The 56,314-nt window shown below is 59.9% G+C and carries 53 protein-coding genes and 6 pseudogenes (1 of these 59 cut by a window edge); 26 read left to right on the top strand and 33 right to left on the bottom strand.

Annotated features, from left to right (window positions below):
- A partial coding sequence (locus EDE05_RS16685; RefSeq protein ID WP_134102137.1) for an alpha/beta fold hydrolase occupies nt 1–516 on the bottom strand: 516 nt, incomplete at its 3' end.
- 900 nt (nt 517–1,416) lie between these two features.
- On the opposite strand from EDE05_RS16685, the gene EDE05_RS16695 reads away from it, so the two are divergent.
- Complete coding sequence (locus tag EDE05_RS16695) at nt 1,417–3,285, top strand: ABC transporter ATP-binding protein/permease (protein WP_105374748.1); 1,869 nt, start codon at nt 1,417–1,419, stop codon at nt 3,283–3,285.
- Nucleotides 3,286–3,417: 132 nt separating this feature from the next.
- Nucleotides 3,418–3,675, top strand: a pseudogene (locus EDE05_RS16700) (ABC transporter ATP-binding protein); the annotation flags it as partial.
- Between the two features lie 6 nt (nt 3,676–3,681).
- On the opposite strand, the gene EDE05_RS16705 reads toward EDE05_RS16700, so the two are convergent.
- Entirely contained in the window at nt 3,682–5,235 is a 1,554-nt protein-coding gene (locus EDE05_RS16705; RefSeq protein WP_105374747.1) for an MFS transporter, read from the bottom strand.
- 300 nt (nt 5,236–5,535) lie between these two features.
- On the opposite strand from EDE05_RS16705, the pseudogene EDE05_RS16715 reads away from it, so the two are divergent.
- Together EDE05_RS16715 and EDE05_RS16720 are read left to right on the top strand one after the other, a co-directional pair.
- A pseudogene (locus EDE05_RS16715) lies at nt 5,536–6,350 on the top strand (helix-turn-helix domain-containing protein).
- Between the two features lie 24 nt (nt 6,351–6,374).
- Nucleotides 6,375–6,605, top strand: a complete 231-nt coding sequence (locus EDE05_RS16720; protein ID WP_134101964.1) for a hypothetical protein — start codon at nt 6,375–6,377, stop codon at nt 6,603–6,605.
- A gap of 49 nt (nt 6,606–6,654) precedes the next feature.
- Here the strand turns inward: EDE05_RS16720 and EDE05_RS16725 are convergent, their stop codons facing one another.
- The 6 genes and pseudogenes from EDE05_RS16725 to EDE05_RS16750 all read right to left on the bottom strand — a co-directional run bounded on the left by EDE05_RS16725 (nt 6,655) and on the right by EDE05_RS16750 (nt 10,399).
- Entirely contained in the window at nt 6,655–7,713 is a 1,059-nt protein-coding gene (locus tag EDE05_RS16725; RefSeq protein WP_245519935.1) for a GSU2403 family nucleotidyltransferase fold protein, read from the bottom strand.
- Nucleotides 7,714–7,995: 282 nt separating this feature from the next.
- The gene (locus tag EDE05_RS16730; protein WP_112796898.1) at nt 7,996–8,493 is read right to left on the bottom strand and encodes a GNAT family N-acetyltransferase; all 498 of its coding nucleotides are present in this window, start codon (nt 8,491–8,493) and stop codon (nt 7,996–7,998) included.
- Complete coding sequence (locus tag EDE05_RS16735; RefSeq protein WP_112345467.1) at nt 8,490–8,786, bottom strand: DUF1778 domain-containing protein; 297 nt, start codon at nt 8,784–8,786, stop codon at nt 8,490–8,492. Before EDE05_RS16735 ends, EDE05_RS16730 begins: the two co-directional genes overlap by 4 nt.
- Nucleotides 8,787–9,027: 241 nt before the next feature.
- Entirely contained in the window at nt 9,028–9,402 is a 375-nt protein-coding gene (locus EDE05_RS16740; RefSeq protein WP_112796896.1) for a VOC family protein, read from the bottom strand.
- 45 nt (nt 9,403–9,447) lie between these two features.
- Nucleotides 9,448–9,963, bottom strand: a pseudogene (locus EDE05_RS27500) (AraC family transcriptional regulator); the annotation flags it as partial.
- A gap of 76 nt (nt 9,964–10,039) precedes the next feature.
- Entirely contained in the window at nt 10,040–10,399 is a 360-nt protein-coding gene (locus tag EDE05_RS16750; protein ID WP_157949115.1) for a DUF5623 domain-containing protein, read from the bottom strand.
- An 862-nt stretch (nt 10,400–11,261) separates the two neighbouring features.
- Here EDE05_RS16750 and nanR point away from each other — a divergent pair.
- The 7 genes from nanR to EDE05_RS16785 are packed head-to-tail and all read left to right on the top strand — an operon-like array spanning nt 11,262 to nt 17,486.
- Nucleotides 11,262–11,951 (top strand): transcriptional regulator NanR, encoded by a 690-nt coding sequence (gene nanR / locus EDE05_RS16755; RefSeq protein ID WP_280952551.1) that lies wholly within the window; start codon nt 11,262–11,264, stop codon nt 11,949–11,951.
- Between the two features lie 27 nt (nt 11,952–11,978).
- The gene (locus EDE05_RS16760) at nt 11,979–12,953 is read left to right on the top strand and encodes a sialic acid TRAP transporter substrate-binding protein SiaP (RefSeq protein ID WP_112796892.1); all 975 of its coding nucleotides are present in this window, start codon (nt 11,979–11,981) and stop codon (nt 12,951–12,953) included.
- Nucleotides 12,954–13,010: 57 nt separating this feature from the next.
- On the top strand, nt 13,011–13,556 hold the full coding sequence (locus EDE05_RS16765) for a TRAP transporter small permease (RefSeq protein ID WP_105374738.1): 546 nt from the start codon (nt 13,011–13,013) through the stop codon (nt 13,554–13,556).
- Nucleotides 13,556–14,827 (top strand): TRAP transporter large permease, encoded by a 1,272-nt coding sequence (locus EDE05_RS16770; protein ID WP_105374737.1) that lies wholly within the window; start codon nt 13,556–13,558, stop codon nt 14,825–14,827. The genes EDE05_RS16765 and EDE05_RS16770 overlap by 1 nt, the downstream gene beginning before the upstream one ends.
- Nucleotides 14,828–14,870: 43 nt before the next feature.
- The gene (locus EDE05_RS16775) at nt 14,871–15,761 is read left to right on the top strand and encodes an N-acetylneuraminate lyase (RefSeq protein WP_112796890.1); all 891 of its coding nucleotides are present in this window, start codon (nt 14,871–14,873) and stop codon (nt 15,759–15,761) included.
- A complete protein-coding gene (locus EDE05_RS16780; protein WP_105374735.1) occupies nt 15,754–16,560 on the top strand; it encodes an SDR family oxidoreductase in 807 nt (268 codons plus the stop codon). The genes EDE05_RS16775 and EDE05_RS16780 overlap by 8 nt, the downstream gene beginning before the upstream one ends.
- Nucleotides 16,551–17,486: a dihydrodipicolinate synthase family protein gene (locus EDE05_RS16785; protein ID WP_162712234.1), complete on the top strand. Its 936-nt coding sequence runs from the start codon at nt 16,551–16,553 to the stop codon at nt 17,484–17,486. The genes EDE05_RS16780 and EDE05_RS16785 overlap by 10 nt, the downstream gene beginning before the upstream one ends.
- Nucleotides 17,487–17,634: 148 nt before the next feature.
- Here the strand turns inward: EDE05_RS16785 and EDE05_RS16790 are convergent, their stop codons facing one another.
- Genes EDE05_RS16790 through EDE05_RS16800 form a run of 3 tightly spaced genes read right to left on the bottom strand, consistent with a single transcriptional unit; the run spans nt 17,635 to nt 23,079 of the window.
- The gene (locus EDE05_RS16790; protein WP_112796887.1) at nt 17,635–20,892 is read right to left on the bottom strand and encodes an error-prone DNA polymerase; all 3,258 of its coding nucleotides are present in this window, start codon (nt 20,890–20,892) and stop codon (nt 17,635–17,637) included.
- Nucleotides 20,889–22,406, bottom strand: a complete 1,518-nt coding sequence (locus tag EDE05_RS16795; protein WP_112796882.1) for a DNA polymerase Y family protein — start codon at nt 22,404–22,406, stop codon at nt 20,889–20,891. The genes EDE05_RS16790 and EDE05_RS16795 overlap by 4 nt, the downstream gene beginning before the upstream one ends.
- Nucleotides 22,321–23,079 carry an ImuA family protein gene (locus tag EDE05_RS16800; protein ID WP_112796878.1) on the bottom strand — a complete coding sequence of 253 codons (759 nt, stop codon included), beginning with the start codon at nt 23,077–23,079 and terminating at the stop codon, nt 22,321–22,323. The genes EDE05_RS16795 and EDE05_RS16800 overlap by 86 nt, the downstream gene beginning before the upstream one ends.
- 284 nt (nt 23,080–23,363) lie before the next feature.
- Between EDE05_RS16800 and EDE05_RS16805 the strand changes: the two genes are divergently transcribed.
- The 3 genes and pseudogenes from EDE05_RS16805 to EDE05_RS26895 all read left to right on the top strand — a co-directional run bounded on the left by EDE05_RS16805 (nt 23,364) and on the right by EDE05_RS26895 (nt 25,860).
- On the top strand, nt 23,364–24,137 hold the full coding sequence (locus tag EDE05_RS16805) for an SOS response-associated peptidase (protein WP_112796876.1): 774 nt from the start codon (nt 23,364–23,366) through the stop codon (nt 24,135–24,137).
- A 117-nt stretch (nt 24,138–24,254) separates the two neighbouring features.
- Nucleotides 24,255–24,848: a DUF6088 family protein gene (locus tag EDE05_RS16810; RefSeq protein WP_112796874.1), complete on the top strand. Its 594-nt coding sequence runs from the start codon at nt 24,255–24,257 to the stop codon at nt 24,846–24,848.
- Nucleotides 24,841–25,860, top strand: a pseudogene (locus EDE05_RS26895) (nucleotidyl transferase AbiEii/AbiGii toxin family protein). Before EDE05_RS16810 ends, EDE05_RS26895 begins: the two are co-directional and overlap by 8 nt.
- A 34-nt stretch (nt 25,861–25,894) precedes the next feature.
- Here the strand turns inward: EDE05_RS26895 and EDE05_RS16830 are convergent.
- Complete coding sequence (locus tag EDE05_RS16830; RefSeq protein ID WP_105374729.1) at nt 25,895–26,071, bottom strand: hypothetical protein; 177 nt, start codon at nt 26,069–26,071, stop codon at nt 25,895–25,897.
- Between the two features lie 200 nt (nt 26,072–26,271).
- Here EDE05_RS16830 and EDE05_RS16835 point away from each other — a divergent pair, with 200 nt between their 5' ends.
- From EDE05_RS16835 to ligD (EDE05_RS16845), 3 genes are read left to right on the top strand one after another with little or no spacing between them, the layout of a single operon-like run.
- Nucleotides 26,272–27,168, top strand: a complete 897-nt coding sequence (locus EDE05_RS16835) for a Ku protein (protein ID WP_112796872.1) — start codon at nt 26,272–26,274, stop codon at nt 27,166–27,168.
- 15 nt (nt 27,169–27,183) lie between these two features.
- Nucleotides 27,184–27,990, top strand: a complete 807-nt coding sequence (locus tag EDE05_RS16840) for a Ku protein (protein WP_112796870.1) — start codon at nt 27,184–27,186, stop codon at nt 27,988–27,990.
- Nucleotides 27,987–29,030: a non-homologous end-joining DNA ligase gene (ligD, locus tag EDE05_RS16845; protein ID WP_112796868.1), complete on the top strand. Its 1,044-nt coding sequence runs from the start codon at nt 27,987–27,989 to the stop codon at nt 29,028–29,030. The genes EDE05_RS16840 and ligD (EDE05_RS16845) overlap by 4 nt, the downstream gene beginning before the upstream one ends.
- Before the next feature lie 33 nt (nt 29,031–29,063).
- On the opposite strand, the gene EDE05_RS16850 is transcribed toward ligD (EDE05_RS16845), so the two are convergent.
- The 5 genes and pseudogenes from EDE05_RS16850 to traA all read right to left on the bottom strand — a co-directional run bounded on the left by EDE05_RS16850 (nt 29,064) and on the right by traA (nt 37,101).
- Nucleotides 29,064–29,276 (bottom strand): DUF768 domain-containing protein, encoded by a 213-nt coding sequence (locus EDE05_RS16850; RefSeq protein ID WP_112796866.1) that lies wholly within the window; start codon nt 29,274–29,276, stop codon nt 29,064–29,066.
- Nucleotides 29,277–29,495: 219 nt separating this feature from the next.
- Nucleotides 29,496–30,014, bottom strand: a pseudogene (locus EDE05_RS16855) (DUF4334 domain-containing protein).
- Complete coding sequence (locus EDE05_RS16860; protein ID WP_134102140.1) at nt 29,980–30,894, bottom strand: hypothetical protein; 915 nt, start codon at nt 30,892–30,894, stop codon at nt 29,980–29,982. The pseudogene EDE05_RS16855 and the gene EDE05_RS16860 overlap by 35 nt, the downstream one beginning before the upstream one ends.
- A 26-nt stretch (nt 30,895–30,920) precedes the next feature.
- Nucleotides 30,921–33,557, bottom strand: a complete 2,637-nt coding sequence (gene ligD, locus EDE05_RS16865; protein ID WP_134101979.1) for a DNA ligase D — start codon at nt 33,555–33,557, stop codon at nt 30,921–30,923.
- Nucleotides 33,558–33,792: 235 nt separating this feature from the next.
- On the bottom strand, nt 33,793–37,101 hold the full coding sequence (traA, locus tag EDE05_RS16870) for a Ti-type conjugative transfer relaxase TraA (protein ID WP_112796931.1): 3,309 nt from the start codon (nt 37,099–37,101) through the stop codon (nt 33,793–33,795).
- Nucleotides 37,102–37,481: 380 nt separating this feature from the next.
- Between traA and EDE05_RS16875 the strand changes: the two genes are divergently transcribed.
- The 4 genes and pseudogenes from EDE05_RS16875 (at nt 37,482) to EDE05_RS16890 (ending at nt 41,117) form a co-directional block, all read left to right on the top strand.
- Nucleotides 37,482–37,808: a mobilization protein gene (locus EDE05_RS16875; RefSeq protein ID WP_245505237.1), complete on the top strand. Its 327-nt coding sequence runs from the start codon at nt 37,482–37,484 to the stop codon at nt 37,806–37,808.
- 105 nt (nt 37,809–37,913) lie between these two features.
- A complete protein-coding gene (locus tag EDE05_RS16880) occupies nt 37,914–39,587 on the top strand; it encodes a type IV secretory system conjugative DNA transfer family protein (protein WP_112796862.1) in 1,674 nt (557 codons plus the stop codon).
- 227 nt (nt 39,588–39,814) lie between these two features.
- On the top strand, nt 39,815–40,726 hold the full coding sequence (locus tag EDE05_RS16885; RefSeq protein ID WP_245519927.1) for a HEPN domain-containing protein: 912 nt from the start codon (nt 39,815–39,817) through the stop codon (nt 40,724–40,726).
- 125 nt (nt 40,727–40,851) lie between these two features.
- Nucleotides 40,852–41,117: pseudogene (locus EDE05_RS16890) on the top strand (WGR domain-containing protein).
- Between the two features lie 260 nt (nt 41,118–41,377).
- Here EDE05_RS16890 and EDE05_RS27425 read toward each other — a convergent pair.
- Nucleotides 41,378–41,506 carry a hypothetical protein gene (locus EDE05_RS27425; protein ID WP_281033741.1) on the bottom strand — a complete coding sequence of 43 codons (129 nt, stop codon included), beginning with the start codon at nt 41,504–41,506 and terminating at the stop codon, nt 41,378–41,380.
- Nucleotides 41,507–41,847: 341 nt separating this feature from the next.
- Nucleotides 41,848–42,087, bottom strand: coding sequence for a hypothetical protein (locus EDE05_RS26900; protein WP_162712224.1), 240 nt, complete (start codon nt 42,085–42,087; stop codon nt 41,848–41,850).
- 231 nt (nt 42,088–42,318) lie between these two features.
- On the opposite strand from EDE05_RS26900, the gene EDE05_RS16895 reads away from it, so the two are divergent.
- Together EDE05_RS16895 and EDE05_RS16900 are read left to right on the top strand one after the other, a co-directional pair.
- A complete protein-coding gene (locus tag EDE05_RS16895) occupies nt 42,319–42,732 on the top strand; it encodes a SyrB-like regulator (RefSeq protein WP_105374722.1) in 414 nt (137 codons plus the stop codon).
- A gap of 165 nt (nt 42,733–42,897) precedes the next feature.
- A complete protein-coding gene (locus tag EDE05_RS16900; protein ID WP_105374721.1) occupies nt 42,898–43,479 on the top strand; it encodes a hypothetical protein in 582 nt (193 codons plus the stop codon).
- Nucleotides 43,480–43,541: 62 nt separating this feature from the next.
- On the opposite strand, the gene EDE05_RS16905 is transcribed toward EDE05_RS16900, so the two are convergent.
- Nucleotides 43,542–43,850 (bottom strand): DUF736 domain-containing protein, encoded by a 309-nt coding sequence (locus EDE05_RS16905; RefSeq protein ID WP_105374720.1) that lies wholly within the window; start codon nt 43,848–43,850, stop codon nt 43,542–43,544.
- A 462-nt stretch (nt 43,851–44,312) separates the two neighbouring features.
- On the opposite strand from EDE05_RS16905, the gene EDE05_RS16915 reads away from it, so the two are divergent.
- Nucleotides 44,313–44,501 carry a hypothetical protein gene (locus EDE05_RS16915; protein ID WP_105374718.1) on the top strand — a complete coding sequence of 63 codons (189 nt, stop codon included), beginning with the start codon at nt 44,313–44,315 and terminating at the stop codon, nt 44,499–44,501.
- 3 nt (nt 44,502–44,504) lie between these two features.
- Here EDE05_RS16915 and EDE05_RS16920 read toward each other — a convergent pair whose 3' ends face one another.
- Both EDE05_RS16920 and EDE05_RS16925 read right to left on the bottom strand, forming a co-directional pair.
- Complete coding sequence (locus EDE05_RS16920; RefSeq protein ID WP_112796855.1) at nt 44,505–45,428, bottom strand: zincin-like metallopeptidase domain-containing protein; 924 nt, start codon at nt 45,426–45,428, stop codon at nt 44,505–44,507.
- A 272-nt stretch (nt 45,429–45,700) separates the two neighbouring features.
- The gene (locus EDE05_RS16925) at nt 45,701–46,288 is read right to left on the bottom strand and encodes a hypothetical protein (RefSeq protein ID WP_112796853.1); all 588 of its coding nucleotides are present in this window, start codon (nt 46,286–46,288) and stop codon (nt 45,701–45,703) included.
- Between EDE05_RS16925 and EDE05_RS26905 the strand changes: the two genes are divergently transcribed.
- The gene (locus EDE05_RS26905; protein ID WP_157949113.1) at nt 46,287–46,442 is read left to right on the top strand and encodes a hypothetical protein; all 156 of its coding nucleotides are present in this window, start codon (nt 46,287–46,289) and stop codon (nt 46,440–46,442) included. The genes EDE05_RS16925 and EDE05_RS26905 overlap by 2 nt on opposite strands.
- 231 nt (nt 46,443–46,673) lie before the next feature.
- Here the strand turns inward: EDE05_RS26905 and EDE05_RS16930 are convergent, their stop codons facing one another.
- Nucleotides 46,674–46,985, bottom strand: a complete 312-nt coding sequence (locus EDE05_RS16930; protein ID WP_105374675.1) for a hypothetical protein — start codon at nt 46,983–46,985, stop codon at nt 46,674–46,676.
- Between the two features lie 109 nt (nt 46,986–47,094).
- Here EDE05_RS16930 and EDE05_RS27505 point away from each other — a divergent pair, with 109 nt between their 5' ends.
- Nucleotides 47,095–47,493, top strand: coding sequence for a hypothetical protein (locus EDE05_RS27505; protein WP_166675475.1), 399 nt, complete (start codon nt 47,095–47,097; stop codon nt 47,491–47,493).
- A 34-nt stretch (nt 47,494–47,527) separates the two neighbouring features.
- On the opposite strand, the gene EDE05_RS16940 is transcribed toward EDE05_RS27505, so the two are convergent.
- The 10 genes from EDE05_RS16940 to EDE05_RS16985 all read right to left on the bottom strand — a co-directional run.
- Entirely contained in the window at nt 47,528–48,787 is a 1,260-nt protein-coding gene (locus EDE05_RS16940; RefSeq protein WP_112796850.1) for a TRAP transporter large permease subunit, read from the bottom strand.
- Complete coding sequence (locus EDE05_RS16945; protein ID WP_112796848.1) at nt 48,784–49,314, bottom strand: TRAP transporter small permease subunit; 531 nt, start codon at nt 49,312–49,314, stop codon at nt 48,784–48,786. Before EDE05_RS16945 ends, EDE05_RS16940 begins: the two co-directional genes overlap by 4 nt.
- 26 nt (nt 49,315–49,340) lie before the next feature.
- Complete coding sequence (locus tag EDE05_RS16950; protein ID WP_105374678.1) at nt 49,341–50,345, bottom strand: TRAP transporter substrate-binding protein; 1,005 nt, start codon at nt 50,343–50,345, stop codon at nt 49,341–49,343.
- A gap of 98 nt (nt 50,346–50,443) precedes the next feature.
- Complete coding sequence (locus tag EDE05_RS16955; RefSeq protein WP_112796845.1) at nt 50,444–51,196, bottom strand: SDR family oxidoreductase; 753 nt, start codon at nt 51,194–51,196, stop codon at nt 50,444–50,446.
- Nucleotides 51,197–51,243: 47 nt separating this feature from the next.
- Complete coding sequence (locus EDE05_RS16960) at nt 51,244–52,263, bottom strand: transketolase C-terminal domain-containing protein (RefSeq protein WP_208325223.1); 1,020 nt, start codon at nt 52,261–52,263, stop codon at nt 51,244–51,246.
- An 11-nt stretch (nt 52,264–52,274) separates the two neighbouring features.
- Nucleotides 52,275–53,129, bottom strand: a complete 855-nt coding sequence (locus EDE05_RS16965; protein WP_105374681.1) for a transketolase — start codon at nt 53,127–53,129, stop codon at nt 52,275–52,277.
- 109 nt (nt 53,130–53,238) lie between these two features.
- Nucleotides 53,239–54,225 (bottom strand): LysR substrate-binding domain-containing protein, encoded by a 987-nt coding sequence (locus tag EDE05_RS16970; RefSeq protein ID WP_105374682.1) that lies wholly within the window; start codon nt 54,223–54,225, stop codon nt 53,239–53,241.
- Between the two features lie 130 nt (nt 54,226–54,355).
- On the bottom strand, nt 54,356–55,249 hold the full coding sequence (locus EDE05_RS16975) for an amidohydrolase (protein ID WP_105374713.1): 894 nt from the start codon (nt 55,247–55,249) through the stop codon (nt 54,356–54,358).
- Between the two features lie 78 nt (nt 55,250–55,327).
- Complete coding sequence (locus EDE05_RS16980; protein ID WP_105374683.1) at nt 55,328–56,287, bottom strand: substrate-binding domain-containing protein; 960 nt, start codon at nt 56,285–56,287, stop codon at nt 55,328–55,330.
- A gap of 22 nt (nt 56,288–56,309) precedes the next feature.
- Nucleotides 56,310–56,314: the final stretch of an ABC transporter permease gene (locus EDE05_RS16985; protein ID WP_105374714.1), read on the bottom strand. Its footprint extends 967 nt past the window's final position; 5 of the gene's 972 nt are visible here — the last part of the coding sequence; its start codon lies beyond the right edge, outside the window — the gene reads right to left on this strand; the stop codon is at nt 56,310–56,312.

The raw sequence follows: 56,314 nt of genomic DNA on the forward strand, positions 1-56,314 counted from the left end.
GACATTCATATTCTCGGATACTACGGCCGCCAGCGATGTACTTACAAAGGCCTTGGCCTTCTCCGTGACGCGTACCGGAACATCATGTGCTCCGTAAGCCGTCGCCATGAGGTGGATAATCCCGGTCCATGCAAGGCTCGACGCGATCTGCATAGCTTCGTTGATGTAGTCCGGCGGTGTGTTCGCTACCTCCGCGAACCGAGCGACCTGATCCGGATGCGAGGCATCGACGAACACCAAGCCCGCGACTTCATCACCAAATTTGCGGGTGTAGGCCATGCTGTAAGGCCCACCGATCGAATGGCCGGCCAGAACGAAAGGTCCCTTCTCTCCTGCCGCGGTCAGGACGGCCCGAAGATCCTCTGCCACGGCATCGGCGTGCTGCGGCGTGAACTTCGGCTCGCTCCACATAATTCCGGCGCGATCATAGGCACAAGCGCGAGTAAGGCGTGCGACGCTGTCTTGTACCTTTGCCCACGAAAGCGTCCCATATGTCGGGCGACGCGCCGGCGTCAGCTAGGCTCCCATCTGAGCAATAAGGCCCTGCCTGAGGCCAGATCCTGACCCTGCTTCCTGGCGCAGCAATCTCGGCGGCACATGAACCGGGCGCTTCGAACAGATTGGAATCCGAGCTATTCGTGCGGACCTTTTGGTTCCATTCACTGAAGCCTGGTTTGCGCGATGAACTCTTGTTCCTGCAGGAGCTCGCGTGATCGATCGGCTGGCAGCGCATCTTCGGCGAGATTTTCCTCAAATGAGGGGCCATTCCGCTCCGGAACCTCAAGTATATGCGTGCCTTTGCTGAGGCATTCCCGACGAGGAGATTATGCAACAGCTTGCTGCACAATTGCCCTGGGGCCATAGCGTGCGGTTTTGCCTCTGATCCGACCGCCCTTGATCAGGCAGATGGACGTCAACCGCGCAGCAGGTCCTTCAGAACTTGCGAGAACATCTAAGCGGAAACATCTTCAGATACCCCTGCGGTCGTCAACGAAGTGAATCGTCTTCAAGCCGGACGAACCGGCGACATTCGCTTTAACGGGGAAATCTCGCACCTCTTTCTCAGGCGCTCCTGGCGCCAGCCGCGAGGATAATTCGCGCATGGATGGTTTGGTCGTCGTTCTCGACGTTTGGACCTTGGTGGTGAACGCTCTGCTGCTGCCGACGGAAATAGTCCTCGCGATGGATACAGCGTCGGCTGGACTTGGCGTTTTGCCGACAAGGGGTTGGGAGACCCCAGATTGGGAGCAGGCCTCCGCTTCAGGTGATGTATTCGCCCTCCTTCACCTGCCTTTGCACAGCGAGGGACAGCATGTGGTCAAATTTGCCGCCATCGGACATAGGTCCGACGGAGGAACTTTTTTCTCGCCAAGATCTTGGTATTCCAAACTTCGGGCACCTTCGGGAGAACTCTTTATGGATGAACAACTTGCTCCTGAGGACGCTGAACGTGTTCGTAAAAGCTACCTTTTGAAGCGCTTTTGGATCAGCGCTCGCGGCTTCTGGGGCATGAATGGTGACCGGCTCGCTTGGTTATGCACAGTCGCCATCCTGGCGCTGATCGGCATCAACGTAGGTTTCCAATACGCGACGAATGTGTGGAACCGTGAAATCTTCGACGCAATCGAGCAGCGTAACGCGCCCACGGTCTATGACTTGGCGACAATATTTCCGCTCCTGGTCTTGGGAGCCGTTGCTGTCGTGACGAGCCAGGTCTTCGTCCGCATGATGGTCCAACGGCGCTGGCGTTCGTGGCTGACTAAAACGTTGATCGCCCGCTGGCTGGATCATGGACGCTACTACCAACTCAACCTCATTGATGGCGATCATCAGAACCCGGAGGCACGCATCTCCGAAGACATGCGCATAGCGACCGAGTCGCCGGTGGACTTTGTCTCCGGCGTCCTGGCTGCATTTCTGTCCGCGTCGACATTCATCCTAGTGCTCTGGAATATCGGCGGTGCTCTTAGTCTTACGATCGGCGGAGGCACTATAACCATACCGGGGTTCCTTGTGTTCGCGTCTTTCCTTTACGCCGTCATAGCATCAGGCTCGATCGCCTTGATCGCCCGCAACTTCGTGAAAGTTTCAGAAGTGAAGAACCAAGTTGAAGCCGAGTTTCGCTACGCGTTGACCCGCGTGCGCGAGAACGGCGAAAGCATCGCACTGTTGGGTGGTGAAGAAGAGGAGCGCGACGGGCTTCAACGCGTGTTCGGGCATGTGCGGCATCAATGGCGGCTACTCTCACATCAGTACATGCGCACCACACTCGTCTCCCATGGGTCACTCTTGATTGCGCCTGTTGTGCCGCTTCTGCTGTGCGCGCCGAAATTCCTGGCCGGACAGATGTCCCTCGGCGAGGTGATGCAAGCAGCATCTGCATTTACGATCGTCCAGACGGCTTTTGGCTGGCTCGTCGACAACTATCCTCGGCTTGCAGATTGGAATGCTTGCGCGCGGCGCGTCGCCTCCTTGATGGTGTCGCTTGATGGTCTGGAACGGGCGGAGCAGACCGAGACGGTTGGCCGAATCAAGCGCGGCGAAACGGATGGCGATGTGGTGCTCAGTCTCAACAACCTTTCCGTTTCCCTCGGCGATGGTACCGCAGTCGTCAAAGAAACGAAGGTCGATATCGAGGCCGGGGAGCGGGTGCTGGTGGCGGGAGAGTCTGGATCGGGCAAGAGCACTCTGGTCCGAGCAATCGCTGGTCTTTGGCCTTGGGGAGATGGCGGCGTCCAGTTCCGCTCCGGCAGTAGCGTCTTCATGCTTCCGCAAAAACCTTATGTACCGTCAGGAACACTGCGTCGTGCAGTGGCCTATCCGCATTCAGCGAGAGATTGGACCGCCCAGGAGCTACAGTCAGCCCTGACCAAGGTCGGGTTGGGCAAGATAAGCGACCAAATCGAGGAAGAAGCACCTTGGGATCACACCCTATCCGGAGGTGAGAAGCAGCGCTTGGCATTCGCCCGTCTTCTTTTGGACAGACCGGACATCGTGATCATGGACGAGGCAACCTCTGCTCTGGACGAGAAAAGCCAAGATCAGATTATGCAGATGCTGACCGAGGAGATGCCGAAGGTGACGATTGTCAGTGTCGGCCACCGCGCGGAACTGGAAGCATTTCACAGCCGGAAGATCACGCTGGAGCGGCGCGAAGGTGGCGCACGTTTGGTGAGCGATGTCGATCTACCATCCAAGCCAACGAGGCCGAACATACTGTCTCGGCTGGCACAACGCGCGATTAGGCGGAACGAATTCAAGGAGAAGCGTGAGGTTCGCAGCTAAGGTTCCTGCCCAGGATCGACCGCCAGTTGTACGTTTCTCGCCGCCAAAAGCAGATCTGATCTAAAGCCACAACCTCTTCGTCCCGGGCATCGTAAACTTAACGTTACGAGACAAGCTGAGATGCTGGGATGTTTGGTCCGCGTTCCCGAAATCCGGATTCTCGATGAGGCCACGAATGCCATGGACGGCTTGTCCCAGGCATCGATCGTAGAGACCTCGAAATCAAGAGCCGGACGCCGCGCCACAATCGTTATCAGTCATCACTACAGCACCATTTCCTTCTGTGACGAGGTCGTCATTGGCGGCGCCGGCCGCGTCCGCAATCAGACGCCGTTTGCCGAAATTGCCTCCTTGAGGATGGAACAGCTCTACGAACATGAGACGCCTTGACTCGGCTCAATGAGCAGATACGACCGCCTTCTCGTCGATATTTGCGCGGGCGTAGATCTTTCGGGCGGAGGCGGCGAGAACGAGCAGCGTCACCGCCGCGAGCAGGCAGCAGCTCGCGAATCCCGTCGAAAAGGATTGACGGGCAGCTTCAAGCCAGGCCGGCACGAGGTTCCCTTCAAGCGCCCTCGCAGTTTCGACCGCACCGCCGAGCGTTGTCCGCACGGCCGCCGTCTGAGCGGGATCGAGCCCGTCGATATTCACCGCATCCATCAGCACGCGATAGATCAAGGTGCCCAGGCTGCCGAGCAATGCAATGCCGAGCGCGCCTCCAAATTCGGCGCTGGTTTCCGAAATAGCCGAGGCGGAGCCGGACCTTTCGGGCGGAGCGGCTCCCACGATCAGGCCGGTCGTCGTCAGCACGACCGGCACGAAGCCGACCGCGATCACCATGGTTGAACCTAGAACCCCGAAAAGACTCTCGGAATAAGCGGCAACCGACATCAGGAACATGCCTGCAGCGTTGATTACCAGGCCAAGTAGTACGGTGCGGACCGGGCCGAAACGGTTGGTGAAACGATAGGCCTGCAGAGACATGACGGTGAAGACGATCGAGGACGGGACCGACCAAAGAGCCGCTTCGAGGGGTGTGAGGCCAAGCACGAATTGAAGGAACAGGTTCTGGTAGAGAAAGACGCCGAAGACGAAGAACATCCCCGCGAGATTCACCAGAAGCGAGGCTGTGAAAGAGGGTAGCGCAAAGAGCTTCAGCTCGATCAAGGGATCTGGAAGGGTTTTCTGACGGTTCACGAACAGCCAGCCGACAGCAAGTCCGGCGGCGATCGGCAGCAGATAGCGAAGATCGAAACCGTCTGCCGCCATGTGCTTGAAACCGTAGATGATCGGCAGCACGGTGGCGAGCGACAGCAGCACGCTCAGGAGGTCGAGTTTGGCGCCGTCGGGGCTTTTGTATTCCGGCAGCAGGATCGGTGCTACGACCAGCAGGATGAGCATCACCGGGATGTTGATGAGAAACACTGCGCCCCAGTGGAAATATTGCAGCAGAAAACCGCCCAGAAGCGGCCCGATCAGGCCACCGAGCGCAAACGCCGTGCCCCAGATGCCGATGGCGCGGTTGCGCTCCGCTTCGTTCTTGAAGAGGTTGACGATCAGCGACAGTGTCGAGGGCGCGATCGTCGCTCCGGCGATACCGAGAAGCGCCCGCGACGCGATGAGTTGCTGCGCGCTGGTGGAAAAAGCTGCCAGCGCCGAGGCGACACCGAAGGCGGCTGCACCGATCAGCAGCACGCGGCGACGGCCGATCCGATCCCCCAGCGTGCCCATCGTAACCAGGAAGCCGGCGACCATGAAACCGTAGATATCGTTGATCCAGAGCAGTTCGGAGGCCGATGGGTCCAGGTCGGCGACGATCGCGGGAATGGCGAGGAACAGGATGGAAAGATCCATCGAATAGATGAGGCAGGCAATCGACAGCACGCAGGCGCCGATCCACTCCCTGCGGCCGGCGAGATTCAGGCTCGCATTGCCACTCTCGATACGCATGGAACTCCTCCTATCGCGGCGCGCAATGTGACGCGCCGGAGGAGGAATGGCAACCGACGTCGCGATGCCTTCTGACATCATCTGGCGACTGGTTAGGCGGCAGATGTCCGACTGGACACTCCGATGTCCACAATCTGAGAGGAACAACCCAGACCTTTTCCGCGATCTCGCTAACTGTCAGCGACGAATTGTACTTCGTTGTTATTCGCATTGTGTAGTCAAATTATACAATTGGGCCGACTCTCTTGGACGCGTGGTGCAGTCTCCATAGAAATCGGCGCATCAAACGAGGAGGCTTCGGTGAAAAGCGGCAAAAACGGGCTCATTGACGATCTTAAGCGTCCAATTCTGACGATGGAGCTGGATCCCTATCAAGACTTGGACGAAGTCGGCCTGAGTGAACGCTATGGCCTTTCCCGTACACCTGTACGGGAAATAAAAGCAGCCGCCAAATAGGTCCCCTTGATAGGTTTCTGCACAGGAACTTTCATACTCGCTGAAGCCGGTCTGATGAAAAATCACCAGACTTGCGTGAGCTGGCTTCACTATCCTGCTTTTCGCGAGCGCGTCCCTGATCACGAAGTGCGAGCCGACCGGATATTCAACCTCGATCGCAACAGGGGATCCTGCGCCGGAGGCAGCAGCTCGGCAGACATGGCCGCGTCGATCGTCAGACGTCAAATCAGCAAAGAGGTGGAGAGAAACGCGCTGGACGTGCTGCAGATTCACAAGGCGCGTTCAGCTCTCGATATACAGCCGCGCAGGCCCCTTTCAATCGAATGTGACGATCCGCGGCTCAGGGCCGTTCTCATCATGATGGAAAACCACATCGACAGCATGATCCACTTGACGACCTGGCGGCATCGGTCGGCCTGTCGCGAGGGCAACTGGAGCGTCTCTTTGCAAAGAATGCGATGAGTTCTCCAGGACACGTCTACACCCGCCTCCGTCTGGAGTGGGCAAGGCAGCTGCTGATCCAGACAAAGGCTCCCCTGATCGAAATCGCCATGGAAATCGGCTTCGAAAATGCCTCGCATTTCGGAAAGCTGTTTCGGAAAACTTACGGCCAGACGCCGGCTCAGCTGCGGGCGGCAAGCACCAATGTTGGCCATTAGCGAGAAGAGCGGTGAATGTGTTGAGTGAAGACGCCCACCTTCTTCGCCTCGAACGGGTATGAACCGTTGCTTCCTTTAAGTTCACAGCGTCCTATTGATTTCATTTGTTTTTCGGGTGGGCCTGATGTCGTGCAACAGCGCTGTCGTCGCTTTTTCCCGCAGGACACGGCAGCATTGGTCTCCAAGATTTTAAACCAGGCTGAAAATCAGCATGAAGAGCTGTTTCCGACAAAGGTTAGGCCGAGCGCAACCTGATGAAAATGAGTATTGTCATAGGGCCTTCCTTTTCAAGCGGGCCTGACCTTTATCTCTTGAGAGAGCCAACCATTCGATTGATAGCGCCCCAATATTCCTTGTGCATGGTTTCGGCTGCTTCCGAGATCGCCAGCTTCCAAGCAGGTCCGCGATCCCATGCCTCTTCCAGAGCGTCAGCCAGTGATGGCCCATGGCCCGTGACCGGCAAGGCGTCGAATAGTATTCCTGCCTGTCTAAGGTCTTTATCTCGTTTGGCCTGGCCGCCGGCGTCATTTGGGCGGCGACCGGCAATGATAAGCTTGTGCACCGCGTACCTGCAGGGATCAGGGATAATAACTGAGATACCGGCACCATGTAGCAAGATCGAACGAACGGGATCGCGGATCAAGAAATCCATGAATCTCAGCAGTTCGGCTGACGCGCCGCCGAGAGCGGGCATGTTGGCGGGTTTGTCCGAATATTCTTCGGCTCCCCTGTTTGTCGTCATGAACTCGATCCTGTAACCGCTCTGATTCCGGAAGGCATGAGATCGAGAGCTGCCGCTGAGATGCGGCACGGCGCGGAACGTTGGATCAAGGCCTTTTAGGAGATCGAGGATCGGCGGCAGCGAATCCGCCACCTCGGCGGAGATCGCGAAATCCTGGGCTATGTCTGCATCACCTGTTAGGATCGCCGCCGAGGGCAGACGGATGCCAAGATATGCCGAGTAGCATTGAAAAGCGACGGTGCCGATGAGAACACCTCGCAGCCGGAAGAGGCCGGCCTTGGAAAGCGCCTGTACGATGTCGCCGGTAAAGCGATCAGCGGCAATCAAACCGGCTTCGCGCGTTAGCGTGGAAACGAACTTCCGGCGAGCCTTATAATCTGACTTCTCACCCTTGAAGGTTTCGACCCGTTCCGAAATTAAGGGATCGTCGGCAGGTCCGACATACCGGCGCTTCTGCCCACCCTGACCGTCCGGTTGATCGAAATACCAATAACGCCGACCATCGACTGCCACCGGCACGAATCTACCTGATGGGGGAAAATCTTCCGCCCAATCATCATCAAATGCCCGTTGCTGGAGTTCCGCGACCATGGTGCGGAACATGAGATCAATCTGCTTAATGACGGCATCCTCTATATTGCTTTCACAAATCTAGTATAGTTGCGATCACCACGCAAGCTTTGCGACTTTGCCCAGGGGTCGCTGCCCGCCTCCGCTCCGCCAATGCAAGGCACAACCCAACGCGATCCTAGATATACTACTTTTTCAAATATAGTATAGCTCGCTATCGAGATACCCCGCCTTGAAGGGATTAGAACTCGCGGCCCTCATTTAATTTCGGGACCCTTCTGCCGAAAATTCAGCGAGATGGATTGCATCAACCGAAATTTTGAGGAGTTCCGCCTAAGGGTTCAGCGCGTTATTGAGGTCATGCAATCCGACCATCAGCATCATGGGGTCGGCAGGAGAAGACAGGAAGCCGACGGCCTCGTAGAAGGCTCGTGCGTCATCTGAAATCGCATGAACGAGCATACCTCGAATGCCAAGTACTTCCGCGGCATTGAGCAGGCGCAGGCCCGCGTCGCGCACCAATGCCCTGCCGATACCGCGCCCTTGGTAGGATCGATCAATGGCGAGGCGACCAAGCACAGCGACCGGAATTGGATCAGGCATATTGCGCCGAAAACGGCCAGGCGCTTCCGGCTGTTTGACGGCGCCGGAAGCGAGCGCGTAATAGGCGATGACGCGGCTCTCCTCGCACACGACGAAGGTCCGCGATGCGCCGCTCGTTTGATTAGAACGGGCGCGACGTCGCAGCCAGTCGTCCAGTTCAATGACTCCAGAATGGAACTCGGCCAGCTCATGATGATCCGCCAGGGGTGCCGGTGCGCTGAGGGTCACGCCTCATCCCACGGTGCTTTGGTCGACATGGTGCGTGCTAAACGCTCATTGGGCTGCGTGGGTGCATCGAGCCGGGCAAGGTATTCAGCATAGATTTCCGCGCTTACCGTGAAGACAGTGCGGTCGAGCAGCACTTCCTCGGCTCGGCGCTCGGAAGCTTCCAACATAAAATCCGTTCGCGTCTTACCAAGCAACTCAGCGGCGCGATCGATCAAGTTGCGGGTGGCGGGCTTGATGCGCATATTCAGCGGTACGCTTGCATCCGAGCTTTTACTCGTGTGTGAGGTCGGCATGGCAAACTCCTGTTTGCACCTATATAGCGTAACGACAATATCTTTACAAGATTCCCGTAAAGACATCGTCGTTACACCGTGCGCGTATTCGTGATCCGCGGCATTAGCTCATAGAAGCTCTTTGATAGGATACGAACCGGCGACCTTCTGCTCGCACACGTTCCGTACGGCAAATGTCTTTTGTGGCTCAGGCATGTAGGCTGCTGCGCGGGCTGCCCATCATCTATACGGCGCGTCTATTTCATTTCGTTGGATGAGACCGCGCGCTCAGCTTGTTTCCATCCGGGTCGCGAAGATATGCCACAAAGGCCCCATTTGAACGCTCCGTAGGGGGACTCTCAATCGCCGTGCCACCATGCGCGGTACCAGCGGCATGCCATGCGAGAACATGGTCGCGGCTCTCCGCGGCGATACCTATCGTGCCTCCATTGGCTGCGGTCGCTGGTTTGCCATCGATCGGTGTTGTGATCATGAGCCGGCCCCCCTCATGGACGTAGATCAGGCGGCCTCTCGCATCCATCTCGCCGGGATTGCCTCCCAATGCAGCGAATGTGGCGTCGTAAAAGCGTCTGGAACGCTCCAGGTCATTGCTGCCGATCATGATGTGGGTGAACATGCTTCCTCTTCAATCGGTTGCTTCTGTCGATGCACTCACTCACGTTCAACGCTCGAATTTCCGCAAATATTGCGCTGGCGATGTACCGAGTGCTTTCTTGAACATTGTAATAAACGCGGAAACGGATTCATACCCGAGATCACCCGAAACCTGCTGCACCGTCACCCCAGCCGCGAGGCATCGGATGGCAATGATCAATTGCAACTGCTGACGCCAACGGCCGAAGGTCAGGCCGGTTTCCTGCTGAACGAGACGCGCAAGGGAGTTCTCGCTCATGGCCACGCGCCTGGCCCATTGTGCCATGGTGCTGCGGTCAGACGGATCTTCCACCAGCGCAGAAGCGATACGGTTCAATCTTGCCTCGGATGTCAGCGGTAAATGCAGATCCTCCACCGGCATCCGTGACAAGGCCGACAGAAGCAGGGTTGTCATCGTCTCCCCATAAGCAGCCGCTACCTCGGATTGGTCAGCCATCTCAATGATGAGCTCTCTGACAAGCGGAGACAGCGAAAGCGTGCTGCATCGATCTGGCAGATCGGCAGCGTCCGGCTCAACCAGGATCCCTCCATGCTACTGAAGGGATCCCGGCATTAGGCGAGCGGTAATGTACCCATGCAATCCACCGCCGCGATAACACTCAAGCGCCAGAGCGTGTCATGTTGTTTGTCAGCGAAACGGACATGTCGATGCGATGGAGCTGGCGGCGAAGCGGCGCGCAGTCGGGATAGCCCGACTTCAGCTTCTGCTTCAAGTCTGCAAGCATCGCCACAACCTCGTCGGGTGATTTCGCCATATCCCGATATGGGAAATCCGCCTCGACGTCGGTATAGTAGACCTCAAAAAGCTCGGGACCTTCCAGCTCTCCTCGGCCGATCTCGAGGCCCATCCAATCCTCTAACGTCGAGCGCAACGAATTCAGTCGCCGGTATGCTCCGTAGGGCCGGTGCTTTGAACGGACCTCCTTGATGTTCCGCCCAGCCTCGACGTGCCCCCGCAACCCCCGGCTCGCCGGCGGGGCGAGGCTGAGACCCGCCTAAACTATAGCTGTACGGAACGGTTGTAGCGCTGGGAGAGGATAAATAGTGCCCTGGCACCTGGCGCGGCGCACGTCTTGAGGGCTTTTCGCCAGCGGACTTATGAAATATCCCAAGAATCCGAAGATTCTCCCGGCCAGTTCGATTCAACAAGCGGCGCAGGCATGGCTTCGATCTTAGCGACAAGTCCATCAAGATTACATCCTGAGCGCCCATCTGTCGCGACATGGAGCTCGCAACTATACGGGCTGTACATACCCGGCCAGGAAGTTTTCACAACTCGCCACCCCGTTCGAGTCGCCCACGCAGCACGCGCCGCTTCATCTGGTGCTCGAGCGTACGGCTCGTCGATCAGAATGAACTGTCCAATCGCGGGATCGACCCAGAGGGTCGCGGGATCGCTGCTCGGCAGTTCATCATCGATCGAGCCGTTTGGGTAAGCTTTTCGAGAATCGCGCGACGGCAGAAGACCTGTATTCTCCATGAAGCTAAGTGAGCGTTCGGCAGAGCAGAGCAGTCCGCGTCGTAGCTCTGCGATGGGTCAACCATGTCACACACGAAATGATCGTCGGCAACCTGTCGAAGCCCTCCAAAGCCACGAACCTTCTTGAGTCCGGATTTCCCGCATACTTCTAGGAGAGGCTTTGAAAGTTCGATTCTGAGGGTTTCGCGAACGCTTTACCATTGCTTCTTATCCAGCCAATATCTGGTCAACAGCACATATGTGTTGATTAATCAACAACCTGACGGGATGGCCTAAAGACACTGAAGCAAAACACTTGACGGGCGCTGGTATAATACCTTAAAAGCTTGACCACGATGAAGATGCCAGCCAGACGCAAACTGTCGGATGAAATCCGGATGCGGATCGAGGAGATGATCCGTGACGAGGTCTATCCCGTTGGGACCACGCTCCCGTCGGAGCGAGAAATGATGGAAATGTTCGACGTGGGTCGGCCGTCCATTCGAGAGGCCTTGTTCGCGCTGGAGCGCATGGGCCTGGTCAAGATCAAGACCGGCGAAAAAGCGAAGGTCACGCGGCCCACTCCAAAGGACCTGCTGTCGTCTCTGTCAGGCGTGGCCAACCTGCTGCTTGAGCAGCCGCATGGCGTAGAGCATTTCGAGCAGGCCCGTCTTTTTATGGAAACGAGCCTTGCGCGACATGCAGCCGAGCACGCGACAGATCTGCAAATCGGGACGCTTCGCGAGGCGCTGGAGAGGAACCGTGATGCGATACCGAAGGCCCGTCTGTTCGCGATCACGGACGTCGCTTTTCATCGCATTCTCACTGAGATTCCCGGCAATCCAATCTTCGTCGCGATGCATGACGCACTGGTCGATTGGCTGATCAACCAGCGACGTCTCCCGTCCGACCCTGATGTATCGAACAAGCGCAGCTACGAGGGCCACGCGGCGATATTCCACGCCATTGAGGCTCGCGATCCCAATGCGGCCGCGCACGCCATGAAGGTACACTTAGAGAACGCTCAGAGGAAGTTCAAACCAGCAAATTAACTTGGATACCTGAGGAGGAGGAAAAGAATGAGACTGACATTTTCGTGCATAGCAATGGCAGGTCTATTGGTGGCCGGCGCAGCTACGGCCCAGGAGAGCCGTGTCCTGAAGCTTGGCATGCAAGGCACCGCCGGCGACCCACAGTATCAAGGAGTCATGGCGGCTGCCAAGCAGATCGAGGAGAAGACCGGCGGCAAGCTGAAGGTGGAAGTCTTCCCAAATTCCCAACTCGGCAGTTTCACGGAAATGATGGAGCAGGTCACACTCGGCGAGCTCGACTTCACGCTCAATCCCTTCGGTGGCATGGATCCTTGGGTCGCTCGTGCGGGCGTTGCCAGCGCCGCCTATGTTGTAAAAGACTTCAGTCACCTGCAAGCCATTCTGGCCTCCGACTGGGGCAAGGCCGTGCTTGAGGAAATGAAGACGAACAACAAGTGGCACACGATCGACTCGTGGTATTTTGGCACCCGCCAGACGACCTCTAAAAAGCCAATCTCCAAGGTTGAAGACCTGAAGGGCATGAAGTTGCGCGTCCCGAACTCCGCGCCGCTGCTTGCTTGGGCCAAAGCCATGGGGGCAAGCCCCACTCCAGTCGCCTTCGCCGAGGTGTATCTGGCGCTGCAGACCAATCAGGTTGACGGCCAGGAAAACCCCCTTCCCATCATCGACGCGATGAAGTTCATGGAGGTGCAGTCGCACATCTCCCTGACCAATCACCTCGTGCAGGATCAACTCATCCTGATGTCCGAGGAGACATGGGAAGAACTCAGTGACGCTGACAAGCAAATCGTCACCGACGCCTTCAAGGCTGGCGGCGACGTCAACAACAAGATCGTCACGGACAAGGAGACCGCCCTCCTCGCCCAGTTCGAGAAAAACGGAGCGACCGTCGTCAAGCCTGACCTCGAAGCCTTCAGGGCTGCGATGAAACCCGTTTATGACGAACTAGACGGCAAGTTCGGCGCCGGCACCGTGCAGTCGCTGGCAGGTCTGGCCAAGTAGAAATGCCCGTTCCCCGGGGCGAATGAGGCGCCCGGGGACGACCGGCGGAGATTCCCAATGTCCAAGCTAACGCCCGGGCAAACCTCGCCCGTTCCCCATAGCCTTGCCCGTTTTGAAGAGTCTATCGGCGCAATCCTGCTGGTGCTGGTTTTCGGTTCAATCGCGCTACAGATCGTCACCCGTTTCATCTTCCGCGATCCGCTTTTCTGGACGGAGGAAGCCGCGCGCTACCTGTTCGTGTGGCTTGTCGCCATTGGTTCGGCAGAATGCGTCCGCAATCGCTCGCACATCGCCATGGACGTCTTTACCACGCTGCTGCCTCCACGCCCCCGGCTGATCCTGTCGATCGTACTGAACACTGCGATCGTCGCAGCCCTGCTGTTCCTCTGCTGGTATGGCTTTTTCGGCACGTTGCGGGCTCATCGGGTGATGTCGGTTGCCGTCGGCGTTCAGGAATCCCTCCTGTACGGCGCGCTGCCAGTGGGAGCCGCACTGATGGCGATCCGTATGGTCGCGGTCATCATCGGCGACGTCATCGTGCTGACGACACCCCACAAGATCGCCGATGACGATTTGCCTCCGGCAAATGAAAGGTATCTGTAATGGTCTCCCTTTTCGGCGGCTGGTTCGCCCTTCTCTTAGCCGGCATGCCAGTTGGCTTCACGCTGATCGTGGCGTCGCTTGCCTTCATGCTTTACGATGGGCAGGGGTTGAACTTCGCGGCCCAGCGCATGGTTGCCGGCCTCAACAGCTTTCCGCTACTGGCCATCCCCTTCTTTATCCTGACGGCGCAGTTGATGAATACATCAGGGGTAACTGACCGCATCTTTGGCTTCGCCAAGGCGCTGGTCGGACACGTCGCCGGTGGTCTGGCGCATGTGAACATCCTGGCGAGCCTGATGTTTTCCGGCATGTCCGGCTCGGCAGTCGCCGATGCAGCCGGTCTTGGCCAGCTGGAAATTCGGGCTATGCGCAATGCCGGTTACGACCAGAGATTTGCCGGATCGATCACGGCGGCTTCCGCCATCATCGGTCCGCTCGTGCCGCCGTCCATCCCGCTCGTCGTCTATGGCGTCATCGCTAATACCTCGATCGGCGGACTTTTTCTGGGTGGAATTGTGCCTGGCTTGATGTGCACCGCGGCACTGATGATCATGGTCTACATACTGGCCCGCCTGCGCAACTATCCTCGGGAGCAGAAGGCGACGGTTCGGCAGATGGGGCGGAGCTTCCTTTCAGCAATCGTTCCGCTGATGACGCCCATCATCATCATTGGCGGCATTTTCGTCGGCATCTTCTCGCCGACCGAAGCGGCCGTGGTCGCGGCTATTTATGCACTGTTCCTTGGTACGGTTGTTTATCGCGAACTGACCTGGTCGAAGCTCGTCGTGGTGCTGCGCGAAACTGTCAATCACACCGCGGCGGTCGGCCTGCTGATGATGGGTGTTTCCCTGTTCGGCTATGTGATCGCCCGCCACCAGGTGCCGCAGCAGGTGGCGGCCTTCTTTCTCGATTTCTCCGATAGCCCGCTCACCTTCCTCATCATCGTCAACCTCATGCTGCTGGCGTTGGGGACCTTCATTGAGGCGCTCGCGATCCTGCTGCTCATTGTGCCGGTCCTGGTGCCGGCTGCCGTCAGCTACGGCATCGACCCCGTCCATTTCGGCGTACTGGTGGTGATGAACCTGATGATCGGCATCCTAACGCCGCCCATGGGCGTCGCGCTCTTCGTGGTCTCGAAGGTCGCAAACATTCCATTCGGCAGCTTGGCGGTCGGTATCATCCCGTTCCTGATACCGCTGCTCGTGGTGCTGGCGCTCATCACCTTCTTCCCCGCACTCGTCACGTTCGTCCCGAGCCTCGTCATGGGTTGACGCCCTGCGCTCGCCCGATTTCAATCAATCCAAATGGTGCACAATGACCAATCTCGAAGGCATCTTTTCCGCCCTGCTCACACCCTTCAAGGATGACGAAACAATAGATCGCGCCGCGATCGGTCCTTTCGTGGACTTTCAGGTGCGGCAGAAGATCCAGGGGACCTACGTCGGTGGTAGCTCGGGCGAGGCTATGCTGCAATCGCTGCAGGAGCGTTCAAATGCGCTCGAATGGACGGCCGATGCCGCGGCCGGTCGCCTAGCGCTGATCGCCCATGTTGGGGCGATCGCCACAGCCGATACAATCGAGCTCGCCAGGGTGGCAAACACGAACGGCTATAACGCAGTTTCTGCCATTACCCCTTATTACTACGGCTTTTCCCGCGAAGAGGTAATGGAGCACTACCGGGCACTGGCCGATGCCTCGGCCCTGCCGCTGATCATCTACAACTTCCCGGCCCGCACCGCGGGATTTTCCACCGAGGAACTGTCCAACCTGCTCGGCCATGGCAACATCATCGGAATCAAGCACACGTCGAGCGATATGTTTCAGCTGGAAAGGCTGCGCCAGACGAACCCGGACGCGCTGATCTACAACGGCTATGACGAAATGTGTCTTGCCGGCCTTGCGAGCGGTGCGCGGGGAGCGATCGGCACGACCTACAATTTCATGGGCGATCTGTTTGTGGCGCTGCAGGCCCATGTTCTGGCGGGCCAGATCGAGGATGCCCGTACGCTGCAGCGTGTGGCCAACGACATCATCGACGTCCTGATAGCGGTCGGTGTTATGCCCGGATCGAAGGCGGCCCTTGACGTTATGGGCGTGCCTATCGGCCCATCGCGGCGGCCGTTCCGCAAGCTCCACGACGCAGACCGGGCACGGCTGGAGGAATCCCTTCAGCCCCTCCTTTCCTGGCGGGCCGCCAATGCATGAGGACGTCGAACGGCTCTTTGACCTCTCCGGCCGCACCGCCCTGGTGACAGGCGGCAGCAGCAACCTTGGATGGGCGGCGTCGGGTATTCTTGCTGCTGCGGGAGCCTCTGTTGCCATATCCTCCCGCAGCCTTGCCCGCGCCGAGAAGGCAGCGGAACGTCTCGCGAGCAGGTACGGAGGCGAGAGCCTGGCACTGGAGATAGATCACAGCCACCCCGCGTCAATTGAATCGGCGCGGGACAGGCTGCTGTCGTGGCGCGGCAGCCTCGACATCCTGGTCAACAATGCCGGCGGCGGCTCCGGCAGCTCCATCGCGCGCCTGTTCGAACGCGATCCGAAGGATATGCGCACGATGCTGGAATCGAACCTGCTCGGCCCGCTGCTCTGCTGCCAGGTCTTCGCCGAGCCGATGGTCGATCGGGGACGGGGAAAAATTATCAATCTTGGCTCGATCGCCGGCATCGTCGGCCGGGATCGTCGAGTGTATGAAGATACGGACATGCTGGGACAGCCGGTGGACTATGCGGCGGCCAAGGGCGGGATCATCGCCATGACGCGTGACCTCGCAGGCTATCTCGGTCCGATGGGGGTCAACGTCAACGCGATCTCGCCAGGCGGGTTCGAGCGCGGCCAACACGCGAAATTTGTCGCCGGCTATCGGGATCTCACGCCCCTCGGCCGCATGGGCCGCGAGCCTGACGACCTGACGGGCGCGGTCCTATTCCTCGCCTCGGCGGGATCAGATTACGTGCACGGCCACAACCTTGTCGTCGATGGCGGCTTTTCGGTATGGAAATGACGAACGGTATCCTGCCGAAGGGGATCTGGGGAACGGTCCTGCTGCCGGTCGATGGCCGGGGCGAAATCGATTTCGGAGCGCTTCGCGAAGAGATAGCAATACTCTGCGCCTCCGGGCTCGACGGCATCTACAGCAACGGCACGGCAGGCGAGTTCCACAATCAGACCGAGGCAGAGTACGAGAAGATCGTCACGATCGTCGCGGAGGGAGCGAGAGGCGCTGGCTGCCCTTTCCAGGTCGGCGTCAGCCACACCAATCCGAGAATTGCGAGGGATCGCCTGCGACGGCTTACCCCGCTCGCACCGAGCGGCGTGCAATTTATTCTTCCCGATTGGTGGACACCTTCCGATCCCGAGATAGTCCATTTCGCGGACGGTATGCAGGACGCTGCGGCTGGAGTACCGCTTATCCTCTACAATCCGCCCCACGCGAAGCGAAAGCTGACGCTCGACGAGATCGCGAACTTGAGAAAACGCATGCCGAACCTGGTCGGCACCAAGCTGGCCGGCGGCGACGAGGCCTGGTACCGCGAACGCCGGGCGCTCCTACCCGACTTTTCCGTGTTCGTGCCGGGCCACACCGTGGCGTTCGGCCGCCCGCGCGGCGCGGATGGCGCCTATTCCAACGTTGCCTGCCTCAGTCCAAGAGGGGCATTGCTGCATTGGCAGCTTGCCGAAGAAGACCCGGAACGTGCAACTGAGCTCGAAAAACGGATCGTCAGCTTCATGCAGCAGTGGATCATTCCGCTGATCAGCTCGCACGGTCTTTCCAACATCGCACTGGACAAGATGATGGCGGCGATAGGCGGCTGGGGACCAGTGTCGGAGAGACTGCTGTGGCCTTATATATCAGCGCCGACCGAAGCACTGAACGAAGCTCGTGAGCATTACAATAAAATGCTGCCGGAGTTTGCCCCTCTGTTTTGATGTAACCCGCGGCGGCGGCTTGGGCTTGCTCCAATGCAAGGCGTACGACCTGCCGTCTCTGCGTGCAAACGCACGGAGGAGTCCACTTTGTTCGTGACCGGAATCGAACTTACGGTCCCACAGAGGCTACCTTTAGTCGGCAGCAAAGCTAATGAAAATTCCTGGCCTTCACCTTGAGCGTATCGATATGCAGGTCGGGAATGTAGATATCGCGCGTCTTCACGGCGCGCTCACGTGAATCCGCACCGCCTGGCGAGCCATGGGCGAACTCGTCGCCGCGGCCGGTCGGGAGCTTGAACGCTTCGTCACGATCAGCAAGCCCGGAAAGATCGCCCGAGAGATCGAAGAGCTGCTGGGCGATGAGATGGACCACCTCGCCTTCCCTCTGGATCCGGCCGTTGATCGCCATCATGCTCGATCCGAGCACGATCCGCCGACGCCGCTCGAATAGCTTCGGCCAGACCACGACATTGGCCGGCCCGGTCTCGTCCTCGATGGTCAGGAACATGACGCCCTTCGCGGACCCCGGTTTTTGTCGAACAAGGACGAGGCCTGCCGTCATCAGCCAGCGGCCGTCACGCGCGTACATCGCTTCTTCGCAGGTGACGATGCCGCGGGCGGAAAGATCCTTGCGTAGGAAGGCGATCGGATGCTGGCGCAGCGTCAGACCGGTGTGGCTATAGTCCTGGATCACGTTGTGCCCCTCGGTCATCTGCCGGAGCTCCACCTCCGGCTCCTGCTGTTCGGCGATCGCCCTCTGCTCGCGCTCGGCCGCAGCGGAGAAGAGCGGCAACGGTTCGTCGCGGAGCGCTTTAATCGCCCAGAGCGCGTCGCGCCGCGGCAGATTCAGAGACGGCAAAAAGGCGTCGGCCTCGGCAAGGTCGACCAGGGTTGCTGCTGGAACCGCGGAGCGACGCCACATGTCGTCGACACTTTCGAAAGCCTGATCCATGCGCGCGGCAACGATCTTCGCGGCGTCGATGGCGGAAAGCCCGCGGACCAGACGCATGCCGAGCCGCACCGCGTGGCGATCGGTTCCATCGATGGCCTCGAGCGTGCAGTCCCACCGTGAGCGGTTGACGCAGACCGGCCGGATTTCCACACCGTGTTTTCGGGCGTCGCCGACGATCTGGGCGACCGCGTAGAACCCCATAGGCTGGCTGTTGATCAGGGCCGCGCAGAAGGCGTCGGGGTAGTGGCATTTCACATAGCTGGAGGCATAGGCGATAAGGGCAAAGCTGGCGGCATGGCTTTCCGGAAAGCCGTAGGATCCGAAGCCCTCGAGTTGCGAAAACGTCTTTTCCGCGAACTCCGGTGAATAACCGTTCCTGATCATGCCAGAGACCAGCTTATCCTTGAACTTCGACACGCCGCCGGTGAACTTGAAGGTTGCCATCGACTTGCGCAGCTGATCGGCCTCGCCACCTGTAAACCCGGCACAGACCATCGCCACCCGCATGGCGGACTCCTGAAACAACGGCACACCGAGAGTCTTGCCAAGCACGGCTTCAAGTTCGGGCGTCGGATATTCGACCGGTTCCTTGCCCTCGCGCCGGCGCAAATAGGGATGGACCATATCGCCCTGGATCGGTCCCGGCCGGACGATCGCCACCTGAATGACCAAATCGTAGTAGGTGCGCGGCTTCAACCGGGGCAGCATCGCCATCTGCGCCCGACTCTCGATCTGAAACGTGCCGAGCGTGTCCGCCTTGCGGATCATCGCGTAGGTTGCCGGATCCTCCTGTCTGATGTTTGCCAAGTCTAGATCGTCACTCTTGTGCTCTTTGATCAGAGCGAAAGCCTTCGACATGCAGGTGAGCATCCCGAGTGCCAGCACATCTACCTTCATGAATTTCAACGCTTCGACGTCGTCCTTGTCCCACTCGATCACCTGCCTGTCGGCCATGCTTGCCGGCTCGATCGGAACGAGGTCATCGAGACGATCGTGGGTCAGTACAAAGCCACCCGGATGCTGGCCGAGGTGCCGCGGTGCCCCCATCAATTGCTGGGCGAGCTTCAACGTGAGAACGAGCCGGCGATCCTTCGGATTAAGGTTGAGTTCACGCAGATTTCGTTCGCCGACCATCTCGGCCGACCAGGACCACATGCCCGACGACAGCGCCTTGATCATGTCTTCCGGCAATCCGAGTGCCTTGCCGACGTCACGGATCGCGCCCTTGGCGCGGTAGCGCGTCACGGTCGCGCAAAGCGCGGCTTTTTGATGCGTATAGGTCCTATAGATCCATTGGATGACTTCCTCGCGCCGCTCGTGCTCGAAGTCGACATCGATATCGGGCGGCTCGTCCCGCTCCTGGCTAACGAAGCGCTCGAACAGGAGGTCGTTCGTTTCAGGATCGATCGAGGTGATGCCGAGGATATAACAGACGGCGGAGTTTGCGGCCGAGCCCCTCCCCTGGCAGAGAATGCCTTGCGACCGCGCATAACGAACAATGGAAAACACGGTCAGGAAGTAGGGCGCATATTTCATGGTGCGGATGAGATCGAGTTCGTGCAGCACGGTCTTCCGGACTTTCTCAGGCAATCCCTCTGGATAGCGCTGCGGCACGCATTCCCAGACATAATGCTCGAGGGACTGCTGAGCGTCCTTGCCCGGCACGATCGCCTCCTCAGGGTATTGATAGGTCAGTTCCTCGAGCGAGAACTTGCAACGGTCAACGATCTCCATCGTCCGGGCAAGCGCCTCTGGATAGCGCGGAAACAGGCGTGCCATTTCCTCTGGCGGCTTCAGGTAGCGGTCGGCGTGCCGTTCGCGTTCGAACCCGACGTCGTCGATCGTCGTGCCGGTGCGAATGCAGGTGACGACATCCTGGAGCTGACGGCGAGACGGCTCATGGAATAGCACGTCATTGGTGACGACCGTCCTGACCTTGAAGCGCGCGGCCATGTTCGACAGCTCATGCAGCCGCATCTGGTCGTTGGGTCGTCGCCGGAGCGATAGCGCAATGTAGGCACGATCGCCAAAGATCCCAGCCATCTTTCTGAGCTGCACGGCACACGTCTCATCCGCAAAGTCGGGAACGAGCACGCCAATGAGGCCCTCGCAATAGTGTCCGACATCATCGAGCGTGAGAATGCAATTCGCCTTGCCGCCCCTGGCCTTGCCCAGCGTCAAGAGCCGCGTCATCCGCGCGTAGGCGGTGCGATCCGTAGGATAGACGAGGATCGACATGCCATCCTGTAAATCGAGACGGCAGCCGACGACCAGACGAAGACCCGTAGCACGAGAGGCTTCGAGCGCGCGAACAATGCCGGCGAGCGAATTGCGATCGACGATGCCGAGCGCCTTGATGCCGAGCAGTTTTGCCGTCGCAAACAGTTCCTCGGCCGACGAAGCGCCGCGCAGGAACGAAAAATGGGTCGTGACCTGGAGCTCGGCGTAATTCATGCGAAGATCCCGTGCAGAAACCATTTCTGCGACCCCGTCGCCGTGTCGAGACCGTCCCCACTCCGAAAAATCCAGAAGCGCTCGCCGGCGTCATCCTCGATGACAAAGTAGTCGCGCACCGCGTCGAACTCGGAACTTCGCGTCCACCACTCGCCAAAAATCCGCTCCGGGCCGTCGGCACGTTTCACGCGCCGGCGCTTGCCGCGCCAGGTGATCGAAACGGGCGGATGGTCCGGCAGCAGTGCGATCACCTCGATCGGGTCTGGACGGGCAAGAAGCCGCACCGGCCGTGGCCAATGTAAGGTCCAGGACGCACCGACCTCCTCGGCTGCGGCGGCAATCCGTGTGACGCTGCGTTCAGGTACGTCGCTTGCGACCGGCGCGACACGGTAGACGCGCTGGCCGCGGTTGCCGATCACATCGATCAGCGGCGTGATATCGACGACCTCCTCCTCGATGAGCGAGGAGGTTTTCTGTGTCTCTGTAAGCGGCTCGGCGATGACGGCGACGAGCGACAGCTTTTCAATGCCGAAGCCCGGCTCGATCTTTTCGATCCGATCCTTGAACAGCTTCGTCAGCCAGGCGACGTCGCGGGCGGGCTTTGCCGTGCCCGCGCGGATTGCCTGCATGGTGTTGTCGACCTTGTGAACGATGAGATCGGATCGGCGAACGCCAAGAGCCTTCTTCTCAAGCGCGTCGCAGAGCTCTCCGACCAGGCGTGAGACATATTTCGCGATCGTTTCGGGTGCGCCGATCGGCTCGGCGAAAGCACGGCTGACTTCGACGACATCCATCGGTCGGATTGGATCGATCGGCTCCGGCAGCCGTCCATACATCTGATCGAGACGACGGCCTATTTCAGGACCGAAGCGAAGGGCGAGCGGCGCGCGCGGCGTCGCCGCCAATTCCCCGATCGTCCGAAACCCGAGCGTCCGCAGGCTGATCACGGTTTCAGGCGAGAGCCGCAATGAAGAAAGCGGCAGCTTCTCGACAAAGCGTGACGTCTCACCGCACGGCGCGACAACCGTTTCACGACCGCTTGCCCGCGCAAGCGCATGCGCTGCACCCCAGCTGTCCGCGATCGCAACTCGCGCCGTGAGACCGCGGGCGCGGAACCGATTGACGATGCCAGATAGCATGAGTTCCTCTCCGCCCTGGAGATGATCGGCGCCTTCTGTGTCCATGACGATCCCGTCAGGTGCATCCATGGCAACGATCGGCGAATATTGCGTTAGCGCCCAAAGCGTCAGGCGCTCGAGTGCCGCAACGTCGGCGATGGGATCTGCCTCTACCACCTGCAGGCCCTGGACGATTGCCTGCGCCTTGGCCGCCGGCATGCCGACATGCAGCCCAGCCGATCTCGCCTTGGCATCGACGGCGGCAAGCCAGCGCTTGGATCCGCTCTTTTCGACGACGACGAGTGGCCGTTCAGGCGACAGTTCTCCCGTCCCATCGGCGCGTCTGATCCTCTCGATCACGAGATCCGGGAAATAGATGGATACGACCCGTGGCATCGCACGCTCCTACGATAAACTCCGCGCACTCACCTGCTTTCACACGCATCAGCTCCAGAAGCCAGCGAGGGCGGCCGACGCCCGGGACCGGAAGCTCCTCCGACGGCAAAACGCTGACCCGCCACCGCGTTGTCGATGCCGTCGGCTGCCCGAAATCCGAAGCCTCGGTCTGCCGCCGCCACCGCCGCACGACCAGCCCCATCGTCCCTGTTTTTTCCGCGACGAGCTGCAGCCGCCGCGATGCGGTCATCGGAAGCCGGACGACTTCACCGACGACAGCGCCCAGGCCGCCGAAGCTTAAGCCTTCCTCCATCGTCGCCAGCACATCTTCTTCGCGGTCGGCTTCGGCGAAGACCACGCGATCGGGATTGAGACCCGCCTGTGCAAGTGCGGGGAAAAACAGGTCGGGACGCGTCATGCACCAGAGGATCTGACCCTTCGTGCGTGCCGCAATACCCGCGACGCAAAGAGCCGCGGCTGCGCCATCGACGGTCCCCGACCCGCCGCCGGCAAACTCGTGCAGAGCACCATAGGCGAGGCCCCCGCCCGGAAGTGCGGCGTCGATCTCGGCGACCCCGAAGGCAAGACAGCCGCGTTTCCTCACCGTGGCGCTCTCAAGCGAGGCGATACGCTCGCGTAGATGGGATATGACCCATTCGCGGGCAGCAGTCATCGTTCACGAATCCTTTTCAGGTCGCGTTTAAGGATCGACATCATGTCGTTCAAACACAGATGTTCACTATCTGTTCCGACATCATAAAAGAGTCAAGCAACCCGAAATAGGAATTTTATCCGCCCTATTTGAACTTCCGACAGATTTGCGAGAGGAATCAATATCGTCGGCTGTTTTGGCCCGGCGGAAGAAATATCTGAGATATTTTGCTGCCGGCGTGCCATTGGCGCGAAGCATTTCTGTCGACTAGGATGCCGGCACCATCAACCGGACCTGACGCTGCGATGTGTAATCTCTACCGAATGGAAGACAAGGACTGGGTGGCGAAGTGGGCACAGGATGCCGAGAGCCTGATCAACTTGATGCCGGCCTACCAGATGAACCCCAACGAGACGGGGCCGATCGTGCGCAATACTGCCGATGGCAGAAAGCAGCTTGTCCATGCGCGCTGGGGACTGCCGTCCCCTCGTTTTGCGCTTGAAAAGGAAGCCGAGAAAAAGGCGGAAAAGCTGCGCGCCAAGGGGCAAGAGGTCGATTTTGAAAAGCTCGTCCGGGAGCAACTCGATAGCGGGACCACCAATGTCCGAAAGCTGAACTTTCCACATTGGAAGCGGTGGTTTGGTGTCGCGCATCGCTGCCTCGTGCCGGTCACGAGCTTTGCCGAACCGGATCCGGCGAGCAAGGAGGAAGGTGGAAAAACTCCGAACGCCTGGTTTGCCCGAGACGAAAGCAAGCCATTGATGTTCTTCGCCGGGCTCCATGTTCCGCAATGGACCAGCGTGCGCAAGGTGAAGGATGGCCCGACGACCGACGACCTCTATGGCTTCCTGACCACTGACCCGAACAATGTCGTCAAACCGATCCACGAGAAAGCGATGCCGGTCCTGCTTCTGACCAGGGAGGAGACCGATGTCTGGATGCGGGCACCATGGGACGAGGCGAAGGCGCTTGCCCGGCCGCTTCCCGACGATGCAATCATCGTGACGTCGCATGAGCCCTATGGCGCCACGATCGTCACCAAAGCAGGCGAGCCGGTTACCCAACCGATGCTATTTTGACGCGCCTTTGACCGGTCCCGGTCATCAGATACCCGCACAGTGAACGTGGCCTGGGGTAGCCGCCCTTTCATTGCAATCTGTCAGAAACTTGCATATATTTCTGACAGGAGAAATGCTATGCAAAACCTGACGTCTCAGATCCTGGGCTATGCCGAACAAATGCCGGAAGGCTCTCCCCTTTCGGCAAAGAGCCTTTTGCATCTCGGGAATCGTGCCGCGGTCGATCAGGCCCTTTCGCGGTTGACCGAGCGCGGGGAGCTCGTCCGGGCTGGTCGTGGCATCTACATGCGGCCCGTAAAAAGTCACTTTGGCAGCAGACCGCCGACGGTCGAACAGGCCCTGGGGGCAGTGGCGCAGCAGCGCGGCGAGATCATCGTTTCCAGTGGCGCCGCGGCGGCAAATGCGTTGGGATTGACGACACAGGTTCCGGTCCGTTCCGTCTACCTTACATCCGGCCGCAGCCGGACAATGAATCTTGGCAGACAGAGTGTCGAGCTCAAGCACGTGCCTCGCTGGCAGCTGGCTCTGGCCGACCGGCCGGGGGGCGTGGCGGTCCGGGCGCTTGCATGGCTTGGACCCGAGAAGGCCGAGGAGGCACTGTCGAGGATCAAGCGAAAGCTCCCGCCGGCCGAGTTTGGCGAGTTGGTGGCCGCAGCACCGCAGTTCCCGACATGGCTCGCAAGAAGCGTCGGCAGGGCTGCGCATGGCTGACCGTTTTCTGGCACTGTCAAAGGACGACAGGCGTGAGGCCTTGGCTGTCGCAGCCGCCCGCACTGGACGGCCCATTCAACTGCCGGAAAAGGATGTCTGGGTCGTCTGGACCCTCGAGACGCTCTACTCGTCAAAACTTGGCGAGCACCTGGTGTTCAAGGGCGGCACCTCGCTCTCGAAAGCCTATGGCGCCATTCGACGGTTTTCGGAAGACATCGATCTGACTTACGACATACGGGCTCTGGCTCCCGATCTTGTCGGTGACAATGACGAGGCACTGCCGAAAACCCGCAGCGAGGAGAAGCGCTGGACCAGCGAAGTGCGAAAGCGCCTTCCTGTCTGGGTGGCCGAGTCCGTGGAGCCGGTCATCGCAGCGGCAGTGCGCGGCCAATCCCTTCCCGCCGGCATCCGCATCGAGGGCGATGCGCTCTATCTCGACTACGAAGCCGTGAGCAGCGGATCAGGTTATGTCGCACCGAGCGACATGCTTGAGTTCGGGAGCACGATCGACCGGTGAGCCGGCCAGCATCGGGATGTGGGTTGCGACGCCGCGGGTCATGTCGATGGTGTTGAATTCCAGAAGGCAAGCCCACGCGTCATGCATGCCGAGCGGACATTCTGGGAGAAGGCGACCGCGATCCACGTCTTCTGCCTGCAGGACCGCCTGCGCGGCGATCGGTTCGCGCGCCGCTAGCATGACGTCGTCCGGCTGGACGATGCCGGTTTTGCCGACAAGGCTTTTGCTGACCGGCAGCTCGCCGATGCGGTGGCGAAACACAAATCCATGTTCTTTGCGGAAAAGGCGGCCGACCGGTCACCGATCGACTATGCGGCCGCCGTCACCGGTCATCTGGTTCTGACACCGTCCGGAGATGGTCTTCGCGCGCTCAGTGAGGACTATGCAAAAATGGTTGATGACGGCCTTCTGCTTGGAGATTCCGAACCGATTGAGCAACTGATCGAGCGATGCGCGATCATCCAGGAGCGCGCGAATAAATACGGCACGAGATAGTAGCCGAGGGCCAGCAAACAGGCTTTACGCGGTCTCAATGCTTGCGATCGCCTTTGTCACCCTGGCCCGGTTTGGCTTCATGTTTGGCATCGTGCCGGGCGTCCGCCGAAAGCGATCGCGAGACGTCGTCGCTCTCCTTGAACTTGCCCTCCTTGTCGCGACGGACATAGCGTTTGTCGGTCCCGGTATCGATAAGTTCGCGCTTGCTCACGCAGAGACTCCCTTGAAGTTGTTCCTCCAAGAAAACGCGCGGTGCCCCGAAAAGATGCACCCGAATCAGGACTCTAGGCGAGACTCGCAAAACGAGCACGCAATCGCAGCTAAGTTATTGAAAAATGATTCGTTTCGACTCGGAACGATTCGCCGCCGATTCGCTTGAATCGCTTGAGTTGCGTCGGGAGTATCAGGGTCATGGTTGGTCCAAGAGCGAATTGGAAGGGCTATATCAAGTTCGGAGAAGTGACCTGTCCGGTGGCGCTTTATACCGCCGCATCATCCTCGGAGCGCATCGCCTTCAATACGCTCAATCGCAAGACAGGCAATCGGGTCAAGCGGGAGTTCATCGACAGCGAGACCGGTGATCCGGTCGAGCGCGAGGATCAGGTCAAAGGCTACGAGGTCGAAAACGGCCAATATGTCGTGCTCGAAGCCGACGAGGTCGCGGCCGCCATTCCGGAAAGTGACAAGACGCTTGCCATCGACGCCTTCATTCCCTGCTCGCAGATCGACACCACCTATTTCGACAAGCCCTATTACCTGGCGCCCGACAAGATGGGCCGGGACGCCTTCCTGCTGCTGCGCGACGGCATGAGAAAACAAGGCGTGGCCGCCATCGCCCGAACCGTTCTGTTTCGCCGGATGCGCACCGTGCTCATCCGCGCCCATGGCAAGGGCCTGATCGCCTCGACGCTGAACTTCGACTACGAGGTGCGCTCATCGGAAAAGGCGTTCGACGACATGCCGGACATGAAGATCGAAGGGGAAATGCTCGAGCTCGCCGAGCACATCATCGGCACCAAGAAGGGCAGTTTCGATGCCAGTACCTTCCACGACCGCTATGAGGCCGCCGTGGCCGAACTGGTGAAAGCCAAGATCGAAGGCCGCGCGCTGCCGAAGAAGAAGGCGCCGGACGCTTCCAAACCCAGCGATCTCTTGCAGGCCCTGCGCGAGAGCGCCGGCATAGGTGCGAAAGAGACGAAACCAAAGCGCACTGCCGCCAATGTCAACCGCGGCGCCGCCCGCCAGAAGGCAGCCAAGCCCGCGGCGAAAGCAAAGCAGGCTCAGGCGCCGGCGCGGCGCGCCGGCTGATCGGAGGTCACCGCCATGGCCCTGCGTCCCTATTGGAAAGGCTATCTTAAACTCTCGCTGGTCACCTGTCCGGTGCAGATGATGCCGGCGACCTCCGAGAGCGAGAAGGTCCGCTTCCACACGCTCAATCGCCAGACCCAGAACCGCGTCGTCAGCCACTATGTCGACTCCGTGACCGGCAGGGAGGTCCGGGAAGAGGACGAAGTGAAGGGGTACCAGCGTGGCGAGAATGAGTACGTCATCCTCGAAGACGAGGAGTTGGAGAACGTCGCTCTCGAAAGCACCAAGACCATCGACATCTCCACCTTCGCGCCTCGCGACAGCATCGAATGGATCTGGCTCGACACGCCCTATTATCTCTCGCCGAACGACCCGGTCGGACAGGAAGCCTTCTCTGTCATCCGCGATGCGATGGAATCACAGGACATGGTCGGCATATCCCGACTGGTGATCTCGCGACGCGAACGTGCCGTCATGCTCGAGCCACGCGGCAAGGGTATCGTGCTCTGGACGTTGCGCTATGGAGACGAAGTTCGCGATGAAGACACCTATTTCGAGGCGATCGGCGATGAAAAGGCCGATTCTGAGATGATGCCGCTCTTCGAGCAGCTGATCAAAAAGCAGACCAAGGATTGGAGCCCGAAAATGGTCGCCGACCCGGTTCAGGAGCGCCTGCTCGAAATCATCGCAGCCAAGAAGAAGGCGTTGAAGCCGCAGAAGGCCAAGGGCAAGACTGCACCTTCGTCGCCGCCGAGCAATATCGTCAACATCATGGACGCCTTGCGGAAGTCAGTCGCGGCTGAGAAACGGGCGACCAAATGAGCCGTCGTGCCAAACCTTTGCTGCAGGACGATTCCGTTGCCAAGTCCAAACCGGCCCGGCCGCGCGATCCGGCACAACCCAATCTTCCGTTCGACCCGATGCCCGAGCGCATCGAGCCCTGCCTGGCGCTCCTGAACCCGGTCCCACCGAAAGGCCCGGATTGGGCGTTCGAGGTGAAGTGGGACGGCTATCGCCTGGCCATTCATATCGAGCCGAAAGGGGTGCGGATTATCACTCGCGGCGGGCACGACTGGACGCATCGTTTCCCGGCAATCGCCGAGGCCGCCATCAAGCTCGGTGTCGGGACGGCTATCCTGGACGGCGAGGCCGTCGTGCTCGATGAGGAAGGACGCTCAGATTTCGGGGCGCTGCAGCGTTCGCTCGGCGGACGCGGCGGCAAGCGCTCGTCGACGGAGTCGGTGTTTTTCGCGTTCGACCTACTTTATTTCGACGGTCGCAACCTGACCGGAACTGAGCTCTCCGTGCGCCGGCATCTGCTCGAGGACTTTCTCGACGGTTCCAGCGGCGTGATCCAGTTGTCCGAGGAAGTCTATGGCGATGGCGCCGCACTTCTCGAGAAGGCTTGCTCGATGGGGCTCGAAGGGATCATTGCCAAGCACCGGGATCAGCCCTATCGCTCCGGCCGCACCGGCGACTGGCTGAAGATCAAATGCGTCCAGAGCGAAAGCTTCATGATCGTCGGCTACGAGCAGTCGCTGACTGCCCGCGGCGGGCTTGGCAGCCTGCTTCTCGCCGGGCGCAAAGGTCATGACTGGGTTTACGTCGGCTCGGTCGGAACGGGGTTCAACACCAAGGATGCCGAGTATTTGCGCAAGACGCTCGACCGGCTTAAGACAAACAAACCGGCCGTGCCGCTCAAGGGCAAAAACCTCGTCTTCGCCCAGCCGACCTTGATCGCGGAGATCGAGTTTCGTGGCTGGACCCATGACGGCAGCCTGCGCCACGCCTCCTACAAGGGCCTTCGCGAGGTTCAGGACAATGCCGCGGTGTTTGACATGAGCGAACGGGCGACCCGCTGAAAGGCGGGGTGGTGAGGCGGCCGCGAATGACCGCTACCAGAGCTCCTCCTCGACCGCCTCTTTGATAGCGCCAACGATATAGTTGACGAGCCCGCCGCCGGCCGCTTCCACCAGCATGTCGCGACTGATGCCCTCCTTCTCCGCATCAGCGAGAAGATTCTCGACCAGCCTCGACGCGTCGCTCTGCTGCGTGCCGCTGTCGATATGCTCCGATTTCCAGCGTTCAAGGAATTGTTCAGGCTTCATAGCTTGGACCTCCTGACGTGGCGAACCCTTAGGAACGGAAATGGTTCTCAGTATAACGCCACCGAGATTTGGGAAAACCGACTGACAAAAGAACAGGGCGCTCGACCCTTGCGGGGAGCGCCCTGTCGGACCCGGACAACCGCGCGGCAGACAAGCTGCTCGGCAAGGCGATCATCGATACGGGTGGTGAGCGATAGATGATGACCGGCTGCGCACATTTCAAGGTCCGTCGACGCGCTGGAGTTCGAAGAAATAGATCCGCTCGTCGCCCTTGATCGTCATGGCGCCCATGATCCTCTCCGCATCGTCCGCCGGAAGTGGTCCACGATCGGCTGGTGGTCATAGACCATGGCCGCGCTCTCGACGCCGCCAAACACCATCGTCTGCAAGGACGCGACCGGACCCTTCGCCCGCAGCCGGCGGTGGAAATAGGAAAACAGGTTGCGCGCGACGCACATTCTGCCGCCCTCGTGAAAACGCAATGCCAAACCGAAGCGGGATCCATTTCGGATCAACGGCAACCAGCCTCAGGTCCCCGGAACGAAATAGCAAGGCATCGGCGCGCATGTCCGGCCTGAACCGTTTGCCGAACCAGCCGAGATTTTCGAGCACACCGTCGAATGGATGCCCGGTCGCGATGCCGTGTCCTTTCCAAAGCCCGATCAGTTCGCCCGGCGCAATCGGCGGCAGGCTTTGGAACTCCTCAAGCGTGGTCTGCTGATCTCTCACCGGGAGCATCCTTCGCCTCCTTGCGCTCTCTGGCACGACGCCTGGACTTGGCGTCGCGCCGTGCGATCCGCAGTTCCTCCAGATCAGGTATCCACCAGCCCCGTTCGAGCTCGTGCTCGTTCGGCGGCGTTCGTGCAGGCCAGGTCGTCACCAGTTCTTCGAGCGAACCCGATCGCCACGACGCCCAGACATATTCATCGCTATTTGCGGCGGGGAAATAGAACGCGGTGACTGTCGCCGGATCGGCCAGCTCGCCGTCGGTGCCGAGGAAGAAGACGACGCCGACATGCGTCCCAATGGCGCGGTCCGAGGGCGGAGCATCATCGGCAGGAACGGGATAGCGTTTCCGACGACGTTCCCTCATCCTCGCCTTGGATGCCTCGTCTTCTTGCGTTCCCTTGATTGCTTCGCGCCGGGCCCGGCGTGCTTCCGGCTCACTGCGCTCGGCCGCCGCCTCGATCGTGGGCCATCGCCTCCGGAGTTCATCGAACGAGCGGTAAGGGACGGTCCATAGCCGGCGATCGGCGTCCCAGCGTGCGTGCGGAATTTCCCGGATCTCGTTGACGACCGTACGTGAATAGGGCGTCTGAATCTGTAGTGTGGCGGGCGTCGCCTCGAGATAGCGGCTTTCGATCGAATCGAAGGCGAACGCGTCCCTGCCCTTCTCATCGGCGAATCTATCGGCCTCCGCCTCCATCGCGGCCAGCCAGCGGCTGATGCGCTTCTGGGCAGTGCGACCCGGCACGAACCAGGCATTCAGCCTGTCGCTCCAGCGCGCCCGCGGGAAAGCCTCCCGAAACCGCGCGAGCGTGATGCGGTCATGCGGCAGGTCGGTCGTCGCACCCACACGGGCGGAGGTGGCAGATCGGTCGTTCGTTTCTTCGTCCATCGGTCCGAGCCAGCACCTTGTCGCGATCATGCGGCCCGTCTGGATTTTCCAAGGCGCTTGATCGCCTGTTCGAGCGGACGCTCGCCGTCACAATAGTCTTGCCAGGCAGTGGTTTTCGCAAGCAGTGCCGGCACGGTGCGGACGGTGAACCGCTTCGGGTCGAGATCGGACTTCACCTGGGTCCAGTTGAGCGGCATCGAGACTGTGGCGCCGGGCCGTGCGCGCGGCGACAGCGGCGCCACAGCGGTCGCCATGCGATCGTTGCGGAGATAATCGAGAAAGATCCTTCCGCCCCTGAGGCTCTTGCTCATCTTGATGAGATAAAGATCGGGATTATCGCGCGCCATTTGGAGGCAGACATCATGCGCGAATTCCTTGGCCTCGGCCCATGACAGAGGCTTACGCTTATTCACAGCGAATGGCGTGACGACATGCAATCCCTTCCCGCCGGTGGTCTTGCAGAAACTGACGAGGCCGAGCTCGTCGAGCCGGTCACGCATTTCCCGCGCGGCCGCGACTACTGTCGCAAACGGCACCTCGGGACCAGGATCGAGATCGAACACCAGACGGCCGGGCACTTCCGGCTTGCCGGGTTCGCAGTTCCACGGATGTAGTTCGATTCCGCCTATTTGGGCGATCGCCGCGAGCCCTTCGATCCGATCGATCTGAAGGTAGGGCTTCTTGTCCCCGAAGACTTTCACCAGTTCGAGCAGATTGGACGTGCCGGGCATCGCATGGCGCTGAAAGAACTGTTCACCGCCAATGCCGTCGGGCGCACGAATGATCGAGCAGGGCCGGCCCTTGATATGATCGATGAGCCAGGTGCCGACGGCTTCATGATAGCGGGCAAGGTCCTCCTTTGTGACCGGCTCGCCATCGCCGGCGTCCGGCCAGAGTGGCTTATCGGGGCTGGAGATGAGGACGCCCATGACCTCGGCCTTGGCGCCCTTGCGCCGCAGCGGTCTGGTCTTGGCAGACGGCCCAGGCTCGGACGTGTCGGTTTTGGCGGGCGATGCCGGCCTTTCGGTCTCGACCTCCGCGGACGGCTTGTCTTCGCGCAGACCCTTGAAGGCTGCCTGACGAACTAGGCCGTCGGCCGTCCAACCTTCGAATTCGATTTCGGCGACGAGTTCGGGCTTCACCCAGGCCACTTCCGCCTGCTTCTTCGGAGCACCGATACCAGTGAAGGGCGATCTTGTCGTCTCGAGCGCCTTCAGTTTCGGAAGCAGCATCTCGACTTTCTTGGCGCCGAAGCCCGTGCCGACCCGGCCGACATAGACAAAGTGATCGCCGCGGTGGACGCCGGCCAGCAGTGAGCGAAATTTGCCATTGGTCCTGGCATAGCCACCGATCACCACTTCGTGGCCGGCGCGGCATTTCGACTTTGCCCAGGTATCGGTGCGGCCCGACTGGTAGGGCGCATCCATCTGCTTGGAGACGATGCCTTCGAGCGACAGCTTGCAGGCGGAGCGCAGCACCGCGTCACCGCCGGATTCGAAGTGATCGACGTAGCGGATACGCGGATCGTCGCTTCCGGCAGCGAGGAAGTCTTCGAGCCGCTTCTTCCGCTCGACCAGGCGCATCGACCGCAAGTCCTCGCCGCCATCGAAGAGCAGGTCGAAGGCGAAGTAGACAAGGTTGCCGGTCTTGCCTTCCGAGAGCGCGGCCTGGAGGGCGGCGAAATCGGGTGCGCCATTGTCGTCGAGGGCGCAGATTTCGCCATCGATGATGCAATCTGGCAGTTCGGATGCAGCATCGGCGATCTCTGGATATTTCGCGGTCCAGTCGAGACCCTTGCGCGTCTTCAGCGTCACCTTGCCCTGGGCGACGCGCATCTGGATCCGATAACCGTCGAACTTGATCTCATGCAGCCAGTCGTCGCCGGCCGGCGGCCGCGCAAGCGTCTCGCAGAGCTGCGGCGCGATGAAGTCCGGCAGGTCAGCCGCCGTAAAGGTCGCGATATCCTTGCGCGATCTCTTCTTGCGCTCGTCAGCCGCCAGACCGTGCTTGCTGTCCCAGACGGCATCCGCTTCTACATCCGCATTCGCCATCATGAACGGTCGTGGCTTGCGGCCCTTGCCTTCCGCGATCTGCTCGATGCTGCGGCCGGAGGCGACGGAAGTCGCGTTCTCCTCCAGGATCTTCGCGCCGTTCTCCTCGACGGAATAATCGTCATGATGTTTGATCAGCAGCCAGTTGGTGCGCTTGCCGCCATCGCGATCGTTGCGCATCCGCACCAGGACGAAACTGCCATGCAGCCGCTTGCCCTGGAGCGTGAACTTGAAGTCGCCCTTCTTCAGGGCCTCTTCGGGTGATTTCCTACCCTCCGGCTCCCAATAGCCGCGATCCCACAACATCACCGTGCCGCCGCCATACTGGCCCTTGGGGATCGTGCCTTCGAAGTCGCCGTAGTCGAGCGGGTGATCCTCGACCTCGACAGCGAGCCGCTTGTCACTAGGATCGAGCGATGGCCCCTTGGTTACCGCCCAGGACTTGAACACGCCGTCGAGTTCAAGCCTCAGGTCATAATGGAGCCGTGTGGCGTCGTGCTTCTGGATCACGAACCGACGCCGGTTTGACGGCTTGACCTGTGCTTCACCGCTCGGTTCGCTGGTCTTCTTGAAATCGCGCTTCGCACGGTATTTCGAAAGATTGTCAGCCATTGGTGTCGCGGATCCTTCCAGTCGTACGAGGAGCGGCGCCGGCGTCTGCCTCCCGATCGATCGTCACGGGACGACAACGCCGCTGGCGGTCCGTAGTTTCGCGGGCCGCGTGGGTCCGGTCGAACAGTTGATATCGCGGTAAAGGCTGGTATGTTCCCTATTTGCTCGACACAGCCGCCATGAACGACATGTTGCCTCCGTGGCACCTGTAAAGTGACGTTTACAGGCTACTCAGCTACCTCTCCCACTCGATCCCTCTATCCCGATCCTGCTTTAACTCGAGTTGGCGCGACGGCTGCGGACGCGACAGTTCGACGTTTCGTGCGCGTTCAGCAATGCCCGCGATAGCTTTGATGCGATCGAGCCTGGCCAAGTCTTTCGGTGCCATTCGCAGGCTGTCATTTCTCAGATCTCGGAGGTCGGCGCTACCGAACCGCTGCTCAAGCGTGAGAACGATCTTCTTCGCTTCTTCAAGCGCCAGTCTCCCCTCAGAGGTGCCGGAAAGCTGTTCGAGGAACCTTGGCTTCTCAGCCTGAGAGAGCGCATCAAGCTGATTCAGAATCGCCTCGCTACGAGAACTCAATCCCGGCACCTCGATCACATCACGCTTGTCGCGAAGCCAGGTTTCGGATTGGCGTTCAGCATCCAGCCGGCGTTGCCAGGCCTGAACGGCTGAGCCAATGTGATTACTGAACGCCTTGCTCCGGTTCCTTGCTTCCCGACGCTCCCTGTTCTCGCCAAAGATGCCGGTTCTTCCACGCAAGTCTCCAAACTGCTCGGGCTGCGCGGTGATCAGCCTCGTCAAAGCCCATTGGTCGAGGCCCTTTTCCACGATTGCTTCTCGTAGTTTCGTCATTGCACCATCGGGATCGGCATAAATGCTGCGAGCGAGGTCCCGTACGCTGTGCATCGCTCGTTCGAAGGTCGGGCGAGCGTTTTCGCGGGCTATGGTTTCGATGCTGCGCGAATATTTCGTCAGCGCCGGTACAAGCGGTTCGACCTTTTCAGCCGGAGCTTTCTGGCGAGCCTCGGCGGTCGTTGCCGATTGCCGATCGGCCAGGGAGCGAGCACGCTCGTTACCAGGACCGTAGCGAGCCGTCAGCCGGTTTTGAACCATTCTGGACGAAGGAACAACGACAATCTCGCTGCGAACACCCAGCTCCTCGGCAAGTCCACGACGCTTGGCAAAGGCTTTGGTGTAATCGAGAGTGGTCTCCTTCACACCCGACCGGCTCATGCTGGCGCTCAGCACCTTCATATCCTTCAGTTCATCCTGCCCGGCATAAAGCCGCACACTGTCGCGATGACGGGTCATCGCCACATAGGCCAGATGACGATCCATGGTGCGCGACCCCATGACGAAGCTGCGATCAACCGTCGTCCCCTGAGATTTGTGGATCGTGATCGCATAGCCATGATCAAAGGATTGGTAACTGTTGACCGGTATGGAGACGGTCCGGGCAAGGTCTTGCCGGCCGTCGAGGCGCACTTGTACTGCGTTCGGCTCGACGGAGAGTACCGTCCCCAGCATGCCGTTTCTGACGCCAAGATCGCGATTGTTTTCCAGGAGTACAATGCGATCGCCGGCAGCAAAACTCCGCTCTCCCACCGTCGTTTGATAAGTCACCTCACGCCCAGGCATTGCCTGCGCCTGTTTCCCACCCGCCAACCGACCACGCTCCTGAAGCAAAGCCCGGATCTCGGTGTTGATGATCCGGACATCGACACGTCGATGGGCAAGCGCTATGCGCGAGCCGGAGGAACGGGCTTCGTAGTCATTGACGTAGTCGCGCACCAGTGCTGCTCTTGCCGTCTGCCGGTCCTTCTCAAAGCTGATTGAACCGTGGTTGTTGTAAGCCTTCAGCCCCTCGCCTGTTCGGTGCGTTGCAAACGCACTCGACGCCTGCCGCTGCCAGCTCGCCTTTTGGCGACGGATTTCCGAAAGTTCGACGGCACCAATGCGCTCGGTAATCGCCCGAAGTGGAGAGCCGGCCCCGATCGCCTGCAACTGCTCGTGGTCGCCGACGAGGACGAGTTTTGTCCCCTTCGTCTCGGCTTCTGAGATGAATCTTGCCAATTGCCGGCTTCCAACCATGCCAGCCTCGTCGATGACGAGAATATCGCTCCTTCCCAACTCTCCTCGACCATCCTGCCATCCATATTCAATGGACGCCAAGGTGCGGGACTGAATACCCGAGGATGCCTCAAGCCCCTCGGCCGCCTTGCCGGCAAGAGCCGCGCCATGGACACGGTAACCTTGCCGCTCCCATGCCTGCCGTGCAGCAGCCAGCATCGTCGACTTACCCGCTCCTGCAAAGCCGATCACCGTTGCGATCTGCTCTGGTCCGGTGATGTGGCGAACCGCCATCCGCTGTTCATCGCTCAAGCCCACAGGATCAAGCGACCGATCGCCTTCCTCCACCCCGGTTTCACCGCTTTCGGTTTTTGCCTTGATCGACGCATCCGTCGCCCTCAACGCCCAATCCACATGACGGCGTTCGACGAAGTGACTATCGATGCCTGCCATCTTGTTGGCGCTCATCGCCATGACATGCTCGATCGAAATCATTTCCCGGGTCGAATAGCGGGCAAGCTTGCCCGCCTGTTCGGGCTGCAATTCAACGAGGGCCGGCGATGCCATGACCGCCGCAAACGCGTTCTGGAATGCCTCAGGCTCATCGACGTAGCGATGCAGTGTCCGCGCCACATCGTGGCGATCGAACACACTTTTCTCGGAGGTGATCACCGACAAAACCTGGTCCGGCTTTTGCCGAAATAATTCGGCGTTTTGACGCGCGGCATGTGCGTCGAGCCGGGTTCGAGACACACTCAGCTCCCGCCGCTCCATCTGGCTTGCATGTACGCCGACATGCTGCGTCGGCTCGATCTCCAATCCTCGCTCCTGATGGGAGCGATGGTCGACCCGAATATCCAAACCGGCCATTGCCAGATGGCGGTTGACGTGATGCTCCCAGAGCTGGCGAATATCCCGAAGCTGCATTTGCGAGGTCGGCAGATTGTTCGACAGCAGCCATTTGTTTTCCCGCTCCAGATGGGTCTTAATCCCGAGCCCGTATTCCGTCACCTGCCGCGTGGTCATCAAAAGATGCGCATGATGGTTGCGAATGTCGCCAAGCTTGGACGGTTCGGCTCGTTCATGCGGGCTATGGATCGCAAAATCGACCGCCGCCCCAAACCGGTTGGCAAGCTCCTGTGCAAAGGCCCACGTCAGACGAAGGCGCTGCTCTCGCGTCAGTTCATGAGGAAGCGCGATCTCGAACTCTCTGGCGACGCGGGCATCTTTGCGTGTCTCGCTGCGCTCTGCCGCATTCCACAGAGCTGCACGATCCCTCGCCCACTCGGCACCAACGCCCGTCGGCAGAACGATGCCGGAATGTTCGACACCCTGTTTGCGGGTGAAGTCATGCACCTGCCCGTCGCGCTCGTTGACCAGTCGTTCACCGGCGCGATAGGCAGCGGCTGCCACCGCGCTGCGCCCGGCATTGCGTGAGATCGGCTTCGTGCTGGCATGATAGATCGCCAAGGCTTCGCCCTCGTCCCGATCTGAGATCGGCGCGCCTGAGTTGCATAGCAACTCGTAAGTGCGCCCTTCCCCGTTTCCGCCACGTTAGCGCAAGCCGTCGCCACCGAGCAAGCGGAGACGTCGCCAACCATCAACAAAAGCAGCGATTTCATCAAAATCTACGAACTTTTACGGATATCAAAACCGCACCAAGTCTGCTTATCATATTCCCGCATGACGAGATTTTTGCTGCATTTCAACCAGATTGGGAATCAATTCCTGATTGCCGGATGTGCTCGTTGGTTCTGCAGTCCCGCACGAGTGATGCGAAAACTGCGGGGCCGTGGCAGGTCTTGCCCAAGCGGCGTCGAGCAAAGCCGGAACCGAAAGGAGGAGAGGCTATGACAAGGAAAACCATCGAAGAGCGACTTCTTCAACTCGAGGCCCAGAAGAAGACGCTTCAGGCGCGTCTTTCCAAGCAGGAACGCGCCGCCGATACCCGCCGCAAGATCCTGCTCGGCGCCTTTGTGCTCGATCGTCTCGAGAACCGACAATCCGAGGAATTTTGTCGGCAGCTTGGATCATGGCTTCGGCGTGAACTGCCCGGTTTTTTAAGCCGCGATGCCGATCAGGCTTTGTTTGCCGAACTGTGGAGGTTTCCAGAGCAGGTCTTGGCCGAAACGCCAGACCAAGACCCAAGCTTCGGCAACATCAGCCTGCCCTCCTGATGAGGAACACAGGGTGCGCGGCTATACCGCGCATCGTTGCTGACCAGTCATTCGGGCGGCTGCTCCTTGCTGCTATCGCAACCCACGTGAACAGAGGTCAAGATCATGAACCAGGTCACCTTGGCATGGGCCGCGTTCAAGAACATGATACGTGCCGCCCTGCGTGATCCGGTCTGGGCGCTGGCGGCGATTTCGGTCGCCCCTTTTGCCGCGATCCGCCCGATCTTCAACGCTTTGGCTCTCTTGGGCGTCGTAACACTCGTCTTCGGTTTTGGCGGTGCCACGGCGCTCAATGCGCTTGGCTTCGAACAGGACGGCCTGGTGATGCAGTCGATGAACGTGCTCCTGCCGCTCGTCCTGTTGATCCTCGCCTTCCGCCTCCTCACCAATTCGCTGATCTTGCATTTAGGCAATATAGACCAGCAAACCCACGGCTCGGCCCGTTTCGCCACCGACAAGGAAATCTCATCGCTGACGGGCGCTGAGACCGGCCTTCTGCTTGGGCGGGATCCGAAGTCAAAAAAGCTGATCCGCTATCTGGGTTTTGCCCATCTTCTCACCATCGCGCCGACCAGGACCGGCAAGGGTGTCGGCACCATCATTCCAAACCTTCTCACCGCCGATCGCTCGGTCATCTGCATTGATCCGAAGGGAGAGAATACCAGGATCGCAGCACGTGCTCGGCAAGCCTTTGGCCCGGTCCATGTACTCGATCCGTTCGGCGTTACCGGCAACACATCTTCCGCCTTCAATCCGCTCGATCTGCTTGATCTCTCCGATGTCGATATCGCCGAGGATGCGAGCACGCTTGCGGACGCGCTTGTCTTTGACGAACCGGGCATGGCGGGCGAGGCGCATTGGAACGAGGAAGCCAAAGCGTTGATCGGCGGCTTGATCCTGAGGATCATCGGTTACGAGGAATTGGGCCGCCGGCATCTTGGCACCTTGCGGCACTATCTGACGCTGCCGCCGGACTCGTTCGCTGCGCTGTTGACGACGATGCAGCAAAGCAGCGAAGCCGGTGGACTGATTGCCCGTGCCGCCAACCGTCATCTCGGCAAGTCCGATCGTGAGGCGGCAGGTGTTCTGTCGGCGGCACAACGCCATACCCACTTTCTTGACAGCCCTCGAATGATCTCGGTCTTGAGCCAATCGGATTTTAGGTTCGCCGATCTCAAGAGCCGCAATACCACCGTCTTCCTCATCCTGCCACCGGATCGTCTTTCCGCCTATTCCAGATGGCTTCGCCTGCTGATCACCCATAGCCTGATCGAGGTGGCCAGAACCTCGGTCGTACCGGTCACTGAGGCAAAGCCGGTTCTGTATCTCCTCGATGAATTTGCGAGCCTCGGGTTTCTCGCTCCCGTCGAACGCGCCATGGGTCTGATGGCAGGATACGGCGTGCAGCTTTGGCCGATCCTGCAGGACATCCATCAGCTGCGCGCCACCTATGGCAAGCGAGCCGGCACCTTCCTATCGAATGCCGGCATATTGCAGGTGTTTGGTGTCAACGATCACGACACCGCCCGTCTTGTCTCCGATCTGCTCGGACAGGAAACCGTTGTCTTCCAGACGGTAGCGCGTGCACTCGATTCCGAACAGTCGGGGCTGTCCTTCAGCCAGCATCACACCGGCCGCCCTCTGCTGACACCAGACGAGGTCCGCAACATGGCCGAGCAAAACCAATTGCTGTTTCTGGCAGCGCGACGCCCGATCGTCGCGAGCAAGCTGCGGTATTACGCCGATGCGGAGTTCAAGGAACGGTTTGATGCAATCTGAACCGCGACGCCTTCGACCGATGTGGCGCGACAGGTCCAAGCAGCATCCTCTGCACAGCATCCTCAGCGCGGCGCCCGATCTTCAACCTGCTGGCGGGCCTGGTCTTCCCGTTGTATATCCTTGACGGACCAAACCGGGGATGATGATTGACGGGCAGTCAGGCACTGGTTTGCGAGCGGTGCTTTTCTTAAAAGGATACGGCACGACGAATGGATACGAGCGGTGGCGTGACTGACAACGAAGCCTTGAACCATCTTCCTGAGCGCAAGCGGCGCGAGCTTTCGCGCGCCTTGAAGATCATCTTCGAGGAGTTCGACGCCGCGCAGCAGTCAAAGCTTTCTGAAAAACAGAAGGCCGGGCGGATCCTCAAGGTCATCCTGTTCGGTTCGTATAGCCGCGGCGGCTGGGTGGAGGATCATAAGAGCGGTTATCGCTCCGACTACGATATTCTCGTCGTCGTCAACATGCACAGCGTCGGCGAGGAAAACGAGCTCTGGCACGATGTGTCCGATCACTTCTTGCGCGAGCTATTGGTGACGAAGACGATCGAGACGCCAGTCAATGTCATCGTGCACACGCTCCAGGAGGTGAACGACCAGCTGGCTCGGGGACGGCCGTTCTTCATCGACATCATTCGTGATGGCATCATGCTCTATGAGAAGGAAGGTCATCCGTTTGTGGCGCCGAAACCGCTTAGCGAGGAGGAAGCCAGGGAGGAGGCAGAAGGATATTTCGGAGAGTGGTTTGGTAGCGCCAGTGACTTCTACGACCAAGGCCGATATGCGGTCGAGAAAGAGCGCCCTAAGATCGCTGCATTCGAATTCCATCAAGCCACTGAACGTCTTTACCACTGCGTCCTCCTCGTCCTCACTCTCTACAGCCCGAAATCGCACCGGCTGAAGTTCCTCCGGTCTTCGGCAGAACGGATCGAGCCGCGGCTGATCGAGGCATGGCCGCGCGATACCAAGTTCGCCCGCCGCTGTTTCGAGCGGCTTGATCGTGCTTATGTCGATGCCCGCTACTCACCGCATTACGAGATCACCGAGGAAGAACTCCGCTGGCTGATCGAACGGATCCAGGTACTGCAAAACCTGGTCGAGCAGATCTGCAGGGAAAAGCTGGACGGGCACGTAGCATAGCGTCGCGGATATTGGCCGTCTGAGACGCGTGCCCGCCGGAAAACATCACCAATTTGAATCGGTCGCGACAGACCGATTCAAAACTGTCGTTGGACGTTCTCCTTCCGTTCGACGATCTTCTCCGCATGCTCACCCAGCCCTACCAGCTCTACGTCGAACGAACCGATCCCGCGAAAATATGGCGCGGTTTTATGCTTTGGCGATCTCGGAGACGCTGTTCGGGGAACCCTGCCTGATCAGGCGATGGGGACGAATAGGCGCGTCCGGCCGATCCATGGTTCATGCGTTTCCCAAAGAAGAAGATGCCGTCAGGCTGTTCCTCGAGGTCATCAAGAGGAAGCGTGCGCGTGGCTATCGCCCGACGACGGCAACTCCCTGTCGAATTTATTGATTTCGAGGTTTCCCGCGGCGGCTTTCGCGATGGCGGTAATCGGGTGAACCGCACCAGCATCCCCTTCAGCTGTGCGTACTGAAGCTGAAGCTTGCTCGCCAATTGCGCCCGCAGCACCCTGATTTCTTCATCAAGGCTTATCGCGTCGTCAAAAAGCGGCGGGAACGTCCGCCGAGCTCTGCGGAACGACGTCAAGCACGTCAACCTTCTTGCCACGTCTGCGAGGACCTGGCTTTACATCATGACGAAGCGACGCGGGTTTACGTGACAACGCCGCCGGCGATGTTCAGACCGAGTTTGCCCTTGCGGAAAAAGTGACTGACGACCTTGCCAAGGGTGCGAAGACGGCGGCCGGTGGCGCTGAGGAATTTTGCGAGCTGTCGCATCATGGATCTCCTTTTGATTGCGGTTCATTACGGGGATGAAGAGCGGACGGGAAAGGAGGGCTGCACCCACAGGGCTGAAGCGGAGCGGAGGACCTGATGGCGACTGAATCTTGATGCGCGAGGAGCGTTAAGCGGGGAAAATTCTGGCGTCATCAGGTTGCAGTCAGACGCCCGGGACGCACCACCACTGATGTCAATAAAATGGGATCGACAGGAGATCTGCGACAGCGTGTGATGAAGGCGCGGTTTGACGCCGCCCCTCAGAACGGTGGCTCGACATCGACGCGGCCGTCCAGCTCCGCTATCGCGACCGTCAGTTCGGCCTGTGCGAGATCGAGCTCGGCTTAGATCAGGCGGCGCTCGCAACGATCGAGAGCGTTTCGTAATTCGGCCCGAAGTTCTTCGATCTGGCATTCGAGTTCGTAGGTCATCGTCTGATCTCCTATGTGAAAGACGATCAGCGGCGCCGGATAGGGAATGACGATGTCAAGGAGCGCTGAAGCGACCGGCAGCGCCGGGGAGTGGGGGAGCCGATTTCGTGTTGGCGGCTCTGCTGCCAATTCGAAATTGGGGGAACCGCTCATCCTTGACGACGGCAATCCCGTCGGCATCATCGTCGGATACTGAGCAGGTTTTTCCTCCTCTCCGTATGGCACCCAAAAAAGCCGGACCTCGCTCGATGCGTGGTCCGGCTTTGATCTCATGGTAGAGATGGCGACCTGGCAAACGCCGAATGCACGCGAAACACCGCTTTCCGCATTGACTTTAAGTAACGGCGAATCAAAAGCTTGGCGGCCTAACAGAGGAGAACACTGATGGCCGACGAAACCACGATTGAAGCATCTGCCGCGACAGAAACGCCAGCCCCTGCCCCCGCTGAGAAGAAGACGCGCAAGCCACGGACGCCGAAAGCTGTCACTAAGGCCAGCACCGTCGATGCTACCTCTGCACCGGTAGAAAAGCCGGCCAAGAAAACACGTGCCAAGCGTGGCTCCAAAGTGGTTCCGGTCAAGGCGGAAAAGCCGGTTGCCACACCGAAGGCGGCCGCCAGTCGCGCGCGCCGCGTTGGAGCTGCTGCGTCCGCTCCGGTCGCTACCTCTGTTGACGTCATCGACGATATCGCCGACCTCATCAAGCTTGAGGAAGAGAACAAGCAGCTTCGCAAGGAGCTCTCCGAAAAGCTGCGCGCAGAGAATGCAGATCTGCGCAAGCGCCTTGGCAAGGGCTGATTTCGGCTTTTTTTGAGCGGCGCCACCTATTCCATGCGATGGCGCCGCCGACCTTTCGTATGATTGACCCGAGATCAATGCGGTTTTGGTGACAATGAATGACCGCGGCAATATCCCCGCCGCCATGCTTTGAAGGTAAATGCGATGAGAACACCATGGAGATTTGTGGCTGACCTGGTGTCACGTAAACCGAAACCAGATAGCCATGACGAGAGCCCAGCAGTCGCGCCGAAGACCATTGCTCTCGAGTACAGACCCTCCCTCGAAGAGGAACACCCGGACATTGAACCAGCGGTGCCCGACCGCTCCGCGGAGGCCGACTCCGAGGCGCAAGTCGAGGCAAACCTGCGCGACCCAGATACTGACTCGACGGACATCGAAACGGCGACACCAGTTGTAGCGAAAGCTCCTGCGGCCCCAGCCAGAAACGAGGAGCCGGCAGCGCTCCCCCCATCGCAAGAGCCTGACGAGAAGCCGCCTGCTCCCAAGCCGACCCGAGCTGCCGAAACACCGGTCGAGCGAGCGCCGGCACGCCAAAAGAAGATTAAGCCGATCGTTGAGCCGGTGGTTTCCGTCGCCCAAACCGACGAGGTCGCCCCTGCCGTCGCTGCCGGCCCGAAATCTTTCGCGGATGAAATGGCTAACCTGGATGTGGAGGTCGATGCGTTGCGGCGCCAGCTTGCAAAGAAGCTCATCGAGCAGAACGCGCAACTACGCAAGATGCTCGCCAGGTTCGACGCGCGGTAATCGCGCGTCCCCATTCCGATAAGGGAAAAGGCTCCGCCGGTGGCGGAGCCTCGTGATCTTGATCAATCCCGGTTCGGGCGGGACCAGATGAGCTGGATGCCGTCTTCGCCTTCGACTTCGGCGAGTGTTGCGTAGATTGGAGCCGGGAAGCTCGGATCGTCGAGTTTAACCGAGAGGTAGTCGCGGCCCTCACCGGAGGTCTTCTGCCAGGCGGCGCCTAGTTCAACGCTCCCGGCGTAGACGCGGAACTGCGGGCCCTTGTCGGACGGGTTCTCGACGCGGGCGATGCGGGCTTTGACGTTGAGGGCGAGAGTGCGGATGGAGCCAGTGAAGCCGTTTTCGGTGGAGGTGAAGGTGCCGATGGTTGCCATTGTCGTATTCCTTTTCTCGTATTCGGGCCGCGCCCATCGCGGTCTCGATGGCTGTCGCAAAGACCGGTGACGATCGGACCGCACCTGATAAGGCCGGAATGAAATGGAGGGCGGCAACTGCCACTTTTGTTAGTGGGAGAGGAATGGCGGCGCAGCCGACGGGGGTAAGAAAAGTGGTCGTGGCCGTTGCGGGAAAACGATCGAGGCGCAGCCGGTCTCCGGTCAGACATGCCTCATCGAGCTCGCAGATGGGTTGCCGGCAACTCCGACGGGAAGGGATATGGCAGTGGCGTCCCGCCGCATTTCCCTCGGTCAGGAATAGTAGCCTAGGCCCTGCCTCACTTGCACCGCCGTCGTTGCCTGCTTCAATTGGGGAAACGAGCTCCACGTAGACATCGGCCGGCTTGTCCAAGACGCCTCGTGCGATATCGTTGCACCCGCGAATCGTAGCCTGGAGAACCAATGCGTCAGCAGACCAAGCCGTTCATCGTCGAACGCAAGCCGTCCCGTAAACCCAAACCCGACACCGCAAAACCGTCGATCTGGGGAAGGCTGGATGCTGACATTGCACAAGGTCTCCAACAACAATTGGATGGGGACCAGCGTGATACGGATCACGCGGCCGCCACCGGTGGTGACGACCGCGCTTGAGCATTAGGCCGCAGCCATCAAATCCGCTTCCGGCTGTAAGGAATGCAGAAAGCTCACTGCCTGCTGCGCATGGGCCGCCGCCTGGAAAATTGCTCGCTTATCGTTGGCCAGCACCGATAGCCACGACTGCAGATACGATGCATGATCCGGCCGCGGCTCAAGTTCCGGCGCGATACCGAGGTCAGCGCACAGGAAGCAGCTGCCGAGTTCGGCAACAAGTTCTTCCCGCGCGCGCTCCGTCCGGTCCTTGGCATAGCGGGACAGGTCACGTCCGACGCGATGCGCTGCCGCTGTCCAGTGCGTCGCCTCATGACTGAGGACGGCCGCGTACCCGGCAGCATCGCGAAACGCCTCGAAGGGCGGCATCTGGATATAGTCCATGACCGGCGAATAGTAGGCTTGATTGCCGCCGTGCCGGATGACTGCGCCGGCATTGCGGAAAAAGCGATCGGCACTCTTGATCCGGTCGATCGGATCAAGAACCTTGGCCGGCGGCGCATAGTAGCCATCGGGCAAACCCTCGATCTGCTCCACATTGAACACCGAATACGCCTTCAGGAACGGGATCTCCCGATCGACTTCGTTGCCGTTTCCGTCGGCTTCGGACTTGGTGAAACGGCTGGCGAAGACAACGGTCGAGCCGGTCTCGCCCTTGCGCACGGCCCCGCCCAGTTCGAGCGCCTGCTTGAAGGTCATCCACATCGACGAGGCGAAGCCGCGCGACATCTGCTCCGACCATAGGAGGAGCACGTTCATGCCCGAGTAGGGAACGCCGTTGTGGCGCACCGGCCGGCTTATGCGACCATTGGTGTTGGCGGCGCTCCACGGCTTCATCCAAGTACGCACGCCTTGTTCGAGATCCTCGACAATCCGATCGGTGATCCGCGCATAGATGTCGACGCGGTTGGAATCCGTTTTCCTGCTCATGACTTCTTTCTCCATTAGGATAGCGCCTATCGCGGTCCGTCACGGAGGTCCGAACTCAGGGGCCGATGGTGTGGCCATGCACCGGAACGGCCGCAACAGCGTGGAGGACGGCAAAGCCGTTACATGGGCGCCCGGCTCCTGCAGGACCGCCGAGCGGGGCGGGTCGCGATAGGCGCGTCTCCAGTTTTCCTTTTCGGCATGAGAAAAGCCGGCGCTGTAAGCACCGGCTTTGGACCAGGAAAAGAAGGCGGGGTGCGACCCCGCCAAATGAGTTATCCGAATGCAGCCATCTGAACTTCGGCCGCTTTGCGGTCGAGCGATGCGCCCGGGTTTTCGACCGGCCGGTCGAATGGTTTCCAGCTCTCGCCGACGACCTGTTCGTAAGCCGCCACCGCGCCCTCGGCTGCCATGCGCAGCGGATGGGACTGGATACCCATGTCAGCCGCGAATTCCCGCTTGCGTTGTGCGGCGCTGTCATAGCCGACCGGACCGTCGAGATCCTCGTCGCGGGCATCGTTGGATGCCTTGGCCGTTGCGTCGCGCGCCTCGGTGACGACGCGCGAGTAGAACTGCCCGACGCCATGCGCCGATCCGACGAAGGCCCCGACGATGCGCTGCAGATGGATCTGCATGGCCCGCTCGCCCAAGCCTTCGGAGAGGCTGTCGGCGGTTTCGACGATCAGCCGCTCATGCAGGCTGCGGATGCCTTCGCTGTCGACAACCGTGGTGCCGAAGCTTTCGGCGATCTTGAGCGCCTGGGCCGCATCGGGGCATGTGAGACGGACCATTTCGAGTGTTGCTCCTTTGCGAAGTTGCGAGATCCGTGCGTTGGAGCGGTTTGAAGTTGCTGGCTTGGCCATGGCTGTTCCTTCCTTGGCTGCCGAAGCGGTTCCGGCCCGTGCCGGTCTGCCCTTCGATGCGGACGACCAGAACCGGCAAAGGACGGGCGGCTTCACAGGTCCGATCCGGCTGAGCCAGCAGGGCCGGTCTGCGGGCAAGCAGGTTTTGACCTGAGCAGACGGCGAGCCTGCCCTCGCGCAGGGAGGCTGGGTCGGCCGCCACGCGGCGCGACAGCGGCCTTGAAACGCCCGGCCGCCGGTTCAGACCGCAGCGAACAAGAAGGGCAGTCCAGCACGGCCCGATATCTGGCTCTAGCGGGGAAGGAACAGACGCGGCCAAACCCGCCACGCCGACGACATCGAAGCCGGGCAAGTTCAGCACCAGTGGCTACGTTTCCGGGCCTGCCTATGTCGCCGGACAATGCAAAGGTCGCTCGTCGCGATGCTGCAGTTCACCGATGACACTCTCTTGCATCGCCAGCCTGCGGCGGATCATGTCGAGTTCGACCCAACGCTCGAAGGTGAGGCGGTCGACGAGCTCCTGATGGCAAGTACGACGACCCGATCGGCGACGCGCTCGGCTCAGGGCTTTCACCGTCGTCGTCTGCCTTCCCCCGCGCGCTGTAATTTGCCGGGTGAGACATTCCAGATGCCGCTGGATCTCTCGCCGGTCGACGATTGCTTTTGCCAGCGGTTTCGAAACGCGGACATTGATCATCGCCCATCCCCCGGTCGCCGGCGGCCGATGAAGGAGGATGGTCTGTCGACGGATAAACCGTCCGCACTGGTGGCAAACTCCACCCCCAAAAAATAAGGGGTGGGTGCTGGTGCTGCCACGTTCGACGGGGAGACGGCGCTCACGCTGCATCCCTCTGATCGAAGTCGGCATCGTGCTCTTCGTGGTTAGAACAGTCTGTATCCTGCACATAGTATTGGTCCGCTGCCTCGTCGATCTTCCCTTCCTGGACTTCAGCGGAGTCGTCAGCATCACCGTCGTCGTCGCACGGCGCCGCGCCATTGACGGCCGTGGCAGAATTTGCCCGGATCCAATCGAGCAACTCGCCGGCTGGCGGCGCGAAGCGCGCCGACGCATGAACGAAGTGCTCGTTAGAGAAATGCTCGACGTGCGCTGCGGGGTTTCACGAACCTTGGGCCGAGGCTGCACGGATGCCTCGGCGCACGATGCTTCCAGTGCCAGGCGGGACAAGCACAGGAGGAGCGTCTGAGGCGTCGACTGTAGACAACGCCCCAGATACTCTGTCAGTAGACGGTCAACGCCGGAATAAAACTCACAGCCAGCAACAGAAGCATCGCCATCGTGAAGAACGGCACGAGTTCCCGCGTTGTTTCGCCAAGCGGAGACTTGGCGATCGACGACGAGATGAACAGCGTGGTTCCGATCGGAGGCGTGTAGAGACCTATACCAAGATTGATAACCATCATCAGCCCAAGTTGCACACGGTCGAGGCCGATGGCATCAGCCAGCGGCACGAAGATAGGGCCGAGCAACAGAATCGCCGGTGGCATGTCGAGCGGCATGCCAACGATCAGCATGATGATGTTCATCATCAGGATGATGGCGATGGGGCTTGAGATATTGCTAGCAACCCAGTCGGCCATGTGCTGCGGCGCCTGATCGAACGTCAGCACCCAGCCGACCGCCGCACTCCCCATGATCACGAGCATGACCACACCAGTCCCGACACCGGCTTCCACGACGTTCTCGCAGAAGCGCTTCCATGTGAGATCTCGGTAGAACAGTAGACTGAGAAGCAGTGAGTAAACCACAGAGAGCACTGCGACTTCTGTCGGCGTTGCGAAACCGAAGCGTAAGAGCAGGATGATCAGGATCGGCAGAAGAATGGCCGGGAAGCTCTTAGTCGCGAGAGTCGCCAGCTCCCGCCCGCCGAGGCGGGACTTCTCCGTGGGATAGTTCCGGCGCACCGAGACGAACCAGCAGACGAGGACGAAGCTCGCCGCCATTATCAGTCCGGGCAGGATGCCGGCGATGAACAGGTCCCCGACGCTGACCCCGCTGACCAGGGCGTAGAGGATCATTGGGATCGACGGCGGGATCAGTACGTCGATGACCGAGGAGGTCGCATTGTTGGCGGCACAGAGCGCCGGCGGATAGCCGTGCTTCTTCTGCCAGGGGATCAGCACCGACCCCAGGGCGCTGGCATTGGCGACGGCCGATCCGGAGACGCCACCGAACACCACGGACGAAACGACGGTGGTCGAGAGGGGGCCGCCCCGCCAGCGCTGCATCGCCTTGGAGGCGAGTTCGAGCAATTGCCGACCGAGTTCTCCGCCGAGCATCAGCGTGCCCGCCAGCATAAAGAACGGCAGCGCCAGCATGGGAAAGGACTGGGTCTGATCGTAGATCTGCTGGGCCACGATCGAGAGCGGTAAATAACCGTTGAACAGCACCGCGATGCCGGCGGAGATTATCAGGGCGTACCCGACAGGGACTGCCAGAACCATGAGGATGCAGAAGGCGGCGATCATGATGAGCGTCATAGCGGCACATCCTCTAACTTGAGTTCAATCCGGTGCTCCCAACCGCGCCGGAAGACACGGGCCGTGGCAGCGATCGTCACCAGGGCGACGAGCAGGGCACCAATTGCCAGCGCGTAGTAGCCGACGCTGTTCGGGATACCGAGCACGGGGCTGCTTTCGACGCTGGCAATTTCGGCCACCAGGACCGCCTGATAGGCGAGAACCACAAACGACAGGACGCTGATCGCGCCTGCCAGGGCGAAGGCGCCAAGCCGGGCGGTCCCGGTCAGCTTGTCGTAGAGCCACTCGACGGCCATGTGGCCGCCCATATGCGCGGCCAGCACGATCCCTGACAGGATGAACCAGGGAAAGATCAGCATCGGTAGTTCCTGTGCGAAGGAAAAGCCGCCGCTGCTGAGCGCGTATCGGGCCAGGACGTTCGCCGTTGTGACGACGGTCAGCGCGATGCCGCTGGCAATGACCATGAAGCGTGCGAACTTCACGGTCAGAAGCGCCAGAATGTCGAGGGACCTCAAAAGAGTAGACATGGGAAGCCTCCGGCTTGGCTTTGTCATCAGCCGCGTGCGGCAGCTTCGATCTGCTTGACGAAGTCCCCGAACGGCTTCTGTTTCCAGTTTTCCGCAACGGTTGCTGTCGCCTTGACGAAGGCCTCGCGATCGACTTCCGTCACTTCAACCGCCGAATTCTTCTTGAAGGCCTCCAGCACCTGCGCCGACTTCTCGAGCGACAGCTTGCGCTGCAGGTCCCCGGCCTCCTTCGCGGCGGCGCGAACGGCCTCCAGATCGGCACCGAGCCGCGCCTCGGCGATTTTGGACATCAGGAATGGCGTCGATTCCCACTTGTGCGCGGTGAGGCTGATGAAACGGTTGACCTCGAACAGCTTGGAGCTTTCGATATTGGCAAGCGGGTTCTCCTGCCCGTCGACGACACCCTGTTGAAGGGCGATGTAGAGTTCGCCAAAAGCAATCTGTTCCGTGCTCGCCCCGAGTGCATGGAAGATGTCGATGGTCATCGGATCGGCGGGCGTGCGAATTTTCATGCCCTTGAGGTCGTCCGGCGTGGCGACCTTGCGTTTGGAATTGGTCAGGTGGCGGATGCCGTTGTCCCACCAATCGAGCGGAACGACACCGACGGCCTCGAAGCGCTTGTTGAGATCCTCGCCGACGGGACCGGCGAGCACGCGCATGGCCGCCGCAGTGTCGGCAAACAGGAAAGGCAGGCCGAGAGCGGCGAGTTCCGGCACGATCGCCGAGGTCGCCCCCTGGCTGTTTGCGGTGAAGTCGAGCGCCCCGGTGCGCAGGCTGGTCAGCATGGCGGAGTCGCTGCCGAGCGTCTCGGCGCCGGCGACATTTATGGTCACGCGGCCCTCGGTCTTCTGTCCAACGAGTTCGGCAAACTTTGCCGCAGCCACGGTGCGGGGATTGCCCGGCGCAGCGCCATGGCCGAGCGTGAGAGTGGTCGCCGCACGGGCCGGACGAATGCCGGAGACGATGGCGGGGGCCGCAAGAGCCACGCTGGCACCGGTCAGGAATGTCCGTCTGTTGATGTTCATATGCATATCCTCCTCCTTGGTGTGATGTTTAAGGGCGAAGCGAGGCTTCGCCTAGGCCGTCTCCCTCCTCTTGAAAGACGGCCATCCTGTTGACCTGGATCAATTCAATGGATCAGTGATCCTCCGTTCACGTCGACCTCAGTGCCCGTGCAATAGGACGAAAGCTCGGACGCCAGGAACAGCGCGCAGCCGGCGACATCGGAAGCTTCACCTGGACGTCCCATCGGAATGCCTTCCACGATTTTCTCCAGCATGTCGGGCGTCAGCTTGCCAGCCGTGATGTCGGTTGCAATGAAGCCCGGGCAAATCGCGTTGACACGCACATTGGCGGGCGCCAGCTCGCGGGCCATGGCCTTGGTCAGCCCGAGTATGCCGGCCTTGGCTGCGGAATAATGCGGGCCGCCGAAGATGCCGCCGCCACGCTGGGCCGAAACCGAGCTGAGGTTGACGATCGAGCCGGACTTTTGCTCCCGCATGCCAGGAATGACCGCCTGGCTCATGTAGAGCGTACCACGCAGATTGACGTCGAGAACGGCGTCGTAGTTGGCAGGACCGATCTCCATGACCTTCAACGGTTGCGTGATGCCGGCATTGTTCACAAGAATGTCGACACGGCCCCAGCGCTTCAGGAGTTCGGCAATGGCCGCATCGCAGGCGGACTTGTCAGTCACGTTGCACGCCAGGCCAACATGATCCGGGCCGAGATCGGCAGCGGCATTGTGTGCGGCCTCCGCATCTAGATCGAGAATGGCGACTGTAGCTTCATGTTCGGCGAACAGTTTCGCAGTGGCCTTTCCAAGACCACGTGCCGAGGCAGCCCCCGTCACGACGGCAAATTTTCCCTTCAGAAGGCTCATGGGCCCTTCTCCTCCCTGTCTGCTGTTTGAAGAAATGAACTTGCTGGTTAGAGCCAGCCCTTGATCTGCTCGATGACCTTGCCGACCGAGATGCCGTACATCTCGTGCAGCGTCGGCAACGCGCCCGCCTCCAGGAACGCGTCCGGAAGGCCGATCATGCGGAACCGTGGAGCAATGCCGCGCGACAGAAGACCGGCGGCGACGGCCTCGCCCAGACCGCCCATGAGCGTGTGGTTCTCTGCGGTGACGACCAGTCGTCCGCCCTTGGCGGCTTCGGCAGCGATGGTTTCGAGGTCGAGCGGCTTGATGGTCGGGCAATGCAGAAGCGCCACGTCCACCTTGTCATCAGCGAGCTTCACGGCCGCATCGAGCGCGCGCATGGTCATAACGCCCGTGGAAATCACGAGGACGTCCTTGCCCTCGCGGATCATCTGCGCCTTGCCGAGCTGGAACCGATAGTCCGGCTTGTGCTTCTTGATGACCGACGGCACCTTGCCGCGCAACAGGCGGGAGTAGATGGGCCCATCATGCGCGATCATCTGCGGGATCATGCCGAGGATATCGTCAGCGTCACAGGGATCGATCAGCGTCATGTTCGGCAGGCCGCGGAAGATCGCAAGATCCTCGGTTGCCTGGTGGCTCGGTCCATAGCCCGTCGTCAAACCCGGAAGGGCGCAGACGATCTTTACAGGAAGGTTTTCCTCGGCGATCGCCATGGCGATGAAGTCGTAGGCGCGACGCGAGGCAAAAACGGCATAGGTCGTGGCAAAGGGAATGAAGCCTTCACGGGCGAGACCTGCGGCAGCCGACATCAGCACCTGCTCGGCCATGCCCATTTGGTAAAAGCGGTCAGGCATCGCCTGCTGGAAAATATGGAGGTCGGTATATTTCCCGAGATCGGCGGTCAGGCCGACGATGCGCTCATCCTTGCGCGCGGCATCGACGAGAGCGTTGCCGAACGGGGCAGCGACGGTGTCATACCCTTCGGCAGCCAGAGAGGCGATCATCGCGGAGGTCGCCTGACGCTCCCCTTCAGGCGCTTTGCGGGCTTCGTATTTGCGGGCCATTGATGCGAGGGTCATGCCGGTTTTCCTTCTTCCAGAACTGCGAGCGCCTTGTCCCATTCGTCCGCTTCGACGCGGACGAAGTGAGTGATTTCGCGGCTTTCGAGGAAGGGGACCCCTTTGCACATGGTGGTATCGAAGATGATGACGCGCGGCTGGGGCTCCTTGACCGCGCGTGCCTTGTCGAAGGCCTCGACGACTGCGGCGAGATCGTTGCCATTGACCCTCTGGGCGTGCCAGCCAAAGGCTTCCCATTTCTCGGTCAACGGTTCGGAGCACAGCATCTCGGTCGACTTACCGTCAGCCTGCTGGTCGTTGAAGTCGACGAGGCAGATCAGGTTGTCGAGCTTGTGGTGGGCGCCGGACATCGCCGCCTCCCAGGTGGAACCTTCGCCCAGCTCGCCATCCGACATCAGGTTGTAGACGAAGGCGCGATTGGCCTTCCGCTTCAGACCCATTGCCATGCCGACGGCAATGCCGAGACCGTGGCCGAGCGAACCGCCGGTAATTTCCATGCCAGGTGTGTAGGATGCCATGCCGGACATCGGCATGCGACTGTCATCCATCCCATAGGTCTGCAGTTCATCCTCAGGCAGGATGCCGGCTTCCATCAGAACGGCATAAAGAGCGATGGCATAATGCCCGATCGACAGGAGGAATCGGTCTCGCCCCTCCCACTCGGGGTCTTCGGGACGATAGTCCAGAGCGTGGAAATAGGATGCGGCAAGGACGTCGGCGATCCCGAGCGCCTGTCCGATATAGCCCTGCCCCTGAACCTGCCCCATGAGCAGTGCTTTGCGACGAATATTCCATGCACGCAGCTCCAATGAAACATTGGAACGCGCGACAGCGCGGCCAGCCAAATTCATGTTTTCCTCCCGGCATTCTCTACAGCCAGAGATAGCACCGTCGCCGGAGGATTGATTTTAAGAAAAGTGAAAGACCTCTGTAGGCCACCTTAATGCTAAGACGAAAGCCTTATAGCCCCCAAGGTTTCACCTCGATCAGGTCGGTCGCCGAACCAATCCGGAAACGGCACCCCAGATCTTTGAGGTGGGCCCGCGCAGCGTCGTCATGCAGCTTGCAAGCGTTCGTCATCCAGGTCTGGAAACGCTGGACGATGCGTCGGCTGAGATGTCGGGACGGACACACCAGCCAGTAGGCCGGAAAATCGATCACCTCATAGGCCGTCGAAAACGGGACCAGTTCTCCCCTCTGCAATTCGCCGAGGCAGAGGCTTACACTGTCGAGAGCGACCCCACCTCCCTGCTTAGCCATCTCGATCGACATGGAGGATCGGTCGAAACGGAGCGGATAGTTGACCTTCGGAATATCGATCCTGTTGGCCGCAAGCCAGAGATCCCAGCGATAGAGTGTTTTGACGCTGTCGATCAGGCGCGCGCCCGCAAGCTGACGAGCGGGATCAGGATCGATCTGGCGCAAACGTTCCAGATAATCAGGGCTGCAGAGAGGCAGAACCAGATCGTGCATCAGCGGCGTCACGGCCACGCCGCTCCAGGTACCCAACCCATATCTCAGGTCGATATCGACACTTTCCGTTTCGAATGCAGTAAAGTCCGGCGTCGCATCGATACGGAGATTCCAGTCCTCGTTTTCTGCAGCGAAGGCGCCGACCCGAGGCCCCAGCCAGCGCACACCGAAGCTCGGGCTGACGCGGATGACGAAATTGCGTCGGTCCCGTTGAAATGAAACGGCAGAGCGGGCGTTGCGTATGGCGCTGAAGGCTTGGGTGGTTGTCTGGAACAGGCGGTCGCCGTCCAGCGTCAGCACCAGACGACCTTTCTCACGGCGGAAGAGCTTCACGCCAAGTTGCGCCTCAAGGAGCGAAAGCTGTTGGCTCACCGCCGAGGGAGAAATGCCAAGTTCTTCAGCCGCCTTGGTCACGCTGCTCAAGCGGGCAACGGCTTCAAAATACTCGGTCGCTTTGAGATTGAGATCACGCATCCGCGAAGCTTATCTGAAGGCTGAACGGCGTTCCACCGTGCGAACCGCTGAAAAAGAAAGGCGGCTCCCCAAAGAGTTGCCGCCTGTCGAGTTGACCTTGGGAGGTTACATGCACCTGCTGATGCAAGGTTCAGATCCGGTAGAACTTTTCCGCATTGTCGTGGAAAAGCTTCATGCGATCCTCCAGCGGATAGCTTGCCGTAATCTCGTTGAAGGCATTGAAAATGGCGTCATACGAGGAGAACAGCTTGTCGACGGGGAAGTTCGACGCAAACATGCAGCGATCCACTCCGAAGATCTCGATCGCCGACTCGACGTAAGGACGAATTGATTCCGTCGTCCAGGTGAAGTCACCCATCCCGAGGCCGGAGATCTTGCAGGCGACGTTGGGAGCCTCAGCAAGCTTTTGCATGCTCTTGCGCCAGCCGTCAAAATGAGACGGACCATCCACCTGCATGCCGGTATGGTTGAGGATGATCTGCGTATCGGGGAAATCGCGCGCCAGTTCGAAGAACTCTTCCATCTGCCAGTAGTAGAGTTGCAGATCGTAGGAGAGGTTACGCTTCACCAGTTCCTTGAAACCGCGGCGCCATTCCGGGGCGCGGCTGACCTCAGCTCGATCCAGATAAGTCTTGGCGGGGTCGGTGTGAAAATTCATCGACTGCCGGATACCGCGAAAGTTCTTGAACTGCATGTGTTCATCCAGAAGGTCGGCCACATCAGCTTTGCGAAAATCCGCATAGCCGACGATCCCGTGGGGGAAGCCGCAGCGATCGGCGATGTCCTGTAGCCATCGCGTTTCGCCCACCGGATCTTTGGGATCGTAACCGACGTCGAGATGCACAGATTTGACCAGGTTCTGGTTCTTCGCATCCTCGAGGAAGTCCTCGATCAGATAGTCGTGAATGATGGCCGAGTAATCCCCGAAGGCTGACGGCTTAGCGCCATCGTTCAGCCAGGGATAGTAGTTGTTGGTGATGTCCCACAGATGGTGATGGGGATCGATCAAGGGAATGTCGTTCATCGCGATGCCGATCAGAGAGAGAGGTGAGCCGGAAACCGGAGGGACCGGAGGCATCTTTGATACCTCCGGTCGAATGGATCACTGCGGGAAAACGCGCGCAATCACCTTTTTCGCGTCCTCGGAGTCGATGTCGGCAGCCTTCACCAGCGGCATCACGAGCGCCATGTTCTGCGTTGTCTTTTCACCCTTTAGAGCCTTGTACACTTGCTCCGTCGCATCCATGCCCTGACCGACAGCTTCCTGGAAGAAAATGCCCTGGATGGCGCCGTCCTTCAGCAGTTGGATGGTCGTCGGGCTGCCATCTGCAACGGTGACGCCGATCTTGCCCTTCAGGCCGCGGGTTGCGAGGGCCTTGGCAGCGCCCGTGCCCGCCTGGTCATACATGCCATAGATTGCCTTGACCTTGGGATGGGCGGTCAACAAGTCGTTCGCCTGTGTGACGGCCTCGTTGATCGTCAAGCCCTTGGTTTCCAGCATCTGCACGAGCTGACAGCCATTGGCGTTGAAGGCTTCCTGAGCGCCCTTCAGATACTTCTGCGCGTTTTCACGGTCCTGCGGCAGGGAGAGCATGCCGACTTCCGAGCCACCGCGCTCCTTGGCGAGTTCGCAAGTGTACTTGCCCTGGGCAAGACCGGTTTCGTAGTTATTGGCCGTGACCGAAGAGGTGAACTTGGTCTCGCCGGGCTGCGGGCCAATGCCAGCGAAAGCGATCGGGACTTTCTGCTGCGCAAGATAGTTCAGAAGCGGCGGGGTTGAGGTCGAGCTGACCGGACCGATGACGATGGCGTTGACACCACGGGTGACGGCAACGCGGGCGTTGTCCATCTGCTTGGCCGGTGAGTTTTCCGAGGTGTACTCGACATAGTCCATGCCCAGCTCCTTGGCCTTCTGCTGCACGCCATGTGCAACCCACTGCCAGTAGTCGATGTCTAGCGACGGTGCGATATAGGCCACCGTAAACTTCTTGTCTTGTGCGTGAGCCCCCTGTGCGACAAGCACGGCTGCGGCCATGGCAATTGCTTTAACGATCGTTTTCATCTTTCTCCTCCTCCTTGAGTGATTATC

Origin of the sequence: Neorhizobium sp. R1-B (genome assembly GCF_004368875.1) — a bacterium.
In the GTDB taxonomy this organism is placed as follows: Bacteria; Pseudomonadota; Alphaproteobacteria; order Rhizobiales; family Rhizobiaceae; genus Neorhizobium; species Neorhizobium huautlense.

What these genes read in the sequence shown, in the direction of transcription:
- EDE05_RS16925 (WP_112796853.1), bottom strand. Translation starts at nt 46,288, where the DNA reads ATGGCCAAGCCAGCAACTTCAAACCGCTCCAACGCACGGATCTCGCAA.
- nanR (WP_280952551.1), top strand. Translation starts at nt 11,262, where the DNA reads ATGCCAGCCAGACGCAAACTGTCGGATGAAATCCGGATGCGGATCGAG.
- EDE05_RS16895 (WP_105374722.1), top strand. Translation starts at nt 42,319, where the DNA reads ATGGCCGACGAAACCACGATTGAAGCATCTGCCGCGACAGAAACGCCA.
- EDE05_RS16860 (WP_134102140.1), bottom strand. Translation starts at nt 30,894, where the DNA reads ATGGACGAAGAAACGAACGACCGATCTGCCACCTCCGCCCGTGTGGGT.
- EDE05_RS16810 (WP_112796874.1), top strand. Translation starts at nt 24,255, where the DNA reads ATGCAAAACCTGACGTCTCAGATCCTGGGCTATGCCGAACAAATGCCG.
- EDE05_RS16955 (WP_112796845.1), bottom strand. Translation starts at nt 51,196, where the DNA reads ATGAGCCTTCTGAAGGGAAAATTTGCCGTCGTGACGGGGGCTGCCTCG.
- EDE05_RS16915 (WP_105374718.1), top strand. Translation starts at nt 44,313, where the DNA reads ATGCGTCAGCAGACCAAGCCGTTCATCGTCGAACGCAAGCCGTCCCGT.
- EDE05_RS16850 (WP_112796866.1), bottom strand. Translation starts at nt 29,276, where the DNA reads ATGAAGCCTGAACAATTCCTTGAACGCTGGAAATCGGAGCATATCGAC.
- EDE05_RS16920 (WP_112796855.1), bottom strand. Translation starts at nt 45,428, where the DNA reads ATGAGCAGGAAAACGGATTCCAACCGCGTCGACATCTATGCGCGGATC.
- EDE05_RS16905 (WP_105374720.1), bottom strand. Translation starts at nt 43,850, where the DNA reads ATGGCAACCATCGGCACCTTCACCTCCACCGAAAACGGCTTCACTGGC.
- EDE05_RS16965 (WP_105374681.1), bottom strand. Translation starts at nt 53,129, where the DNA reads ATGAATTTGGCTGGCCGCGCTGTCGCGCGTTCCAATGTTTCATTGGAG.
- EDE05_RS27425 (WP_281033741.1), bottom strand. Translation starts at nt 41,506, where the DNA reads ATGATGCGACAGCTCGCAAAATTCCTCAGCGCCACCGGCCGCCGTCTT.
- EDE05_RS16880 (WP_112796862.1), top strand. Translation starts at nt 37,914, where the DNA reads ATGAACCAGGTCACCTTGGCATGGGCCGCGTTCAAGAACATGATACGT.
- EDE05_RS16760 (WP_112796892.1), top strand. Translation starts at nt 11,979, where the DNA reads ATGAGACTGACATTTTCGTGCATAGCAATGGCAGGTCTATTGGTGGCC.
- EDE05_RS16805 (WP_112796876.1), top strand. Translation starts at nt 23,364, where the DNA reads ATGTGTAATCTCTACCGAATGGAAGACAAGGACTGGGTGGCGAAGTGG.
- EDE05_RS16790 (WP_112796887.1), bottom strand. Translation starts at nt 20,892, where the DNA reads ATGAATTACGCCGAGCTCCAGGTCACGACCCATTTTTCGTTCCTGCGC.
- EDE05_RS16770 (WP_105374737.1), top strand. Translation starts at nt 13,556, where the DNA reads ATGGTCTCCCTTTTCGGCGGCTGGTTCGCCCTTCTCTTAGCCGGCATG.
- EDE05_RS16980 (WP_105374683.1), bottom strand. Translation starts at nt 56,287, where the DNA reads ATGAAAACGATCGTTAAAGCAATTGCCATGGCCGCAGCCGTGCTTGTC.
- EDE05_RS16775 (WP_112796890.1), top strand. Translation starts at nt 14,871, where the DNA reads ATGACCAATCTCGAAGGCATCTTTTCCGCCCTGCTCACACCCTTCAAG.
- EDE05_RS16795 (WP_112796882.1), bottom strand. Translation starts at nt 22,406, where the DNA reads ATGCCACGGGTCGTATCCATCTATTTCCCGGATCTCGTGATCGAGAGG.
- EDE05_RS16780 (WP_105374735.1), top strand. Translation starts at nt 15,754, where the DNA reads ATGCATGAGGACGTCGAACGGCTCTTTGACCTCTCCGGCCGCACCGCC.
- EDE05_RS26900 (WP_162712224.1), bottom strand. Translation starts at nt 42,087, where the DNA reads ATGAGCGGTTCCCCCAATTTCGAATTGGCAGCAGAGCCGCCAACACGA.
- ligD (WP_134101979.1), bottom strand. Translation starts at nt 33,557, where the DNA reads ATGGCTGACAATCTTTCGAAATACCGTGCGAAGCGCGATTTCAAGAAG.
- EDE05_RS16875 (WP_245505237.1), top strand. Translation starts at nt 37,482, where the DNA reads ATGACAAGGAAAACCATCGAAGAGCGACTTCTTCAACTCGAGGCCCAG.
- EDE05_RS16800 (WP_112796878.1), bottom strand. Translation starts at nt 23,079, where the DNA reads ATGACTGCTGCCCGCGAATGGGTCATATCCCATCTACGCGAGCGTATC.
- EDE05_RS16735 (WP_112345467.1), bottom strand. Translation starts at nt 8,786, where the DNA reads ATGCCGACCTCACACACGAGTAAAAGCTCGGATGCAAGCGTACCGCTG.
- EDE05_RS16705 (WP_105374747.1), bottom strand. Translation starts at nt 5,235, where the DNA reads ATGCGTATCGAGAGTGGCAATGCGAGCCTGAATCTCGCCGGCCGCAGG.
- EDE05_RS16765 (WP_105374738.1), top strand. Translation starts at nt 13,011, where the DNA reads ATGTCCAAGCTAACGCCCGGGCAAACCTCGCCCGTTCCCCATAGCCTT.
- EDE05_RS16975 (WP_105374713.1), bottom strand. Translation starts at nt 55,249, where the DNA reads ATGAACGACATTCCCTTGATCGATCCCCATCACCATCTGTGGGACATC.
- EDE05_RS16835 (WP_112796872.1), top strand. Translation starts at nt 26,272, where the DNA reads ATGGTTGGTCCAAGAGCGAATTGGAAGGGCTATATCAAGTTCGGAGAA.
- EDE05_RS16945 (WP_112796848.1), bottom strand. Translation starts at nt 49,314, where the DNA reads ATGTCTACTCTTTTGAGGTCCCTCGACATTCTGGCGCTTCTGACCGTG.
- EDE05_RS16740 (WP_112796896.1), bottom strand. Translation starts at nt 9,402, where the DNA reads ATGTTCACCCACATCATGATCGGCAGCAATGACCTGGAGCGTTCCAGA.
- EDE05_RS16950 (WP_105374678.1), bottom strand. Translation starts at nt 50,345, where the DNA reads ATGCATATGAACATCAACAGACGGACATTCCTGACCGGTGCCAGCGTG.
- EDE05_RS16960 (WP_208325223.1), bottom strand. Translation starts at nt 52,263, where the DNA reads ATGGCCCGCAAATACGAAGCCCGCAAAGCGCCTGAAGGGGAGCGTCAG.
- EDE05_RS16785 (WP_162712234.1), top strand. Translation starts at nt 16,551, where the DNA reads ATGGAAATGACGAACGGTATCCTGCCGAAGGGGATCTGGGGAACGGTC.
- EDE05_RS16695 (WP_105374748.1), top strand. Translation starts at nt 1,417, where the DNA reads ATGGATGAACAACTTGCTCCTGAGGACGCTGAACGTGTTCGTAAAAGC.
- ligD (WP_112796868.1), top strand. Translation starts at nt 27,987, where the DNA reads ATGAGCCGTCGTGCCAAACCTTTGCTGCAGGACGATTCCGTTGCCAAG.
- EDE05_RS26905 (WP_157949113.1), top strand. Translation starts at nt 46,287, where the DNA reads ATGGCTGTTCCTTCCTTGGCTGCCGAAGCGGTTCCGGCCCGTGCCGGT.
- EDE05_RS16930 (WP_105374675.1), bottom strand. Translation starts at nt 46,985, where the DNA reads ATGATCAATGTCCGCGTTTCGAAACCGCTGGCAAAAGCAATCGTCGAC.
- EDE05_RS16970 (WP_105374682.1), bottom strand. Translation starts at nt 54,225, where the DNA reads ATGCGTGATCTCAATCTCAAAGCGACCGAGTATTTTGAAGCCGTTGCC.
- EDE05_RS16840 (WP_112796870.1), top strand. Translation starts at nt 27,184, where the DNA reads ATGGCCCTGCGTCCCTATTGGAAAGGCTATCTTAAACTCTCGCTGGTC.
- EDE05_RS16940 (WP_112796850.1), bottom strand. Translation starts at nt 48,787, where the DNA reads ATGACGCTCATCATGATCGCCGCCTTCTGCATCCTCATGGTTCTGGCA.